The 57,671-nt window shown below is 71.4% G+C and carries 45 protein-coding genes (1 of these 45 running past the window's edge); 27 read left to right on the plus strand and 18 right to left on the minus strand.

Features of this window, described 5'->3' with window-relative positions:
- Positions 1-167: 167 nt before the first annotated feature.
- Together ACZ5GT_RS01475 and ACZ5GT_RS01480 are read right to left on the minus strand one after the other, a co-directional pair.
- Entirely contained in the window at positions 168-617 is a 450-nt protein-coding gene (locus ACZ5GT_RS01475) for a nuclear transport factor 2 family protein (protein ID WP_469012478.1), read from the minus strand.
- A gap of 35 nt (positions 618-652) precedes the next feature.
- Positions 653-1,096, minus strand: a complete 444-nt coding sequence (locus ACZ5GT_RS01480) for a nuclear transport factor 2 family protein (protein ID WP_360758907.1) — start codon at positions 1,094-1,096, stop codon at positions 653-655.
- Positions 1,097-1,329: 233 nt separating this feature from the next.
- On the opposite strand from ACZ5GT_RS01480, the gene ACZ5GT_RS01485 reads away from it, so the two are divergent.
- The 3 genes from ACZ5GT_RS01485 (at position 1,330) to ACZ5GT_RS01495 (ending at position 6,545) form a co-directional block, all read left to right on the plus strand.
- Positions 1,330-2,748, plus strand: a complete 1,419-nt coding sequence (locus ACZ5GT_RS01485) for an FAD-dependent oxidoreductase (RefSeq protein WP_469012482.1) — start codon at positions 1,330-1,332, stop codon at positions 2,746-2,748.
- Between the two features lie 61 nt (positions 2,749-2,809).
- Positions 2,810-5,638, plus strand: coding sequence for a helix-turn-helix transcriptional regulator (locus ACZ5GT_RS01490; protein WP_469012484.1), 2,829 nt, complete (start codon positions 2,810-2,812; stop codon positions 5,636-5,638).
- A 169-nt stretch (positions 5,639-5,807) separates the two neighbouring features.
- Positions 5,808-6,545, plus strand: a complete 738-nt coding sequence (locus tag ACZ5GT_RS01495) for a thioesterase II family protein (RefSeq protein WP_469012486.1) — start codon at positions 5,808-5,810, stop codon at positions 6,543-6,545.
- Between the two features lie 57 nt (positions 6,546-6,602).
- Here the strand turns inward: ACZ5GT_RS01495 and ccrA are convergent, their stop codons facing one another.
- Positions 6,603-7,964, minus strand: coding sequence for a crotonyl-CoA carboxylase/reductase (ccrA, locus tag ACZ5GT_RS01500; RefSeq protein WP_469012489.1), 1,362 nt, complete (start codon positions 7,962-7,964; stop codon positions 6,603-6,605).
- Positions 7,965-8,173: 209 nt separating this feature from the next.
- Between ccrA and ACZ5GT_RS01505 the strand changes: the two genes are divergently transcribed.
- Complete coding sequence (locus tag ACZ5GT_RS01505) at positions 8,174-9,010, plus strand: class I SAM-dependent methyltransferase (protein ID WP_469012492.1); 837 nt, start codon at positions 8,174-8,176, stop codon at positions 9,008-9,010.
- A gap of 90 nt (positions 9,011-9,100) precedes the next feature.
- On the opposite strand, the gene ACZ5GT_RS01510 is transcribed toward ACZ5GT_RS01505, so the two are convergent.
- Both ACZ5GT_RS01510 and ACZ5GT_RS01515 read right to left on the minus strand, forming a co-directional pair.
- Positions 9,101-9,409 (minus strand): helix-turn-helix domain-containing protein, encoded by a 309-nt coding sequence (locus ACZ5GT_RS01510; protein ID WP_469012496.1) that lies wholly within the window; start codon positions 9,407-9,409, stop codon positions 9,101-9,103.
- 7 nt (positions 9,410-9,416) lie between these two features.
- Positions 9,417-10,346, minus strand: coding sequence for a LysR family transcriptional regulator (locus tag ACZ5GT_RS01515; protein WP_469013123.1), 930 nt, complete (start codon positions 10,344-10,346; stop codon positions 9,417-9,419).
- A 103-nt stretch (positions 10,347-10,449) separates the two neighbouring features.
- Here ACZ5GT_RS01515 and ACZ5GT_RS01520 point away from each other — a divergent pair, with 103 nt between their 5' ends.
- Both ACZ5GT_RS01520 and ACZ5GT_RS01525 read left to right on the plus strand, forming a co-directional pair.
- Complete coding sequence (locus ACZ5GT_RS01520) at positions 10,450-11,367, plus strand: EamA family transporter (protein ID WP_469012499.1); 918 nt, start codon at positions 10,450-10,452, stop codon at positions 11,365-11,367.
- 110 nt (positions 11,368-11,477) lie between these two features.
- Positions 11,478-12,005 carry a DinB family protein gene (locus ACZ5GT_RS01525; RefSeq protein ID WP_469012503.1) on the plus strand — a complete coding sequence of 176 codons (528 nt, stop codon included), beginning with the start codon at positions 11,478-11,480 and terminating at the stop codon, positions 12,003-12,005.
- 31 nt (positions 12,006-12,036) lie between these two features.
- Here the strand turns inward: ACZ5GT_RS01525 and ACZ5GT_RS01530 are convergent, their stop codons facing one another.
- The gene (locus ACZ5GT_RS01530; protein ID WP_469012505.1) at positions 12,037-12,717 is read right to left on the minus strand and encodes a hypothetical protein; all 681 of its coding nucleotides are present in this window, start codon (positions 12,715-12,717) and stop codon (positions 12,037-12,039) included.
- Positions 12,718-12,903: 186 nt separating this feature from the next.
- Positions 12,904-13,431, minus strand: a complete 528-nt coding sequence (locus ACZ5GT_RS01535) for a DinB family protein (protein WP_469012509.1) — start codon at positions 13,429-13,431, stop codon at positions 12,904-12,906.
- Positions 13,432-13,586: 155 nt separating this feature from the next.
- Here ACZ5GT_RS01535 and ACZ5GT_RS01540 point away from each other — a divergent pair, with 155 nt between their 5' ends.
- From ACZ5GT_RS01540 to ACZ5GT_RS01560, 5 genes are all read left to right on the plus strand, one after another.
- Entirely contained in the window at positions 13,587-14,237 is a 651-nt protein-coding gene (locus tag ACZ5GT_RS01540; protein ID WP_469012513.1) for a class I SAM-dependent methyltransferase, read from the plus strand.
- A 158-nt stretch (positions 14,238-14,395) separates the two neighbouring features.
- Positions 14,396-14,914: a DEAD/DEAH box helicase family protein gene (locus ACZ5GT_RS01545; protein WP_469012516.1), complete on the plus strand. Its 519-nt coding sequence runs from the start codon at positions 14,396-14,398 to the stop codon at positions 14,912-14,914.
- A 204-nt stretch (positions 14,915-15,118) separates the two neighbouring features.
- The gene (locus ACZ5GT_RS01550; RefSeq protein ID WP_469013129.1) at positions 15,119-15,892 is read left to right on the plus strand and encodes a polysaccharide deacetylase family protein; all 774 of its coding nucleotides are present in this window, start codon (positions 15,119-15,121) and stop codon (positions 15,890-15,892) included.
- Positions 15,893-16,012: 120 nt separating this feature from the next.
- The gene (locus tag ACZ5GT_RS01555; protein WP_469012518.1) at positions 16,013-16,384 is read left to right on the plus strand and encodes a hypothetical protein; all 372 of its coding nucleotides are present in this window, start codon (positions 16,013-16,015) and stop codon (positions 16,382-16,384) included.
- Positions 16,384-19,017 carry a DUF4132 domain-containing protein gene (locus tag ACZ5GT_RS01560; protein ID WP_469012520.1) on the plus strand — a complete coding sequence of 878 codons (2,634 nt, stop codon included), beginning with the start codon at positions 16,384-16,386 and terminating at the stop codon, positions 19,015-19,017. The genes ACZ5GT_RS01555 and ACZ5GT_RS01560 overlap by 1 nt, the downstream gene beginning before the upstream one ends.
- Here the strand turns inward: ACZ5GT_RS01560 and ACZ5GT_RS01565 are convergent.
- On the minus strand, positions 18,929-20,338 hold the full coding sequence (locus ACZ5GT_RS01565) for an aminotransferase-like domain-containing protein (RefSeq protein ID WP_469012522.1): 1,410 nt from the start codon (positions 20,336-20,338) through the stop codon (positions 18,929-18,931). The two genes, ACZ5GT_RS01560 and ACZ5GT_RS01565, sit on opposite strands and share 89 nt — an antisense overlap.
- 75 nt (positions 20,339-20,413) lie before the next feature.
- Here ACZ5GT_RS01565 and ACZ5GT_RS01570 point away from each other — a divergent pair, with 75 nt between their 5' ends.
- The gene (locus ACZ5GT_RS01570; protein ID WP_469012527.1) at positions 20,414-21,802 is read left to right on the plus strand and encodes a pyridoxal phosphate-dependent decarboxylase family protein; all 1,389 of its coding nucleotides are present in this window, start codon (positions 20,414-20,416) and stop codon (positions 21,800-21,802) included.
- Positions 21,803-22,018: 216 nt separating this feature from the next.
- Here ACZ5GT_RS01570 and ACZ5GT_RS01575 read toward each other — a convergent pair whose 3' ends face one another.
- Both ACZ5GT_RS01575 and ACZ5GT_RS01580 read right to left on the minus strand, forming a co-directional pair.
- The gene (locus tag ACZ5GT_RS01575; RefSeq protein WP_469012531.1) at positions 22,019-22,915 is read right to left on the minus strand and encodes an NAD-dependent epimerase/dehydratase family protein; all 897 of its coding nucleotides are present in this window, start codon (positions 22,913-22,915) and stop codon (positions 22,019-22,021) included.
- A 51-nt stretch (positions 22,916-22,966) separates the two neighbouring features.
- Positions 22,967-23,497 carry a MarR family winged helix-turn-helix transcriptional regulator gene (locus ACZ5GT_RS01580; RefSeq protein WP_469012535.1) on the minus strand — a complete coding sequence of 177 codons (531 nt, stop codon included), beginning with the start codon at positions 23,495-23,497 and terminating at the stop codon, positions 22,967-22,969.
- A gap of 30 nt (positions 23,498-23,527) precedes the next feature.
- Between ACZ5GT_RS01580 and ACZ5GT_RS01585 the strand changes: the two genes are divergently transcribed.
- Positions 23,528-24,460, plus strand: a complete 933-nt coding sequence (locus tag ACZ5GT_RS01585; protein WP_469012539.1) for a DMT family transporter — start codon at positions 23,528-23,530, stop codon at positions 24,458-24,460.
- A 215-nt stretch (positions 24,461-24,675) separates the two neighbouring features.
- On the opposite strand, the gene ACZ5GT_RS01590 is transcribed toward ACZ5GT_RS01585, so the two are convergent.
- Complete coding sequence (locus ACZ5GT_RS01590; RefSeq protein WP_469012543.1) at positions 24,676-26,277, minus strand: Stk1 family PASTA domain-containing Ser/Thr kinase; 1,602 nt, start codon at positions 26,275-26,277, stop codon at positions 24,676-24,678.
- Between the two features lie 624 nt (positions 26,278-26,901).
- On the opposite strand from ACZ5GT_RS01590, the gene ACZ5GT_RS01595 reads away from it, so the two are divergent.
- The 3 genes from ACZ5GT_RS01595 (at position 26,902) to ACZ5GT_RS01605 (ending at position 31,501) form a co-directional block, all read left to right on the plus strand.
- Positions 26,902-30,132 (plus strand): AfsR/SARP family transcriptional regulator, encoded by a 3,231-nt coding sequence (locus ACZ5GT_RS01595; RefSeq protein WP_469012549.1) that lies wholly within the window; start codon positions 26,902-26,904, stop codon positions 30,130-30,132.
- A 186-nt stretch (positions 30,133-30,318) separates the two neighbouring features.
- Entirely contained in the window at positions 30,319-30,765 is a 447-nt protein-coding gene (locus tag ACZ5GT_RS01600) for an ATP-binding protein (protein WP_469012553.1), read from the plus strand.
- A gap of 109 nt (positions 30,766-30,874) precedes the next feature.
- Complete coding sequence (locus ACZ5GT_RS01605; RefSeq protein ID WP_469012555.1) at positions 30,875-31,501, plus strand: FMN-dependent NADH-azoreductase; 627 nt, start codon at positions 30,875-30,877, stop codon at positions 31,499-31,501.
- A gap of 74 nt (positions 31,502-31,575) precedes the next feature.
- On the opposite strand, the gene ACZ5GT_RS01610 is transcribed toward ACZ5GT_RS01605, so the two are convergent.
- From ACZ5GT_RS01610 to ACZ5GT_RS01620, 3 genes are all read right to left on the minus strand, one after another.
- The gene (locus tag ACZ5GT_RS01610; protein ID WP_469012561.1) at positions 31,576-32,247 is read right to left on the minus strand and encodes a hypothetical protein; all 672 of its coding nucleotides are present in this window, start codon (positions 32,245-32,247) and stop codon (positions 31,576-31,578) included.
- A 268-nt stretch (positions 32,248-32,515) separates the two neighbouring features.
- Positions 32,516-34,780, minus strand: coding sequence for a heavy metal translocating P-type ATPase (locus tag ACZ5GT_RS01615; protein WP_469012565.1), 2,265 nt, complete (start codon positions 34,778-34,780; stop codon positions 32,516-32,518).
- Between the two features lie 135 nt (positions 34,781-34,915).
- Positions 34,916-35,203 (minus strand): heavy-metal-associated domain-containing protein, encoded by a 288-nt coding sequence (locus ACZ5GT_RS01620; protein WP_469012569.1) that lies wholly within the window; start codon positions 35,201-35,203, stop codon positions 34,916-34,918.
- Positions 35,204-35,354: 151 nt separating this feature from the next.
- On the opposite strand from ACZ5GT_RS01620, the gene ACZ5GT_RS01625 reads away from it, so the two are divergent.
- Positions 35,355-36,359 carry a hypothetical protein gene (locus tag ACZ5GT_RS01625; RefSeq protein WP_469012574.1) on the plus strand — a complete coding sequence of 335 codons (1,005 nt, stop codon included), beginning with the start codon at positions 35,355-35,357 and terminating at the stop codon, positions 36,357-36,359.
- Between the two features lie 181 nt (positions 36,360-36,540).
- The gene (locus ACZ5GT_RS01630; RefSeq protein ID WP_469012579.1) at positions 36,541-37,974 is read left to right on the plus strand and encodes an MFS transporter; all 1,434 of its coding nucleotides are present in this window, start codon (positions 36,541-36,543) and stop codon (positions 37,972-37,974) included.
- Between the two features lie 259 nt (positions 37,975-38,233).
- Here ACZ5GT_RS01630 and ACZ5GT_RS01635 read toward each other — a convergent pair whose 3' ends face one another.
- The gene (locus ACZ5GT_RS01635; protein WP_469012583.1) at positions 38,234-40,792 is read right to left on the minus strand and encodes a LuxR C-terminal-related transcriptional regulator; all 2,559 of its coding nucleotides are present in this window, start codon (positions 40,790-40,792) and stop codon (positions 38,234-38,236) included.
- A 1,554-nt stretch (positions 40,793-42,346) separates the two neighbouring features.
- Between ACZ5GT_RS01635 and ACZ5GT_RS01640 the strand changes: the two genes are divergently transcribed.
- From ACZ5GT_RS01640 to ACZ5GT_RS01660, 5 genes are all read left to right on the plus strand, one after another.
- Complete coding sequence (locus ACZ5GT_RS01640) at positions 42,347-43,855, plus strand: cytochrome P450 (RefSeq protein WP_469012588.1); 1,509 nt, start codon at positions 42,347-42,349, stop codon at positions 43,853-43,855.
- A 52-nt stretch (positions 43,856-43,907) separates the two neighbouring features.
- Positions 43,908-46,484 carry a class III lanthionine synthetase LanKC gene (lanKC, locus tag ACZ5GT_RS01645; protein ID WP_469012593.1) on the plus strand — a complete coding sequence of 859 codons (2,577 nt, stop codon included), beginning with the start codon at positions 43,908-43,910 and terminating at the stop codon, positions 46,482-46,484.
- Positions 46,485-46,880: 396 nt separating this feature from the next.
- Positions 46,881-48,575: an ABC transporter ATP-binding protein gene (locus tag ACZ5GT_RS01650; protein WP_469012598.1), complete on the plus strand. Its 1,695-nt coding sequence runs from the start codon at positions 46,881-46,883 to the stop codon at positions 48,573-48,575.
- A 61-nt stretch (positions 48,576-48,636) separates the two neighbouring features.
- Complete coding sequence (locus ACZ5GT_RS01655) at positions 48,637-49,887, plus strand: cytochrome P450 (RefSeq protein ID WP_469012603.1); 1,251 nt, start codon at positions 48,637-48,639, stop codon at positions 49,885-49,887.
- Between the two features lie 37 nt (positions 49,888-49,924).
- A complete protein-coding gene (locus ACZ5GT_RS01660) occupies positions 49,925-50,971 on the plus strand; it encodes a radical SAM protein (RefSeq protein ID WP_469012605.1) in 1,047 nt (348 codons plus the stop codon).
- A gap of 113 nt (positions 50,972-51,084) precedes the next feature.
- On the opposite strand, the gene ACZ5GT_RS01665 is transcribed toward ACZ5GT_RS01660, so the two are convergent.
- From ACZ5GT_RS01665 to ACZ5GT_RS01675, 3 genes are all read right to left on the minus strand, one after another.
- The gene (locus tag ACZ5GT_RS01665) at positions 51,085-52,158 is read right to left on the minus strand and encodes a cytochrome P450 (protein ID WP_469012611.1); all 1,074 of its coding nucleotides are present in this window, start codon (positions 52,156-52,158) and stop codon (positions 51,085-51,087) included.
- Between the two features lie 521 nt (positions 52,159-52,679).
- Positions 52,680-53,726, minus strand: a complete 1,047-nt coding sequence (locus tag ACZ5GT_RS01670; RefSeq protein WP_469012617.1) for a zinc-dependent alcohol dehydrogenase — start codon at positions 53,724-53,726, stop codon at positions 52,680-52,682.
- A gap of 169 nt (positions 53,727-53,895) precedes the next feature.
- Positions 53,896-54,792, minus strand: coding sequence for a LysR family transcriptional regulator (locus ACZ5GT_RS01675; RefSeq protein WP_469012622.1), 897 nt, complete (start codon positions 54,790-54,792; stop codon positions 53,896-53,898).
- 103 nt (positions 54,793-54,895) lie between these two features.
- Here ACZ5GT_RS01675 and ACZ5GT_RS01680 point away from each other — a divergent pair, with 103 nt between their 5' ends.
- The 4 genes from ACZ5GT_RS01680 to ACZ5GT_RS01695 all read left to right on the plus strand — a co-directional run.
- On the plus strand, positions 54,896-55,891 hold the full coding sequence (locus tag ACZ5GT_RS01680) for a zinc-binding dehydrogenase (RefSeq protein WP_469012626.1): 996 nt from the start codon (positions 54,896-54,898) through the stop codon (positions 55,889-55,891).
- A 186-nt stretch (positions 55,892-56,077) separates the two neighbouring features.
- Positions 56,078-56,446, plus strand: coding sequence for a cupin domain-containing protein (locus ACZ5GT_RS01685; RefSeq protein ID WP_469012629.1), 369 nt, complete (start codon positions 56,078-56,080; stop codon positions 56,444-56,446).
- A 56-nt stretch (positions 56,447-56,502) separates the two neighbouring features.
- Complete coding sequence (locus ACZ5GT_RS01690) at positions 56,503-57,546, plus strand: pyridoxal phosphate-dependent aminotransferase (protein ID WP_469012632.1); 1,044 nt, start codon at positions 56,503-56,505, stop codon at positions 57,544-57,546.
- 42 nt (positions 57,547-57,588) lie between these two features.
- Positions 57,589-57,671, plus strand: partial view of an SAM-dependent methyltransferase gene (locus ACZ5GT_RS01695; protein WP_469012635.1) — the beginning only. Its footprint extends 952 nt past the window's final position; only the first 83 of its 1,035 coding nucleotides appear in the window; its start codon is at positions 57,589-57,591; its stop codon lies beyond the right edge, outside the window.

A 57,671-nucleotide genomic window follows, 5' to 3' on the forward strand; every position in this document is an offset into this window, starting at 1 on the left:
TCTCCTCCCCTCCAACACCCGCCGAACAGTGAACCCCCCCCCCCGCCGGGGGGAGGGCCCCCCCCCCCTCCACCCCCCCCCCCCCCCCCCCCCCCCTCGGCCTGCGGTGCGGGCCCCGGTGCTGCGGGGCGGCCCGTCGGCCCACGGTGTGTGGGCCTTCGGAGTTCCTACTCCTGCCCGGGGTCGAGCAGTGACAGGTCCGACTTGCCCCAGTACACCCACACCGCCTCGATCAGACCGTGCGAACCGGCCCGGAAGACGCTGGTGAGGGAGAACTTGATCCGTTTGCGGAACGGGTCGGCCGGCTTGTCCAGATACCCGTGCTTGGTGAGCGCCGGCCCCAGCGGCAGGTAGTTCATGTACACCGACACCGGTATCGCCACGTGCCGTCCGTCCTGCGCGGCGACCGGGACACCGGCGACATCCACCGTCCGGGCCTGAGCCGCCCGCTGGAAATGGACCCGCAGTTCCTCGTGCCCGATCATCGGGGGTGAGCCCACCGGATCCTCGAACCGCACGTCCTTCGTGTACAGCTCGAGCATCCGGTCGACGTCGCCGCTCGTCATTCTCCGGCAGTGTTCCAGGGCGAGTTCTTTCCGGGTCGCCTCGTCGAGCATGGGAACTCCCTTTCCGGTCGTTTTCCCGGTCGTTTTCATTCCGTCCCCGACAGGGAGACGTCACTCGCCCCCCAATAGGCTTTCATCTCCTCGATGAGACCGTCGTCCCCGGCCCGGATCACCATCAGGAACCGGAAACGCATCCGCTGCCGCGCCGGGTCGGCCGGCGCGGGCAGCACGCCGTGCCGGGTCAGCACCGGACCCAACGGCAGGTAGTCCATCGTCGCCTCCACCGGCACCGCCGCGTGCCGCCCGTCCTGAGCGGCCACCGCATGCCCCGGAATCTCCACGGCATTGCTGGTCACGGCGCCGGTGGCGTGGGCGCGCAGCGCCTCGTGCCCGGCTTGCGCGCCCGCCCCGACCGGGTCCTCGAACCGCACCCGCGGGGAGTACAGGCGCAGCAGTCCCGCCACGTCGCCGGCGTTCACCCGGGCGCAGTGTTCCAGGATCAATTTCTTGAGCGCCGCCTCGTCCAGCATGAACCCGTCTCCTCACGTCCATTCGGCAGACGCTTCCCATCGTGACGACGCACCGGCCCGCCCGCGACAGCCGACCGAGCTGATACGGATTCGATAGGGGTCGCTAGGGGTTCAGGCGCATCGGCGACGACTGCTAATTTCGCTGAAATCACCGCTGCCGAGACGGCGGTTCGAAAATCACCCCCGTATTCACGCAGGGTGTCCGACGGATCCGACGGAAAGGCCACGCCCTCATGACCGCTGAAACCCGCGCCGTGGTGATCGGCGGAGGTCTGTCCGGAATGCTGACGGCATCCGTCCTGGCCCGGCACGTGGACCGCGTCACGGTCCTGGAGCGGGACGTCTACCCGGCCGGCCCCGACCTGCGCAAAGGCGTTCCGCAGGCCCGGCACGCCCATCTGCTGTGGTCCGGCGGCGCCCGCGCGATCGAGACCGTCCTGCCCGGCACCCTCAAGGCGCTGCTGGACGCCGGCGCGCACCGCCTGTACCTGCCGCGCGACATCGTCTGGTACACGCCCTACGGCTGGCAGCACCGCTTCCCCGGCAGCCAGTTCATGATCACGTCGAGTCGGCCGCTGCTCGACTTCGTGGTCCGCGAACGTGCCCTGGCCGACGTCCGGGTCGAGGTCCTCCAGGACACCGACGCCCTCGGCCTGCTCGGCACCGCCGACCGCGTCACCGGAGTGCGGCTTCGCGCCGCCGACGGCACCGAGCAGACGATCGGCGCCGACCTCGTCGTCGACACCTGCGGCCGCGCCTCGCAACTGCGCCGCTGGCTGCCCGAACTCGGCCTGCCCGAGGTCGAGGAGGACATCGTCGACTCCGGCATCAAGTACGCCACCCGCGTCTACGCCGCGCCCGAGGGCGCCGCGGACCGCTTCCCGATGGTCAACGTCGCCGCCGCCCCCGGCCTGGGCGAGCCCGGCCGCAACGGCGCACTCGTCCCCATCGAGGACGGCCGCTGGCTGGTCACCCTGGCCGGCACCCGCGGCGGCGAACCCACCACCGACGACGACGCGTTCACCGACTTCGCACGAGGCCTGCGCCACCCCGTCCTCGCCGACCTGCTGCGCCGCGCCGAACCCCTCGGCCCCGTCCTCGGCTCCCGCTCCACCGTCAACCGGCGCCTTTACTACGAGCGTCTGGAGCCCTGGCCCAAGGGCCTGCTCGCCCTCGGCGACTCCGTCGCCGGCTTCAACCCCGTCTACGGCCACGGCATGAGCTGCGGCGCGCTCAGCGTCCGCGCCCTCGGCGCGGTCCTCGCCCGGGGCGGCCTCGCCGACGACACCGCGGAGCGGGCCCGGCACGCCGTCGCCAAGGTCGTCGACGACCCGTGGGTCCTCGCCACCACCCAGGACATCTGCTACCCCGGCACCCGTAACCAGGCCGCCGACCCGCGCATCGTCCCGCGCCAGGAGCGGGCCCAGAAGTTCGCCGACCTGCTGGGCACCGTCGCCCTGTACGACCCGGTGGTCAACGCCGCCGCCATGCAGGTCACCGCGCTCGCCGCACCGGTCACCAGCCTCGAGTCGCCGCATCTGGTGGCCGCCCTGCGCAAGGCCGGCGAGCACAGCCCGCTCGGCTCCCCGCCGTTCACCGACGCCGAACTCGCCGCCCTCGGCACGAACACCGCCCGACTCGACGTCGCCTGACCCGCCCCAGGGACGCCTCGGCCACACTCCAGTCTCGCTCAACCGTTCCCCTCCAGGATGCGTGTGCCACGGGGAACGCGAGACGGAGAGGCCCAACACGATGCTCCTGTGCCGGGAAACCGCATGCACACAGCTGGACCGAGCCCTCGACGCATGCATCGGCGGAACGTCGGGGGTCGTCCTGCTGGAAGGCGCCGCCGGATGCGGCAAGACGGAACTGCTGCTGCAGTTCGCCGAGACCGCCACCGGATACGGCGCCACCGTGCTGCACGCCGCCGCGCCCGGTGACGCCGACGCCGACGCACCGCACACCACGGTGCGCCGGCTGCTGGCCGGGCTGACCGGCACCGCCGGCCCACCGCCGGTCGGCACGCCCACCGCCCACGAGTTCACCGCGGCCCTGCGCCGCGCCGCCGCCCACACACCGGTCGTGGTCTGCGTCGACGACCTGCACCGCATCGACGGCGCCTCGCTCGCGTACCTGCTGCACGCCGCGCACGCGGTGCGCGGCACCGCCGTCCTGCTGGTCCTCGCCTGCGCCCCGCTGCCGCACGCGGACAGCCCGCTCGCCCGCACCGAACTGCTGCGCCACCCCCACTTCCTGCGGATCGGCGTGGAACGCCTCGACGAACAGGGCAGCGCCGACCTCCTGGCCCGGTACACCGCACAGCCCGCCGACCCGGGCACCGCCGCCCTGCTGCACCGCGTCAGCGGCGGAAACCCGCTGCTGTTGCGCGCCCTGCTCACCGAGCTGCCGCTGCCGGCGGACGGCCGCGGACCCACCTCCGACGGGCCGTTCGCCGACGCCGTCCTGACCTGTCTGGAACGCGCCGGTGACGACGTGCGCCGCCTGGCCACCGCCCTGGCCGTCCTCGGCGCCGCCGACAGCGCCCCCCGGCCGGCCGCCGACAGTGCCCCCCGGCCGGCCGCCGACAGCGCCCCCCGACCGGCCGCCGACAGCGCCCCCCGGCCGGCCGCCGACAGCGCCCCCCGGCTGGCCGCCGGCCTCGCCGGCACCACGCCGAGCGCCGCCCTGCGCGCCGCCCTCGCCCTGGAGGACGCCGGCCTGACCGAGGGCGGCCGCCTGCGCCACCCCGCCGTCGCCGCCGCCGTCCTCGACCGCGTCCCCGCGCCCGAACGCGCCGCCCTGCACGGCCGCGCCGCCCGCGCCCTGCACGAGCACGGCGCCCCCGCCGACACCGTCGCGCGCCACCTGCTCGCCGCCGGCGCCCCCGAGGCCGCCACGGCCCTGCGCGGCGCGGACGCGGTCGAGGCGCTGCGCGAGGCCGCCCTGCAGGCCCTCATCGCCGACGGCGACCTCGACCACGCCGCCGCCTGCCTGGAACTCGCCGTGCGGCTGAGCCCCGACGCGCAGGCCGGCTGCGAGATGTCGCTGCGCCTGGCCGCCGTGACCTGGCCGCGCAGCCCCGGCGCCGCCGAACACCAGCTCGACGAGCCGCTGGCCGCGCTGCGCCGCGGCGACCTCGCCCCCGGCCACGCCGGACGCCTCGCCCGGCTCCTGGTCGCCCAGGGCCGCATCGAGGACGCCGCCGAAGCCCTGGAACGCACCGCACCGCGCACCGCCCGCGCCGACCCGCTGCGCGAACTGTTCGCCCTGCCGCCCCACACCGCCCCCGCACCAGCCGACCAGGGCGAACGCCACCCCCAGGCGGGCTCGGCCGAGCTGCGCAACTCCGCCGCCCTGTGGACCCACCCCGGCAGCGACAACGACGACCAGGCCGCCGAGCAGCTCCTGAAGGGCACCCCGCTCGCCCACGCCAACTTCGACCCGATCGTCCAGGCCGTGCGCACCCTCGTACACACCGACCGACCCGACCGGGCCGTCGTGTGGTGCACCCGCATCCAGGCCCAGCTCGCCGGCGGCCGCACCCCCGGCTGGCAGGCCGTCCTGGGACTGCTGCACGCCGAGGCCCTGCTGCGCACGGGCGACCTGGCCGGCTCCGAACGCGAGGCCCGGGCCGCCCTGGACGCCGTCGCCGACCGCGGCGGGGTGTTCGTGTTCGGGCCGCTCGCGGCACTCGTCGCCGCGCAGACCGCGGCCGGCCGCATCGACGCCGCCGCACGGCTGCTGCAGATGCCCGTGCCCGAGGAGCTGTTCTCCTCCGTCTACGCCCTCACCTACCTGCGCGCCCGCGGCCAGTACTACCTGGCCACCCACCGCAGCCGCGCCGCCCTCGACGAGTTCCTCGACGCCGGACGCCTCGCCCAGCGCTGGGGCCTGGACCGCCCCCGCCAGCTGCCCTGGCGCACCGACGCCGCCGAAGCCCTGCTGCAACTCGGCGAACACCGCCAGGCCGAACGGTTCGTCGTCGAGCAGCTCGGCACCCCGGATGCCCGCAGCCCCCGGGTGCGCGGCCTGTCCCTGCGGCTGCGCGCCGCCACCGCCGAGCCCCGCCAGCGCCCGAAGCTGCTCACCCGCGCCGTCGACGAACTCCGCCGCTGCGGCGACCGCCTGGAACTCGTCCGCGCCCTCGCCGACCTGGGCCGCACCCTGCAACTCCTGGGCGAGGGCAACCGGGCCGCCATGATCTCCCGCCGCGCCCGCTACCTGGCCACCGAGTGCGGAGCGCTCCGCCTGGCCGAGCAGATCATGCCCGCCCCGGCCCCCCAGGACCACTGCGCCCCGCCGGCCGAGCGCGGCGCCGCCACGACCCCGGACGCGGAGCAGCTGAGCGAGTCCGAACGCCGCGTGGCCGCACTCGCCGCCTACGGCTACACCAACCGGGAGATCTCCGCGAAGCTGTTCATCACCGTCAGCACCGTCGAGCAGCACCTGACCCGCGTCTACCGCAAGCTGAACATCTCCCGCCGCCAGGACCTGCCCATGGACCTGCAGTTGGAGAACCTGGAGAGCCTGTCCTCCGCCTGAACGCGGACAGGGGCGCCACGCACCCGGTCAGGGTGGCAGGGGCGAACGCGGACCACTGACGTGGTCGGCGACGGGACACCGAGAGGACACCGTGGACGAGGAAACCGAACCCGGCCGGGGGAGCACTGTGGTCGACAGGGGGAGCACTGTGGTCGACAATCCGTGGGACGTGACGAGCCCGGACGCACCGGTGCGCCTGTTCTGCCTGCCCTGGGCGGGCGGCAGCGCCGTCACCTACCAGCGCACCTGGCCCCGTGCCCTGGCGCCCGGCGTCGACGTCCACGCCGTGGAACTGCCCGGCCGCGGCATCGCCTCCGACGTACCGCCGGTGCGCCGCCTGGAAGACCTGCTCGACTTCCTCGTGCCCCGGATCGCCCCCTCCGTCGACCGCCCCTACGCCGTCTTCGGACACAGCATGGGCGCCGCCCTGGGCCTGGAACTCATCCGTCGGCTGACGGCCGCGGGGCTGCCGGAACCGGTGCGCGTGTTCGTCTCCGGCAGCGCCGTCCCGGGGCGCGCCCCGCGCGCCGCCCGTCCCCTGCACGAACTGCCCGAGAACGAGTTCCGCGCCTGGCTGCGCGACACGGGCGGCACACCCGCCGAGGTCTTCCGCAACCCCGAACTCCTCGACCACCTCTCACCGCTGCTGCGCGCCGACTTCGAGCTGTGCCACGTCTACCGCCCCACCCCGGGAGGCCCGCTCGGCTGCCCCCTCACGGCCATCGGCGGCGACGCCGACCCGTACGTGAGCGTCGACGCGCTCGCCGAGTGGTCGGAACTGACCACCGGCCCCTTCGACCGTCTCGTCCTCGGCGGCGGCCACTTCGCCTTCCAGGACCACCTGGACCGCGTCCACACCTACATCGCCACCGCGCTGCGGCACACGGTGCGCGGCCCGGCCCGCTGAGGCGGGGCGCCCGTCGCGGCGCCCCGCCGGCGCGGCCGGCACCGTTTTGGGCCGTGGTCAGGCGGGACGTTCCGCCCGGAAGCGGTTGATGGCGTCCAGGTGCTCGGCGCGCGTCTCCTGGTCGCGCACGCCCAGGCCCTCCTCGGGGGCCAGGCACAGCACGCCGACCTTGCCCTGGTGGAGGTTGCGGTGCACGTCGTAGGCCGCCTGCCCGGTGTCCTCCAGGGAGTACACCTTGGAGAGCGTCGGGTGGATCCTGCCCTTGGCGATGAGCCGGTTGGCCTCCCACGCCTCGCGGTAGTTGGCGAAGTGCGAGCCGACGATCCGCTTCAGCGACATCCACAGGTAGCGGTTGTCGTACTCGTGCATGTACCCGGAGGTCGAGGCGCAGGTGACGACGGTGCCGCCCTTGCGGGTGACGTACACGGAGGCGCCGAAGGTCTCCCGGCCGGGGTGCTCGAAGACGATGTCGACGTCCTCGCCGCCGGTCAGCTCGCGGATGCGCTTGCCGAAGCGCTTCCACTCCTTCGGGTCCTGGGCGTGCTCGTCCTTCCAGAACTCGTAGCCCTCGGCGTTGCGGTCGATGATCAGCTCCGCGCCCATCGAGCGGCAGATCTCGGCCTTCCGCGGCGAGGAGACGACACAGATCGGCGTCGCCCCGCCGGCCAGCGCCAACTGCGTGGCGTACGAGCCCAGTCCGCCGCTGGCCCCCCAGACCAGCACGTTGTCGCCCTGCTTCATCCGGGCGCCGTTGCGGGAGACGAGCTGGCGGTAGGCGGTGGAGTTGACCAGGCCGGGCGCGGCCGCCTCCTCCCAGGTCAGATGGCCGGGCTTGGGCATCAGCTGGTTCGACTTCACCAGGGCGATCTCGGCGAGGCCGCCGAAGTTGGTCTCGAAGCCCCAGATGCGCTGCTCGGGGTCGAGCATCGTGTCGTCGTGCCCCTCGGAGGACTCCAGTTCGACCGACAGGCAGTGCGCGACGACCTCGTCACCGGGCTTCCACCGGTTGACGCCCGGCCCGGTCCGCAGCACCACACCGGCGAGATCGGAGCCCAGCACGTGATACGGCAGGTCGTGCCGCCGGGCGAGCGGGGAGAGCCGGCCGTACCGCTCCAGGAACCCGAACGTGGGCAGCGGCTCGAAGATCGACGACCACACCGTGTTGTAGTTCACCGACGACGCCATCACCGCCACCAGCGCCTCACCCGGCCCCAGTTCGGGCACCGGAACGTCCTGCGCGTGCAGCGACTTGCGGCAGTCGCGCTCCGCGGGCGGAATGCCGTCGAACATCTCCGTCTCGTCCCTGTGCACCGTGATCGCACGGTACGACTCGGGCAGCGGCAGTTCGGCGAAGCCGACGTCGGACGCCCCGTCGTCCGACGCGTTCGACGCGTTGATCGCCTCGAGGATTTCCTTCACAGTGGCCTCCGGCTGGTCGGCGTGACATTCACAGATACGCACGCCGCCCGCCGAAATCCCGCTCCGGAGCACCGGTCAAGGGGTGCCGGTCCCGCCTTTAGGGGGCACCGGTCCGTTCGGACCAGGGCGCCGAGTCGTACACCCGTTCTCTGGCCGAAAGCGGCCTTGCCTCAACCGCTCGGAACCCCACCCGCCGCTATCCTCGCCCCGTGATCAAGGTTCAGCTCACCGGTGCCCAGGAGACCCTCCTCGCCACCTTGTACGGCCGCGCCCTGGATGCCCGAAGCGAGCACCCCATCCTGGGGGACACCCTCGCCGACGACACCGTGCAGCGCATCGACTACGACTTCTCCCAACTGCACCTGAATCCGGGCGACGCCGCGGGCGTCGCCCTGCGAGCCCACCAACTGGACGTCTGGACACAGCAGTTCATCGCCGACCAGCCGGACGCCGTGATCCTCCACCTGGGCTGCGGCCTCGACACCCGCGTCCACCGCCTGGCCCCGCCTCCCACCGTCGAGTGGTGGGACGTCGACCAGGCCGACGTCATCGACCTGCGCACCCGCCTCTACCCGCCCCGGCCCGGCTACCACACCGTGGGCGCCTCGGTCACCGACGCGGCCTGGCTGGCCGCCGTCCCGTCCGACCGCCCCACGATGGTGGTCGCCGAGGGCCTGCTGATGTACCTCACCGAGCGGGACGGCAAGCACCTCATCACCCGCCTGCTCGACCACTTCCGGTCAGGCGGCCGCCTCGCCTTCGACGCCTACAGCCCCCTGGGCATCCGCCTGCAGGGCCTCAACCGGGCCGTGCGGGCCTCCGGCGCCACCCTCCACTGGGGCATCACCAGCGCCGCCGAACTGGCCGACTGCGACCACCGGCTGCGGGTCCTGGACGAGGTGAAGGCCTTCGACGTCCCCGGCCGCGACCAACTCCCCGCCCCTTACCGGGCGGCCACCACGGCTCTGGCGCACGTACCCGGCGTCAACCGCATGGCCCAGCTCCACCTGCTGGCCTTCGCCCCGCACGGACCCGCCCCGGCCTGATACTGCCGCGCCACCGGGTCAGCGCCGTTCCATGTCGAACTCCAGCAGGCGGGGCGACGCACAGCCACCGGAAGCCCCACGCCTCCATCGTCACATCGGCCCGCACTTCCCAGCCGAGTTTCGTGGTGCAGAAGCCGAGCGCTGCGTACCGACGGCGACGCCGACCGCGGCCACCGTCCAGTCGGTCGTGAGCAGCAGGGCGGCGGCCCGCTCCAGTCGGCGCGTCAGCAGGTACTGGTGCGGTGATTCCCCGAACGCGGCCTTGAAGCAGCGGCTGAAGTGGGCCGGGGACAGCGCGGCGGCTGCGGCCATGTCCGCCACGGTGAGCGCTTCGGCATAGCGGGCGTCCGCGAGATCCCTGGCGCGGAGCAGATGGCGCGCGATCGGAACAGTGCCCACGGGCTCATTATGCGGTGCTGCGGTCTTCCCGCGCGTCCTCGATCCGGAGCCAGTGCTCCCGCAGGGTGCGGGCGGTCTCGGCGATCGCGGGGCGCTGGGCCGCCCCGGTGCGCCACAGTGCGTACAGCCGCCGGACCGGCGTCGGATCGAGGGCGACCTCCACCACCTCGGCGGGCAGCGGGCCGCGCCCCAGACGCGGAAGGAGGCAGATGCCCAGACCGGCGCCGACGAGCGCCACCATGGTCGGGTTCTCCTCCGCCTGGTGAACGATCTCCGGCTCGTGCCCGGCCGTCCGCAGGGTCCGCATCAGCCATTCGTGGCACACCCGGCCCGGCGGCTGGCATATCCACCGCTCACCGCCGAGGTCCTCGCGCCGCACCGAATCCCGCCCGGCGAACCGATGCCCCTGCGGCACCAGCAGCGTGCACCAGTCCTCCCCGATCAACGCCTGCTCCACCCCCGGCGGCAGCGGCAGGGGCGCGATGTCCCAGTCATGAACCACGCTCAGGTCGACCGCGCCCTTGGCCACCATGCCGACGGACAGATGCGGGTCGACCTCGCTGAGCCGTACGTCCATCGCCGGATGCCGTACGGCCAGGTCGGCGAGGACCCCGGGCAGCAGCCCGCGCGCCGCCGAGGCGAAGGCGGCGATGGTGAGCCGCCCGGCCGGGATCCCCCGCCGCTGCTCCAACTCGCTCTCCGCCCGCTCCACAATGGCCAGCAACTCCTCCGCGACGCCGACGAGTTGATACGCCTCGGGGGTCAACCGGACGCCGCGCCCCGCACGCTCGAGCAGTACGGCCCTGGTCTCCCGCTCCAGCTTGGCGATCTGCTGGGACACCGCGGACGGCGTGAAGCCCAGTGCGGAGGCGGCGGCGCCGACGCTGCCGTGCACGGAAACCGCGTGGAGGGCGCGCAGGCGCTGGAGGTCGAGCATGAAAGTCTCCGTCACGAAGGGAGCAACCGATTAGCGTCGCTTCATCCAACCATGCAGCAATCATCGCTGGTGCTTCATGATCTGCGGGTGTGATCATCGGCCCATGCGTCCTGCACACATCGCCCTCGCCGTCCTGGTCGCCGCCGTCTGGGGCGTCAACTTCACCGTCATCGAGATCGGCCTCGACCACTTCCCGCCGCTGCTGTTCTCCGCCCTGCGTTTCCTCGCGGCCGCGGTTCCCGCGGTGTTCCTGGTGGGTCGCCCCAAGGTCGCGTGGAAGTGGATCCTGGGGGTCGGGCTGGTCCTGGGCGTGGCCAAGTTCGGGCTGCTGTTCGTGTCGATGGACAACGGGATGCCGGCCGGTCTGTCTTCCCTGGTCCTCCAGGTGCAGGCAGTGTTCACGGCCCTGATCGCGTTCGCCGCTCTGGGGGAACGCCCCTCGCGGCTGGGCGTGTCGGGCATGGCCGTGGCGCTGGCCGGGATCGCCGTCGCGGCAGTGGACGAGGGCGCGTCCGGACCGCTCGGAGCGTTCGCCCTGTGCGTCGCGGCCGCTGCCTGCTGGGGCGCCTCCAACGTCCTCACCCGCAAGGCGGCCCCGCCGGACGCGCTGAACTTCATGGTCTGGGTGAGCACGGTCCCGGTACTGCCGTTGTTGGCCCTGTCCCTTCTGACGGAGGGCCCGTCGCGCGACCTGGCGGCGCTGCGCGCCCTCGACTGGCAGGGCGCGGGCACCGTCCTCTACGTCGCCTGGATCACGACCGTCTTCGGCTTCGGCGCCTGGGGCTGGCTGCTGCGCCGCCACCCGGCGTCCACGGTGGCCCCATTCTCTCTTCTCGTCCCCGTCTTCGGGATGTCGTCGGCGGCCCTCTTCCTGGGCGAACCGGTCAGCGGGCTGCGCTGGTGGGCGGCGGCTCTGCTGGTCGGCGGTGTGGCCCTGACCTCACTGGCACCCCGGCGCCCGACCCCCGTGACCCACCCCGCGGAGCCCCCGGTGGTGAAGGCGGCCGTGGGCGGGTCATGAGGGGCGGAACCTCCGGCGTCAGCCAGCCGCGGGCCCCGGCCGCCGCGTTCGCCACCGGCAAGACGGGATCTAGGACACGCACCGTCCTGGATCCCGCCTACGGTCGGCCCATGACCACTTCGTCGCAGGGCCCGGCCCCCTCTCTTCCGGGCGAGCACGGCGAGCTGCTGCAAGCACTCGCGGAGCAGAGGGGGTTGCTGCTGATCGCCGTGCGCGACATCACCGACGCCCAGGCCGCACAGCGCACGACCGTCAGTGAACTCACCCTGGGCGGGATCGTCAAACACCTCACCCGGGGTGAGCAGGTGTGGACGCAGATCATGGTGAAGGGGGACGGAGAGCTACCGGAGGGCATGCTTGACCTGGAGCAGTACCGCATGGTTGAAGGCGAGACGCTCGCTGGGCTGCTGGGGCAGTACACCACTGCCGCTCAGGGGACCGAGGAGTCCGTGGCCGCCCTGCCGGACCTCGGCCGGAGCGTGCCACTTCCCAGGACTCCGTGGTCCCCGCCGGAGACCGTCCACTGGTCCGCACGCCGGATCCTGCTGCACCTGATCAGGGAAACGGCCCAGCATGCCGGACACGCGGACATCATCCGGGAAGCACTCGACGGGGCCAGCACCACCGCTCAACGGTGATCACCGGTCAGTGTGCTGCGACGGGTTCCGGTCAGTGGCCGAGCGGTGACGGCGTGGCGCGACGGCCCGCGGGGCGTCGGCCGTCGGCCGCGCTGCGGTAGGCCGTGACGCCGAAGGCGAGCAGCCAGTAGCTGAGCAGCGCGCCCATGAGGGCGGTCGTGCCCCAGCCGTTGGCGGCGTAGAAGTGGGCCGGGGTGTTGCCGAAGAACAGTGAGGGCATGAAGGCGAGGTTGACGCCCGCCAGGACGAAGGCCGTGCGGTACGTCCAGCGGGGCAGCAGGCCCGCGCGCGCGATCGCGTAGGCGGTCGCGGCGAGGAACAGGGCCAGCAGCATGCGGGAGACGGATCCGTACAGGACGTAGGTGCCGTCGACGGTGATGGTGGGATCGACGGGGCGGTCGGCCGCGATCACGACTCCCGCCTCCAGGTCGCTGGAGACGAGCGTGACGACCGCGTACGCGAGGCCGGAGACGCAGGCGAGGGTACCGGCCCATTCCAGGTCGGGGCGCACGTTCTTGACGAGTTCGCGCAGAAACGTGACGAAGACGATCAGGCAGCCGAGGGCGAGGATGCCGATCAGCAGCCGGGCCAGCACGTTGGAGTCCGGCGGCGGCCCCGAGTAGACGAAATACAGCGGCACTTCGAGGATGAGAGCGGCGGCCGCGGCGATGCCGCCGACCCCGGTCATCCGCCGGGCGATGGTCTCCTGCACGGGATCCTCCCGGGAACGGGGCCGGTCCCCGGGACCCGACCGGCCCCGGCAGGAAAATGCTGGCAGCGCCGCGAGCCCGGCGCCCTGGCCCTGACACCCCGATCCGGGGTGGCGCCGGCGACACCATGCACTCCCGGCCGGGGCAGCCGGACGCTTGCGCGGTCCTGCGGGCCGCGCAAGCACGTCTCATGCGCCGGTGACTCCGTCGACCCGCTCCCGGATGAGGTCGGCATGACCGTTGTGACGGGCGTACTCCTCGATCATGTGCACCATGATCCAGCGCAGGGAGACTCCCTGATCGCCGACGAAACCCGCTTCGCGTTCGGACAGGTGGCCGGAGTCGTCCAGCGATGCCTCAGCGATCAGCTCACGGCCTTCAGCGACCTCCGTCTGCCACGCGGCCAGCACCTCGTCGAAGCCTCGTTCCGGCGAGAGGTCGAAGCCGTGCAGGTCGCTCTCCCCGAAGACTCTAGGCACGTCCTGACCTGCGAATACGCGCTTGAACCAGTTGCGCTCCACTTCAGCCATGTGCTGCATGAGACCGAGCAGCGTCATCGGCGAGGGCGGCACCGCGGCAAGCCGTAATTGATCGTCTTCGAGGCCCGAACACTTCAGGGCAAGAGTCGCACGGTGAAAGTCGAGCCAGGTTTCCAGCATGGCGCGCTCGTCGGCATGCGCGGGCGGGACAGGCCGTCCATCCGGTGTCGTATGCATCAGCAGACTCTGGCAGCATCAGCCGCGGCCCACGACCGCCTTCGCTGTCGACGAACACGGAGCTCGCCCGGCTCGCGGGCGAGCCGGCCAACTCCTCCGCCTGGGACGACGATGCCGTCCGGCTGGCCCGGACCGTCCCGGCTACAGTCACGCGCATGGTCGAACACGATGCCCTCCACGCCACCCGCGAGGCCTACGACGCGGTCGCCCCCGAGTATGCGCGACTGTTCAGCGGCGAGTTGCGCAACAGGCCCCTGGACCGCGCGATCCTGAGTGCCTTCGCCGAGCTGGCCGGCGCGGGCGGCGACGCACCCGAGGCCGCGGACCTGGGGTGCGGACCCGGCCATGTCACCGCTCACCTGAACGAGTTGGGGCTGGCGGCGTTCGGCGTCGACGCCTCTCCCGCGATGATCGAGCTGGCTCGACGCGCGCATCCGGGCCTGCGGTTCGACATCGGCTCGATGGCCGCCCTGGACATCGCCGACGGTGCGCTGGGCGGCGTCCTGTCACGCTGGTCCGTCATCCACACGCCACCGGCCGAACTCCCGGTCATCCTGGCGGAGTTCCACCGTGTGCTGGCGCCCGGCGGCCATCTCCTGATCGGCTTTTCCGCCAGCGAGGGTCCGTCTCACCCGACACAGGTCTTCGATCACACCGTCGCGCCGGCCTACCGGTGGTGGCCGGACCACCTCGCCGCGATGCTGGACGAGTCCGGACTCGCGGAGGTGGCCCGTACGGTGCGCCGGCCCCAGCCCACCGACCGACGGCAGTTCCAAGAGGTTCACCTGCTCGCCCGCAAAGCCTGAGAGGTGTTGCTTCTGCGGCCGGGCACGGCCGCCGAACGCCCAAGCGCCAGAGGTGAGTTCGATGTCGTTGACCGCGGCGACGAGTGCCGCCCCGCCCCGCCGCCCGCGGGCCGGCCGCTCCGTCGCCGTCCGCCCGGCAGGCCCTAGCATCGGGCCACATGATCGTATGGCTCAACGGCACCCACGGCGCGGGCAAGACGACGACCAGTCCACTGGTGCAGCGACTGATCCCCGATTCACGCGTGTTCGACGCCGAGAAGGTCGGCGAGACACTCATGGACATCACCCCGGGGCTGCCCGAGACGGACAATTTCCAGCACTGGCCGCCGTGGCGGCCGCTCGTGGTCGAGACCGCCCGCCGTGTACTCGACTACACCGGCGGCGTCCTGGTGATCCCCATGACCGTCCTGGTCGAGCGGTACTGGCGTGAGATCAGCGCGGGCCTCGCCCGACACGCCATCCCGGTGCGGCACTTCGTGCTCCACGCCGACCAGGACACCCTCCGCCGGCGCATCGAGGGGGCCACTCCCGTCCCCTCACCCTTCCGCCTGGCGTACCTCGAGCCCTACGCCGAGGCGGCCCGCACCTGGCTGCACGCAGAGGCCGAGGTCGTCGACACCACACACCTCACACCCGCCGAGGCCGCCCGCCGGATCGCGGACGCCCTCAAGAGCTGAACTCCGCGGGCCCGCCGAGCGAGAACGGCCGCGGGCGGCGACGGCAGCGCCGTTCCAGCCGCCGCCGGCCCGGTTGTCCGCGAAATCCCCCGGAATTGTCAGTGATCGGTAACGGACGCATCCGATGGCAGCGATTCGTCGTCCCATCAAGTGGTCGGAAGTCGACCGGTGATCGGCGAGGAACTGCGGGAAGCGGGGGCGGACATGGCGCGGCACGGTGGCGGGCGGGGCTGGTACGGCAGGCTGGCTGTGGCGGCAGCCGGGGTGACGGCACTTGCCGCGGGCGTCTCGGTGTGGACCGCGCAGGCCGGTGTCGTGGACGGCGGGTCGCCCCGGCCGACCGCGTCGGCCACGCCGCGCGGTGACGTCCGGCCGGTGGCGATGACCATCGTGCACGCGTCGGACAAGGGATCGCATGCCGTCAACATCACCATCGACGACGGACCCGACCCCACGTGGACGCCGCAGATGCTGGACGTGCTGCGGGAGAACGGGGTGAAGGCCACGTTCTGCATGGTCGGGACGCAGGCGCAGGCCCACCCGGACCTCGTGAAGAAGGTGGTCGCGGCCGGGCACCGGCTGTGCGACCACTCCATCTCGCACGACACCACCATGGACACCAAGTCGCAGGCCTACCAGTCGAAGGAGATCCTCGACGCCGAACGCATGATCACCGAGGCGTCCGGGGGCGTGCGGCCGATGTACTACCGGGCGCCCGGCGGGGCGTTCACCCCCTACAGCCGCAAGCTCGCCGCCTCCCGGGGCATGCGCCCGCTGGGCTGGAATGTGGACTCCAAGGACTTCGAGCGGCCGGGCACGGACGCCATCGTCGCCACCGTCGAGCGGGAACTGCCCAACGGGCCGACGATCCTGTTCCACGACGCGGGCGGCGACCGCTCCCAGACCGTCGAGGCCCTGCGCCGGATCCTTCCCTGGCTCAAGGAACAGGGCTACGAATTCGGCTTCCCGGTGCGCTGAGCCGCGGACCTGCCGGGTGACCGCAGCCGTACCGAGTAGAAATTACTCAGAAATCCGGAGCCGACGGGGGAGCCGGGGCTGTCCCGGCCATTGTCAGTGGCAGGGTTTATGGTCCTCGCCATGATGAATCCGAATACGGCGTCCGCTCACGACGACGATCCGCACAGGCATGCTCCGACAACCGTCGATGCTCCGATGAACGCCGGGGAACGGGTGACCTTGAGAGAGGTCATCCGGCGCCGCGTGTCCGAGGAATTCGACCGGCCCCGCGGAAGCGCGCTCACCGGCACGGCGGCAGGTCCACGGCGATGGGGTGCGGACCGGCCCGCGGATGCCCGGCATGCCGTCGAATCGGCGCTGGAGGCCTTCCGGCGCCAGAGGTTCGTCGTCCTGGTGGGGGACCGGCAAATGGAGGATCTGGACGACGAGGTGGTCCTGTCGCCGGACGTGGAGATCACTTTCCTGAAGCTCGTTCCTCTGGCGGGTGGCTGATGACCTCACCACGAAATCCGGACCGGCTGGAAGCCGTCTCCCGATTCGCCATGGAAAACGACACCTACCGCCTGGCGCGGGAACTGATGGACGCCGCGGCTCTCGGTGAAATCGGCGAGCTCGGTGAAATCGCAGAAGCCGGTGAACCCGACGACAGTCGCCGGATCTCCGCCGTGCTTCTGTCCCTGTCGGAATTCCACGCGGCGAAACTGGCCAACGACATGGTCCATCTCTACCGGGCCACGGTGATGCGGCAGTGGGTCCGGCACGGCTGGTCCGAGCAGGACTGCCGGGGCCACGAGCACTCGCTGTGGGACCGCATGCAGCGGTTGAAGGAGTTGCTGATCAGCGGCCTCCCCAGCGTCCGCTCTCTGCCCGGACGGCTCCGGGAAGTGGACGCCCTCGGGCGGAGCTTCACGCTGGACACCCCCCACACCCACGAACTGTGGAGGATCATCGAGACGGACTCCGAGCTGGCGGCAGGCACGATGCCTTCCACCGCGTTCGTCGCGACACTGCGCCGCACCGTACGGAAGAACGGCTACCAGCCCGGCGGCATCGGGCACCTGAGCGAGGAACAGGTCAGTCACCCTCTCCTCAACCCGGGGGAAGCCTGGAGCGACCACGCGCTCGGCGAGCTTCCCGGTCTGCACGAGAGCTGGCCGCTGCTGCTCCGGCACGCGCTGACCGCGACCGCGGTACGGCCGACCGCCGCCTGGAACGCGAGGGCGAAGGGCCTCATCGACGAGATCGGCCCCGAGACGGTTGGCGCCACGGTCGTCTGCTGGCTCGGCATGGTCGACCGGCCACGCCCGGTTCCGCTCGTCCACAACGGCATCAACACCTTCCCCGGCATGCTCGATCCGTACAACGCGGTGGCCGTGCGAGGTCTGGTCTGGCTGCTCGCGCTCACCCCGGAGAGCGCCGGCTCCGCACGGGTCCTGGGGCAGCTGGTGGACTTCTGTGTGCGGAAGATCCCGGGGCTCGGGCCACGGCACCCGAGAATCGCGAACGCGGCCGTCCACACGCTCGGCGGACTCCAGGGAGAGGCGTCTCTGGGTGAACTGGCGCGGCTCACCGCCCGCCTGACCTCCAAGCCCACGCTCAAGCTCGTCGACGCGGCCCTGGAGTCCCGGGCCACGGCCATGGGCGTATCCCGGGAGGAGATCGAGGAACTGGCCCTTCCCGCCTACCGGCTCACCGGTGTCGGGCACGGCGAACACACCCTGGGCGACACCACCGCCGTGCTCTCGGTGCGCGACGGAAAAGCCTCCCTGACGTGGCGCGGCACGACAGGCCGCAGCACGAAGACCGCGCCGGCCTCGGTGCGGCGCGACCACGCCGAAGAGGTCAAAGCGCTCAAGGCGGCGGCCAAGGACATCGACAAGATGCTCACCGCCCAGAGCACCCGGCTGGAACGCCTCTACCTCTCGCGCCGCACATGGACGTTCCCCGCCTGGTGCGAGCGCTACGCCGGCCATCCACTGCTCGGCACTCTCGCCCGCCGCCTGCTGTGGAGCGTCGACGGCCTCACCTGCGGATACGCCGACGGCCAGTGGCGCACCCTGGACGGCAGCCCGGTGCAGGCCGCACCGGACGCGCGCGTCGAACTGTGGCACCCCATCGCCCAGGACCCCGACGACGTCCTCGCCTGGCGGGACTGGCTGCGTCGGCACGGCATCACCCAGCCCTTCAAACAGGCCCACCGCGAGGTGTACCGGCTCACCGGGGCGGAGCGGCAGACCCGCGACTACTCCAACCGGTTCGCCGCCCACATCCTGCGCCAGCACCAGTTCAACGCCCTCGCCGCCGCACGGGGCTGGCGCAACAGACTGCGCATGGCCGTCGACGACGTCTACCCTCCCGCCACCATCGACCTGCCCGCATGGGGACTGCGCGGCGAATACTGGATCGAAGGCATCGACGACGACGTCGCGGGCTCGGGAAGCTTCCTCACCGTCCGAACCGACCAGGTCCGCTTCTACCCGCTCGACGCGCCCCAGAACCACGCCCACGCCAACGGCGGCGCCTACACCATGCACGACGGGCACGTCGATCCGCTGCCCCTCGAAGGCATACCCGAGCTGGTGCTCAGCGAGGTCCTCCGCGACGTCGACCTCTTCGTCGGCGTCGCGAGCGTCGGCAACGACCCCACCTGGCAGGACGGCGGCCCCCGAGGACGCTTCCAGCACTACTGGAACGGCTACGCCTTCGGCGAGCTGTCCCAGCCGGCACGGACCAGGAAGGAACTGCTCGCCGGCCTGCTGCCGCGACTCGGCATCGCCGACCGGTGCGAGATCGACGGAAGGTTCCTCACCGTCCGGGGCACCCTGCACACCTACCGGATCCACCTCGGCTCCGGGAACATCCTCATGAGCCCCGACAACACCTACCTGTGCGTCGTCCCCGTGGCCGGCGGCGCCCTTCCCCCGCCCGGCGCCTACCTGCCGTTCGAGGGCGACCACATGCTGGCCGTCATCCTCAGCAAGGCCGTCATGCTGGCCGACGACACCGCGATCACCGATCCCGGCATCGTCGGCCGGCTCAAGCGAGGGGGGACACAGGCGCCCCCGCCCGCCAACACTCCCGCAGCAGCTCCACCGCCCGCGTCAGCGTCCGGGGTGTCGCCGTGAACGGCAGGCGCAGATGGCGGGTGAGGGTGGCGCGGTCGGCGGCGAAGCGCGGTCCCGGGGTCACCGCGAGTCCGCGCGCGGCGGCCCTGGCCGCGAGGTCGGTCGCCCGCATGCCGTCCCCCAGGTGCAGCCACAGGCTCAGTCCGCCGGCCGGAAGGGTGTAGGTCCACTCGGTGCCGGTCAGCAGGGCGGCCAGATGGTCACGCTGGTCGCGCAGTTGGTCGCGCCGGTTCGCGAGGAGGTCCGGGAGCAGGTCGCCGAGGAGTTCGACGGCGATGAGCTGTTCCAGCGGCGGTGGAGCCAGCTGCGCCTGGAGCGGGTTGCGCCGCAACTGCCGTACGAGGTCCGCGTTCGCCCTGATCCAGCCGACCCGCAGACCCGTCCACAGGGTCTTGCTCACCGAGCCGATCTGGATCACCCGCGCGCCGGCGAGATGCGGTTCGGTGCCGGGCGGGGTCCTCAGGTCCAGGTCGCGCATCGTCTCGTCGGCGAGGACGGTCAGCCCGTGGCGGTCGCCGAGCTCGGCGACCGCCCGGCGCGTCCGCGCGTCCATGTGGGCGCCGGTGGGGTTGTGGAAGTCGGGCACCACATAGGCCAGTTGGGGCCGGTGTTGACGCACGGCCGCGGTGAGGCGCTCGATGTCCCAGCCGTCGGTGGCTGAGACGGGCACCGGCAGCAGGCGGACGCGGCGGGCGTGCAGGAGGGCGAGGGCGCCGGGGTAGGCGGGGTTCTCCACCACGGCGGGGCGCCGGCGGTCGGCGTGCAGGTGGTCCAGGAGCAGGGTGAGGGCGGCCTGGGCGCCGGAGGTGACGAGGATCTGCTCGGGCCGGGTGGCGAGGCCGGCGCGGGTGTAGCGGCCGGCGAGGAGCTCCCGCAGCACGGGCAGCCCGCAGCCGGCGACCCCGGAGTCGACGAGCAGCGGCGCGCTGCGTTCGGCGGCGCGGGCGAGAGCGGTGAGGTAGGCGTCGTGCGGTGCGGCGGTGACGGCGAGAGTGAGGTCGAGGTCGGCGTCGGCGGCGCCGCCCCGGTCCAGGGACCAGGGGCTGGTGCGCTCCGTGAGCCGGGGAGGCAGCCGTACCGAACTGCCGCTGCCGTGCCGGGTGTGCAGCCAGCCGTCGTCGCGCAGCCCGGCCAGCGCGGAGACCACCGTGCCGCGGCTGACCCCGAGGGTGCGGGCCAGTTCCCGCTCGGACGGCAGCCTGGTGCCGACCGGGAGCCGGCCGTCGATCACGGCCTCGCGTACCGCCGCCGCCAGGGTGCGGGAGAGCGGGCCCGACCGGACGCGCCAGTCGCCGAGCGCGGCGACGAATCCAGTGTCCACACGGCCAGTATGTCTGGTCCAGTTCTCCTCGAGTGGACCAGACATCCGGCTGCCTGCGCGTTCTACGCTGCGCGCATGCACCCCGCACTCGCCGATGACCTCTCCCGGCTCTCCGAACTCCTGCAGTCCGCCCGCGACTACGCCGCCCGGGAGGTGACGGGCCTCGCCGAGCGGCCGGTCGCCGCGTCCGGCCGGGCTCCCGAGCGTGCTCCGCTGCCCGTCGAGGGCGTGGGCGGCGCCGACGCCCTCACACGCTTCGCCGAGCGGTGGGCGCCGGGCTTCTCCGGCTCGGCGGGCCCCCGTTACCTGGGCTTCGTCACCGGAGGCGCGACCCCCGCGTCGGTCGCCGGTGACTGGCTGACGTCGGCCCTCGACCAGAACATCTCGGGCGCGGGCGGCTCGTGGGCGCAGGAGCTGGAGCGGGAGACGGTCGGCTGGCTGCGCGAGCTGTTCGGGCTGAGCGAGGCGCACAGCGGCGCGTTCGTGACGGGCGCGACCGTCTCCAACACGATCGGGCTGGCGGTCGGCCGGGAGTGGCTCGGTGAGCGGCTGGGCGTGGACGTCTCCCGGGCCGGCGCGGCGGCGCTGGGCCCGGTCGACGTGCTCTCCGGCAGCCCGCACTCCAGCATCACCAAGGCGATGTCGGTGCTGGGCATCGGCCGGGACCGGCTGCGGCAGGTGCCGCTGCTGTCCGGCAACCGGGAGGCCGTGGACGTGACCGCGCTGGAGGAGGCGCTGGCCGGGCGGGACGGCCGGCCGGCGATCGTCGTCGCGAACGCGGGCACCGTGAACACCGTCGACTTCGACGATCTGCGCGCGATCGCCGCGCTGAAGGAGCGCTACGACTTCTGGCTGCACGTGGACGCGGCGTTCGGCGGTTTCGCCGCGCTGTCCCCCGAGTACGCGTCGTTGGTCGACGGCCTCGACGCGGCCGACTCGGTCTGCGTCGACCTGCACAAGTGGCTGAACGTTCCCTACGACGCGGCCGTGCAGTTCACCCGGCGCCGCGACCTCCAGGTGGCGGTGTTCCACAACGCCTCGCCGTACCTCGGGATGCCCGTCGGCGAGCCGGACTTCCTGCACCTGACCCCGGAGAACTCGCGGCGGCTGCGCGCCCTGCCGGCGTGGTTCTCGCTCATGGCCTACGGGCAGGCCGGGCACCGGGAGATCGTCGAGCGGAACGTGGCCCTGGCCCGGCGTCTCGGTGAGGGCGTCGACGCCCTGCCCGGTCTGCGCCTGCTGGCACCGGTCCGGCTCAACGTCGTCTGCTTCACCCTCGCCGACGACCCGACCACGGAACGGGTGAGCGCGCTGGCGCAGGCGGTCGCCGAGTCCGGGGAGGCGTACGTGACGCCGACGGTGTACGACGGGGTGCCCGGACTGCGGGCCGCGTTCAGCAACTGGCGCACCACCGAGGACGACACCGAGCGCGTACTGGAAGCGCTGGCGGCGGCCTCGGGCTGACCGAGGGTCCGGCGGTCCGCACCGCCGGACCGCCGGAAACGGCCTGGGTGACCGCGGCGGGCCCGCCGTCACCGCACCGACGCGGGCACTCCTCGTCACGCCCGCCGTGTCCTCGCCATGACGGTCGCCATGGCGAGGTGTGTCACGTGCGTGATTCGCCGCCTCACCGGCCCGGTGGGCGTCCCGGTGCGTCCGGTACCGGCCGGAGCCGTGGCATCAGACAAGCTGCTTCAGCAGTCCCAGTTCCTCCGCGACGCCGTGCATCTTCGGGCTCCACCCCAGTTGCTCGCGGGCCGCCGCGCTGGACAGCCGCTGGGAGTAGGTCAGCGCCTCGGCGAAGGGACCCAGCGCCTGGGACGCCACTTCGACCGGCAGGGAGGCCGTTTCCCCGCCCCCGCCCAGCGCACGGCTCGCCATGACGGAGAAGTCCCGGTAGGACATGCTCTCTCCGTTGCCCGCCAGATACAGGGAGCCGGCGGGGGCGCGCTCGATCGCGCCGACACACAGGGCCGCGAGATCGTCCACGTGCACGAAGGCGAGCAGGTTGTGCCCGTCGCCGACGTAGTGCACCCGGCCGGTGCCGCGGTAGTCGGCCAGCAGCGATGTCGCGACGAAGCCGCTCGTGCGTCCGTACACCATGGGCGCGCGGACCACCGTGCTGCGGACGCCCGTGCCGGCGGCCTGCCGGATCTCACCCTCGAGCTTCGACCGCCAGGCGAGGAAGGCGGGCGGATCGTCGGGAGTCGACTCGTCGACCTCCACCTCGGGCCCGGTGTTCCCGGTGCCGAGTGAGCCGGTCACGTACAGGAAGGCCTTGTCCGTGCCCCGCATCGCCCGCAGAACCGAACGGACCGCGGTGGTGTCCACCTCGCGGAACCGGTCCGGAACGGGGTCCAGCCACGCGAACACGACGGCGTCGGCCTGAAGGGCTCGTGCCACCCACTCCGAAGGGCGGCTGACCTCACCCGGCTGAACCTTCGCCCCGGCCGCCTCCAGGGCCTGGGCGGATGCCGGAGATCTGGCCAGGCCCACCACGTCGTGGCCCCGCTCGAGCAGATGATCGACGATGGCGCCACCTATGTATCCCGTGGCGCCGATGACGAATGCTTCCATGTGGTCTCCAAGGGGAATGGCGACTTGGCCGGGTGGTACCGGGGTCGCGGGTCAGTCGCTGTCGGCGGCGCGCGGCTGGTCCATGCGGGACAGCCAGGTGGCGAGCAGCGCCTCGAGTGTCGCTGCCTCGGCGGGTGTCAGCGCGTCCAGCAGGCGGCGTTCGTTGCCCATGTGCTCGGTGAACGCCTGGTCGATCAGTTCGCGTCCGGGGGCGGTGAGGGCGACGATCCGTCCCCGCTGGTCGTCCTCGGAACGCCGGCGGGTGACGAGTCCGGCCCGCTCCAGGCGGTCGATCCGCTTCGTCATGGCCCCGGTGGTGACCATGGTGTGCGCGGCGAGTTCGCCGGGCGCCCGTTCGTACGGTTCACCGGCGCGGCGCAGCGCGCACAGGACGTCGAACTCCCCTTCGCTGAGGCCGTACCGGGCATAGACGAGGCCGAGTTCCCCGGTGAGCCGGCCGGCCAGCCGGTGCAGCCGGCCGATCACTCCTTGGGGGGAGACGTCGAGATCGGGCCGTTCCCGGCGCCAGTCCGCCTGGATGCGGGCCACTCGGTCCAGCTGGCTGTCTTCCATGGAAGACATTATAGCTTCCGTGGAAGTAAGATGCCTTCCATGGAAGCTAATGTGCGCTGGGTCGCACTCACCGCGATCGCACCGGTCGCCTGGGGAGCCAACTACTACGTCACGCACGAGTTCCTCCCCGCCGACCGCCCCCTCTACGGGGCCGCCGTACGAGCGCTGCCGGCCGGCCTCTTCCTGCTGCTCCTGTGCCGGCAGCGGCCGCGGGGCGCATGGTGGTGGCGGTCCGCCGTGCTGGGGACGCTCAACGTGAGCGTCTTCTTCGTCCTCGTCTACGCCGCCTCCCAACTCCTTCCCACCAGCGTCGCCTCGACGGTCATGGCGGTGTCCCCGCTGACGATGATGCTCGTGGCGTGGCTGCTGATGGCCGAGCGTCCGAGGACCGCTCACCTGGCCGGCGCCGCGATCGGGCTCGTCGGCGTGTGTCTCATGCTGCTGACGGGAGCCTCGGGTGTGAGTGTGCCGGGCGTCATCGCGTCGGTGGCCGCCATGCTGGTGTCGTCGTTCGGCCACATACTGACCAAGCGGTGGAACGCCGACGTCGACGTGCTGGCCTCCACCTCATGGCAGCTGACCGCGGGAGGCCTCTTCCTCCTTCCGGTAGCCGCTGTCGTGGAAGGGGCCCCGCCCGCACTGTCCACGCCCGGACTGCTCGCCTTCGGCTACGTCGCGCTCGTCGCCACCGCGCTGGCGTTCGCCGCCTGGTTCACGGGGCTGCGGCACCTGCCGGCCGGAACCGTGGGACTGATCGGCCTGCTCAACCCCGTCACCGGCGTACTGCTGGGTGTCGTCGTCGCCGGGGAGGCGCTGACAGTCCAGCAGTCGTGCGGGCTGGCGCTGGTCCTGGCCGGCGTCGTCCTCGGCCGGCCCGCACGCGCGAGCCGACGCGGCAGCGGCCGGGCCCCCGCCGACCCGCTGCCCGAAGCGCGTCCCGCGCGAGAGCCCGCCACGCCCAGCCGCCGGTGACCAGGCCCTGCGTGTCGGCGAGAAGGAGCGGAGAAGTGAGGTGGGGTGTTCCGCATACGGAACAGCCCACGGCGGTGAGATGCCGCTCCGGGGATGAACGGCAACTCACCACCCGTCGATTGGAGCACGCGCGAGAGCGGTGCGTGATGAGCAGCCGGTACTCATCGCGCCGACGAGCCCGGCCCCGGCCCGCCGGATGCGAACCGGGCCCGCCGCTACGAGACGCCCGTCGACACCCAGACGGTCACCGCCTTGAGGTCCGGATCGACCTGCGCGCCGAGCGGCGACTGGTCGACGACGATTCCCTTCCCCCAGAGGGATTCGTCCTTCTCCTTCTCCGTGAGCTTCCAGCCGCCGGCCTTCGCGCAGGCGCGCACCGAGTCGATGTGGTGCAGCTTGAACCACGGCACCGAGATCTTCCCGTCCTGGGAGAGCTTGGGCTTGGTGCAGTCCTTCACCGGCATCGTGAGCGAGGTGTCACCCATCACGACATCGCCGTGCGAGGGGGACGCCGACGCCGACGCCGCGGGCTGCGAAGCACTCGTGTCCGGACCGACGTCTTGCGGATCGTCGGCCTTCTCCCCGTTGCCCAGCGTCAGCACCGTCAGCCCGCCCAGCACGAGCACGGCGGTGACCGACGCCCCCCACACCAGGGCCTTGCGGCGCGGCGGCGACGAGGGGCGGTTCGGGTAGTGCGGCGCGTGTCCGCCGGGGTGCGTCCCCTGATAGGGGTTGGGATTCGCGCCCATCGGCGGCTGGCCGCCGGAAACCGGCGCGGCGGTTCCTTGCGAGGGGTACGCGGGCGCCGCGTAGGTGGGCAGGTAAGGAGCCCCCACCGCCGGCGGGGGACCGAAGGAGTCGCCGCCCGGCCCGGCACCGGGCTGCCCGGCGGACTGCGCCGGCCGGGCGGGGGCATGGGGTCCGCCCGGCCCGATCTCCGCGAGCAGTGCCTGGACCGCCTCGCGCATGGCGTCGGCGGACTGGTGCCGGTGCGCGGGATCCTTGGACAGAGCAGTGGCGATCAGCCGGTCGACTGACTCGGGCACGGACGGATTGACCAGGGAAGGCACCGGCGCGGGCGCCTGCACATGCTGGTAGGCGATGGCGAGCGGCGCGTCGCCGTCGAACGGCAGCCGGCCCGTGAGCATCTCGAAGAGCATGCAGCCGACCGAGTACAGGTCGGAGCGCTCGTCCACCTGCCGGGCCATGGCCTGCTCGGGGGAGAGGTACTGAGGAGTGCCGACGACCATCCCGGTCTGCGTCATGGAGCCGAGCCCGCTCTCCATCGCCCGGGCGATCCCGAAGTCCATCACCTTCACCACGTTGCGCCGGGTGATCATCACGTTGGCCGGCTTGATGTCCCGGTGGATCAGCCCTCTCGCGTGGCTCTCCGACAGGGCGGCCAGCACCTCACTCGTGATCTGCAGGGCCAGCGGTGCGGGCATCGCCCCGCTCTCGGCCACATGCTGGTCGAGGAGCTCCCGCAGCGGACAACCCTCCACGTACTCCATGACGATGTACGGCTCGGCCGCACCCTCGCCCGTGCCCTCGCCCGAGTCGAACACCGACACGATGTTGGTGTGGTTGAGGCTGGCGACCGCCTTGGCCTCTCTCGTGAACCGCAGCCGGAACGCCTGCTGCCCGGCCAGGTCCGAGCGGAGCAGCTTGACGGCCACCGGCCGGTCGAGGACGGTGTCGTGGCCGAGGTACACCGTGGCCATGCCGCCTTCTCCGAGCAGGCTCCGCAGGACGTAGCGCCCGTCACCCACGGCGCGCCCGTCGGCGCCGACCAAAGTGTGCTGTTCCCGACCGGTCATGCGGTACCGCCCCTTCACCGTGTAACGCCCCCGCTGCGGGCGGCAGTGCCGGCCGGCCCCCGCGTCGTCGACGGCGGCGCCGCGCACTACGATGTCAGGGCCGCGGCGACCACGCGCCGCCACAGCTGCGGGATGCCTGGCCACCATTCACAGGCCATGCTCATCCAACCCGCCGCCGAACGTCCGATCATGAGTAATCAGTACTCCTTCGGCGGCGAAGTCGCCGAAGGGACGCCGTACCGGGGCCGTCGGCCCGCCGGCCGCGCCGGCAGGCCCACCGCGGGCGGCAGCCGCCGGATGCCCCTCCGTCCCGTGGATCTCCAGCGGGCGAGGCTTGTCGTCCGGGCGATGCCCAGGGGGTCGGGCGGCCCAGGGCGGGGGCAGCCGGCGGAGGCACGCACCAGGCTGCCGACCGCGCATGGGCTGCCGCACGAGTACCCGCTACTCAAGCCCCGCCGCCGGCCGACGGAAGCGGTACGTCGCAGCCACCGCCGCGGGAGGAGCCGGAACCGGCCCGGGTGCCCGGACCGCACCGGCCGGGTCCGCCGTACCGGGGCCGGTGCACCATGGAGACGTGCGTACCCTCGACGACGCACCCGGTCACGTGAGGGAGGAGGCCCGGGTGTGGACATCCGCCTCCTGGGACCGCTCGAGATCGTCTCCGACGACCGGCCGTGCGCACTGCCCGCCCGAGCCGAGCAGTCGCTGCTGGTGCGCCTGGCACTGGACGCCGGCCATGTGGTCCCCGCCGGGTCGCTCATCGACGCACTGTGGGGAGACAACCTGCCGGCCGACCCGGGCAACGCTCTGCAGCTGCGGGTGTCGAAGCTGCGGCGCGCTCTGGCGGCCCAGGGACTGCCGGCCGGCCTCATCACCACACACGCACCCGGGTACCTGGCCCGGCTCGACCCGGACCAGGTCGACGCGGTGCGCTTCACGAACCTGGTCGCCGAGGCCCGGCGCCTTGCCGGGCAGGCACCCGACCACGCCCTGCGCCGCTACCAGCAGGCACTCGACCTGTGGCGGGGCCCGGCGCTGGCCGAGTTCGCCGATGAGGGATGGGCGAAGCCGGAGGCCGCCCGGCTGGAAGAGGCACGTCTGTCGGCGATCGAGGAGCGCGCCGAGCTGCTTCTGACCGCGGGCCGGTACACCGAAGTGGCCGGTGAGCTGGACACGCTGGTGCTGCGGCACCCCTTGCGGGAGCGCCTCCACGGTCAGCTGATGCTGGCCCTCTACCGCTCGGGCCGGCAGGCCGAGGCACTGGCGGCCTACCAGCGGGCTCGCCGGATCCTGGACAGCGAACTCGGTCTCGAGCCCTCCCCGGAGCTGCGTCGGCTGCAGGAGGCCATCCTCCGCCAGGACCCCCGGCTCGGGGGCGCGGACGCTCCCCGAGGCGCCGCACACACCGGCCTGCCGACCCGGCTGACCTCGTTCGTCGGCAGGACCGCCGAGACCGAGCAGCTCATCGCCCTGCTGACCCGGCAGCGCCTGGTGACGCTCACCGGCCCGGGAGGGGTGGGCAAGACGAGCCTGGCGATCGAGGCCGCTCGCCGCACGAGCACCGGCGACGGGGCGTGCCTGGTCAAGCTCGCACCGGTCGGCGAACCCGCGCTCCTCCCGCGCGCCGTGGCCGACGCCCTGGGCGTCCCGGCTGCCGCTGAGGCGGACGAGGACCGGCTGATCGCCTGGCTTCGCGGACGCCAGGTACTGCTGCTCCTGGACAACTGCGAACACCTGGCCGCCCGCTGCGCCGTGCTGGCCGAACGACTGCTGGCCTCCTGCCCCGACCTGAGGATCCTCACCACCAGCCGGGAGCCGCTGGGAGTCGCCGGGGAAACCCAGTACGCCCTGACCCCCCTCGGCGTGCCACCCCGGTCGGCAGGGTCCGCGGACCTGACTGCCTACGACGCGGTGCGGCTGTTCCTCGACCGGGCCCGCAGCGCTCTGCCGGAGTTCGCACTCGACGCGGACAACGGCCCGGCGGTGGCGCAGATCTGCCGCAGGCTCGACGGTATTCCCCTCGCGGTGGAGCTGGCCGCCGCCCGCATCAAGACCCTCCCCGTCCAGGAGATCTCCTCGCGTCTGAACGACCGTTTCGCCCTGCTCACCGCCACCACACGGACCGCCGAGACCCGCCAGCAGACCCTCAGGGCCACCATCGACTGGAGCTACCACCTGCTCACCGAGCCCGAGCGGATCCTGTTCAGGCGGCTGTCGGTCTTCCGGGGCGGTTGCGGTCTGGACGCGGCGGAGACGCTGTGCGCCGACGGCGGCCTGGAACGCGGGGAGATCCTCGACCTTCTCGGCCACCTGGTCGACCGCTCCATGGTGGTGGCCGGACACGCCGGCCCGGCGCGGTTCCGGCTGCTGGAGACCCTGCGCGAATACGGCGCCCGGCGGCTGCGAGAGGCGGGCGAGGAGGAACGCCTCGCCGACGCGCACGCGCGGTACTTCACCGACATGGCCGAGCGCGGCGAGCCCGAGCTCCGCGGCTCCGGCCAAGGACAGTGGCTGGCCTGGCTCGATCAGGAGCGCGACAACATCAGGGCCGCCCTCACCTGGTGCCACGCACACGGCGGCTCCGACCCCGACCGCGGCCTGCGGCTGGTCGCCGCGCTCGGCTGGTTCTGGTACTTCGCCAGCCATATCGGCGGCGGCCGCGAGGTCGAGCGGATGCTGGCGGCCGCGGAGGGCGGATCCCCTTCCGTGCGGGGGCGCGCCCTGCAGGCACAGTCGCTCGCGGGACGGCCCGGCGCGTGCGTCGTACACCCCGACCAGCGGTGCGCCGCCGCCGCACGCGCCGGCCTCCAGCTGTTCGAGCAGACGGGCGACACGCACCGGGCGGCCTACTCCCGCACCCTCCTGGCGGTGGAGGGCATCACCGGCAACCAGACCCGGGAATGCCTGGCCATGCTGGTGCAGGCCGCCGAGGAGTTCGCACGCCGGGGCGACGAGTGGGGACGAGCCCTGACACTGTTCGTGGAGATGGAACTGCGGTTCACCCTCGGCACCTTCGACACCGCGACGGAGTACGCCGAACGCGCCCTGTCGGTCTTCACACGACTCGGCGACCACTGGGGCACCTCGGCCATCCAGTACCACCTGGGCCTCGCCCTGCACCGAGCGGGCCGCCCGCACGCGGCACTGGACGCCTACCTGGGCGCCCTGGCCGAGGGCAGGAAGACGGGCATGGCCAACACCGTGCAGTACGCACTGGCCAACGTCGGCCTGATCAAACTGGTGCTCGCAGACCTGCCCGGCGCCGAGCACTACTTCGAGCAGTCCCACGCCGTGGCCCGGCAACTCGGTGCCGACGGCAACCCCCTGGCAGCCCTGGGCCAGGCGCATCTCGCCCGCCAGCACGAGGACCTCGCCGCCGCCCACAGCCACTACACCCGGGTCCTGGAACTCCTCGAAGGGCAGGACAAGCCCGACTGGACCGCCGCCGCACTCACCGGCCTGGGCTTCGTCGCCGAACTCTCCGGCCACCTGGACACCGCGGAGTCCTGTCACCTTCGCGCCTGGCACGCCGCCGCCCCCGCCGGGTGCGCCGCCGCGGTGGCGGGCGCGATGGAAGGCCTCGCCTGCACCACGGCGGCACGCGGCGACGGCACGAGGGCGGCGAACCTCCTGGGGGCCGCCGCACGGTGGCGCGAAGAACACCGCTGCCCGGCGTCGCTCCCCGAATGGCAGGACATCGAGCGGGGCACCGACCGCGCTCGCGCCCTGATCGGCGACGACCACTACCGCGCCGCCTACGCCGCCCGTCTCGCCGTGGATCCCGCCCATCCGCCGGCCATGCCCTCCCGCGCGGGCTTTCGCACGGAGAACAGCGGTCCTGACCGACCCGGCTGATGCGGACATGAGGGGGTGAGGGTGACTACTGCCCCGCCAGTCACAGGAGCACCACAGGCATCCGTGATGTCGCCGGGGTTGGGCGCGACACGCGCCGGGACAGTGGTCGGACAGGGGCCCGACAGGGCGAACGGCCAGCATCGGAGCCGTCGATGTCCCCGGGAAGCTACCGGATCGGTGATGCTCATGTGTCCCACCACTTGCCTGGCCGACGCGCCGACCCGGCGCGTCCTGATGTGCTCCCCGAGGGCCTACACGCTGCGGCTGGCCCACGACGCGACCGCCGCCGCCTTCGCCCGGAGAGAAGCCCGGACCCTGCTGGCGTCGTGGGGGCTGCCGCAGGAGCAGACGGACGACGTCCTGCTGATCATCTCCGAACTCGTCACCAACGCCGTCGAACACGCCCTGCCGCCCGTGGCTCTGCGGCTGAAGCGGGTGGGCGCCGACGGCGGTGTGCACATCGACGTCACCGACGCGGGCCCCGCCGTGTCCGAGGGCTCATGGGCCTCCACCGGTACCCCCGCCGAACACGGCCGCGGCAGGCTCATCATCGACGCGCTGTCCGCCGGACACGGCACCCGGACGGAGGCCGGGGCGGTCCATCACTGGGCCACCGTCGGCGTCGCGGCCTGACACGGCGGAGCGGGCGCCGTCAGCCGTACCGGTAACGGGTCCGCACCGGCATCCGACTCACCGGCGGCCGGGACCGTCACCCCGGGTACCGGCCGTGAAGGAGACCACCATGCACAGACTCCTGCACATCGCGGCTTCCCCGCGCGGGACGGCGTCGCAGTCCCGGTTCCTGGCCGACGTGTTCACCGACAGCTACCGGGAGGCCCACCCCGATGCGGACGTGGACCTCTTCAACCTCTGGGACGGCACGCTTCCGTCGTTCGGCCCGACCGCGGCCGCGGCCCACATGGCGCTCCTCGCCGGCTCCCCGCCGCAGGGCGCGCCGGCCCGTGCCTGGACAGCCGTGCTCGACACGTTCGAACGCTTCGACAGCTACGACCGGTATGTGTTCAGCGTTCCGATGTGGAACGGCGGCATTCCCTACATCCTCAAACAGTTCATCGACGTGATCTCCCAGCCGGGCCTGGTCTTCGACATCCGTCCCGAGCGCGGCCGCACCGGGCTGCTGAGAGGGAAGAAGGCCGCCGTGGTGTACACCAGCGCCTGCTACGGGCCGGGCCGCGACCGTGCCTTCGGCGACGACTTCCAGACCGCCTTCTTCGACGAGTGGCTGCGCTGGACCGGCATCGACGACATCACGGCCATCCACGTCCGTTCCCACCCGACCGCGCCCGACGGCATCGAGGACCGCCGGGCTGCCTCGGCGTCGGCCCGGCAGGCGGGCAGGATCTTCTGATCACCCGGCCTGCGCCCTTGTACCCCGCCCCGGGCCGACGGCCGCGTGGGTGCCCTGGGCGCGCGGAGCCGGACCTACTTCTCCAGGTCGATACGCATGGCCATGAATTCCATGGACGCCGACATCACGGTGCTGTCCGGGAAGAGAGCAACCCCCGCGGTCGTCGCGTCCGCCCAGCCGCAGATGACGTTCCCGGTCTCGGTGAGCGACGCCGGCATGCACTCCACCGAACCGCCGAGCGGTCCGGGTTCGCTGACCGGCTTCGCCTCGGGCACGCCCTGGTCGAAGTCCCACTTGACGTGCTCCAGCATGCCGCGCCACAGGTGTTCACGGCGCTCGGTGGTGGGCTCGGGCACGTGATCGACCGCGACGACCACGACGGCGTCGTCGGCCGCCCCGTCGGAGTACGCGGCCGACACGAGGTTCATGCCGTCGCGCATCTCGCCCGGGTCGACGTCACTGGCCGGGTTCTTGCCCGACACCTTGGACAGACCGCCGGCCATCGACGCGTCGACCACCTGCCTGGCCGGGCCCGAAGGCGAGGCGGAAGGGGAGGCGGAAGCCGAGGCGTCGCCGGACTTCGTCGCACCGGGCCGGGCGGGAGTCTTGGCCGGGTGCCCGGCCCTCGCCGACGAGGTGCGCGACTTCCCGGGCTTGGAGCCCTTGAGGCCGTTTCCTTGGCACCCGGTCAGCAGCACGAGCCCCAACACCGCCGCCGTGACAGCGGGAACACGCGATACACCCATGACAAATCCCCCTCTTGGCCGTCGGCGGCCAGGCCACCGACGCACGACAGACACACTTGACAGCGGTCCGCGGAAACTCCCCGCGCATCAGCCGCGGCGTTCTCGTTCACCGGAACGCCGGCCCGACCACCGTTGACCGGAAACCTATGCGCGCCCACTGGGAAGCGGCTGGAAACGGGGTTGCAGGCATTGAACGGGCTCGCGGGCACTGACGCGGACGGCGTGTGCGGGGGCGGCCCCGGTGGGCCGCCCCCGCCGGACGGCTGCCTCAGCCGAGCGCCTTGAAACCGCGCAGCCGCAGCGAGTTGCCCACCACGAAGACCGAGGAGAAGGCCATCGCCGCTCCGGCGATCATCGGGTTGAGCAGCCCGGCCGCGGCCAGGGGCAACGCCGCCACGTTGTAGGCGAAGGCCCAGAACAGGTTCGACCTGATGGTGCCGAGCGTCTTGCGGGACAGCCGGATCGCGTCGGCCGCGGCGCGCAGGTCGCCCCGGACCAGGGTGAGGTCACCCGCCTCGATGGCCGCGTCGGTGCCCGTCCCCATGGCGAGGCCCAGGTCGGCCTGCGCCAGCGCGGCCGCGTCGTTGACTCCGTCACCGACCATCGCGACCGAAAGGCCGTCGGCCTGCAGTCGCTTGACGACGTCGACCTTGTCCTCGGGCATGACCTCGGCGATCACCTCGTCGATGCCGACCTCCGCGGCGACCGCGTCGGCGACCGCCCGGTTGTCCCCGGTGAGCAGCACCGGCTTGAGACCGAGTGCCCGCAGCCGGGAGATGGCCTGTGCGCTGCTGTCCTTGACCGCGTCGGCCACTTCGAGCACCGCCCGGGCCTCGCCGTCCCAGGCGACGGCGATGGCGGTGCGGCCCGCGGCTTCGGCGGCCGCCTTGGCGCGCGCCAGCTCGACCGGCATCACCAGGGCCCACTCGTCGAGCAGCCGCTCGCGTCCCACGAGGACCGCGTGCCCTTCGACGACACCTTGGACCCCGAGCCCGGGAACGTTGGCGAAGTCCTCGGGCGCCGGCAGCGGGCCGACCCGCTCGGCCGCGCCGGCCGCGACCGCCTGGGCGATGGGGTGTTCCGAGGCGTGCTCCAGCGCGCCCGCCAGTCGCAGGACGTCCGCCTCGTCGGTGCCCTCGGCGGTGTGCACGTCCAGCAGGGTCATACGGCCCGTGGTGACCGTGCCGGTCTTGTCCAGGACGATCGTGTCGATCCTGCGGGTGCTCTCCAGCACCTCCGGCCCCTTGATGAGGATGCCCAGCTGGGCGCCCCGGCCGGTGCCCACCATGAGCGCGGTGGGGGTGGCCAGGCCCAGGGCGCAGGGGCAGGCGATGATCAGTACGGCCACCGACGCGGTGAACGCGGCGGACAACTCGGCTCCGTTGCCGAGCCAGAAGCCGAGAGTCCCCACTGCCAGGGCGATGACGACCGGCACGAAGACGGCGGAGATCCGGTCCGCGAGCCGCTGTGCGGCCGCCTTGCCGTTCTGCGCGTCCTCGACCAGGCGTGCCATGCGGGCGAGTTGGGTGTCGGCGCCGACTCGGGAGGCCTCGACGACAAGGCGCCCGCCGACGTTGACGGTGGCTCCGGTGACCGCGTCCCCGACCCCCACCTCGACCGGCACGGACTCGCCCGTGAGCATCGAGGCGTCCACGGCCGAGGCGCCCTCGACGACCGTGCCGTCAGTGGCGATCTTCTCGCCCGGCCGCACCAGGAAGCGGTCGTGGACCCGCAGATCGCTGATCTGCACGCGTTCCTCGTGCCCGTCGCGCAGGACCGTGACGTCCTTGGCACCCAGTTCCATCAGCGCCCGCAGCGCGGCTCCCGCCTTGCGCTTGGACCGGGCTTCGAAGTACCGGCCGGCCAGGATGAAGGCGGTCACGCCGGCGGCGGCCTCGAGATAGATGTTCCCCGAGCCGTCGGTGCGGGCGATGGTCAGTTCGAAGGCATGGGTCATGCCCGGGGTGCCGGCGGTGCCGAAGAACAGCGCCCACAAGGACCACAGGAACGCCGCCGCCGTGCCCACCGAGATCAGCGTGTCCATGGTGGCGGCGCCGTGCCGGAGATTGGTCCAGGCCGCGCGGTGGAAGGGCCAGGCCGCGTACGTGACCACGGGCGCGGCCAGGGTGAGCGACAACCACTGCCAGTACTCGAACTGCCAGGCCGGGACCATGGCCAGGGCGATCACCGGGACGGCGAGCGCCACCGCGGTGGTCAACCGCTGCCGCAGCGGGCGCAGTTCGTCCGTCTGCGCGCCGTCCTCGGAACCTTCGCCGTCCTGCGGTGCGCCGGAACCGCGCGGGGGAGCGGGCTCCTTCGCGGTGTAGCCGACGGCCTCCACGGTGGCGATCAGGTCCGGCACCGTGACCTCGGCCGAGTAGACGACCTTGGCCTTCTCGGTCGCGTAGTTGACGGTGGCGGTGACGCCGTCCATGCGGTTGAGCTTCTTCTCGATGCGCGCCGCACAGGAGGCACAGGTCATCCCGCCGATGGCGAGTTCGATCTCGGCGTTGCCGGAAACCGAGGTGGTCATCACTCCTCCTCCTGGAGGGAAAGTTGAGGGGGCGCCAGGCCCGCTGGACCCGGGCGAGGTCCAGCGGGTGAGAGCGGTTCGGCGCTCTCCGCCCGTCCGTCCGGCCGGTGGGCATGCCGCCCGGACGGACGGGCGTCAGGCCGCCCGGCCGGTCAGCTCGTAGCCGGCTTCGTCGACGACGGCCGCCAGCTTCTGGTCGTCGGGCTCGGTCGAGGTGGTGACGGTGACGAGGCCCGCCTTGACGTCCACCTCCACCCCGACCACACCGTCCAGCACCCCGATCTCGCGGGTGAGGGTGGTCTCGCAGTGACCGCACGTCATGCCGGACACCTTGTAGACCGTCGCGACCGCGGTGCCCTCGACGGTGACGGTGGAAGCGGCGCTGGTGGAGCAGCTGCCGTCAGAAGTACAGCAGGAACCCATGGCACATTCCTTTCGAGTCGATACATACCCTGGGGGGGTATGCCTATACTGGCATCGTATACCCCCACCCCGTATGTCGGGCAACTCTCGACAGGTACCCATACCCCCTAAGGGTATGAGGCTCCTGTCAGCCCCTCTCTAGGAGCCTGTGATGAACGTCCTGTGGAAGCTCGGCGGCTTCGTCGCCGCGTCGGCGGCGGTCTTCGGAACCGCTTACGGGGTCGGCGGTGCCGTCGCTCCGATGACGGACGAGACGCCCGAACGCTCCCCCCACTCCGCCCACGCCGCGAGCGAGGCGCCGGAGCATGGGGGAGGGCATGACGGAGAGCGCGGCGGCCGCGCGGGCCACGGCGAAGCCGAAGCGTCGTCGGCCGTGCCCGGCGGTCTGCAGGTCGCCGACAGCGGCTACAGCCTCGATCTGCGGAGCCCGCGCCTGGCCGCGGGCCGCGACGGTGACCTGCGCTTCGTCGTCCGTGACGCGAAGGGCCGGCCGGTCACCGCCTACGAGCGGGCGCACGGCAAGGAACTCCACCTGATCGTCGCCTCCCGCGACCTGGGAACCTACCGGCACCTGCACCCCCGCCGTGCCGCCGACGGCACGTGGAGCACTCCCGTCGACCTTCCCGCCGCGGGCGCCTACCGGGTGTTCGCCGACTTCAAGCCCGCGAACCGGTCGGAGGGACTCACCCTCGGCGCCGACCTGGCCGTCTCCGGTGCCTACCGCCCGGGCGAGGTGCCCGAGCCGTCGCCCACCGCCACCGTCGACGGCTACACGGTGAAGCTGAAGGGCGACCTGCGAGCCGGTGCGGACAGCCGCCTCACCCTCGCCGTCACCCGCGGCGGCCGGGAGGTCACCGACCTCCAGCCCTACCTCGGCGCCTACGGCCACCTTGTCGCGCTGCGCTCGGGAGACCTGGCGTACCTGCACGTCCACCCCGACGGGGAGCCCGGAGACGGGACCACGAAGTCCGGCCCCGATGTCTCCTTCGGCACCACCGCACCCAGCGCCGGCACCTACCGGCTCTTCTTCGACTTCAAGCACGACGACACCGTGCGCACCGCGGCCTTCACCGTCCGGGTCGCCGCGTCCGCCGAGTCGCGGACGGTTCCTTCCGACGACTCCAGCGGCCGGCACGACGACGGCCACCAGCACTGAACGCTGTTAGTCCCGGGGCCTTCTGACGCCGAGGACCTCAGGTTCCGGGGCGCCGCGCCGCTGCGCGGGCCGCCCGGCGCGATTCATCCCCGCACCCCACTTCTCAGATACCCCCCAGGGGTATATATTATCGCCAGCTAGATACCCCCAGGGGGTATGCAACCCAGTGGAAGGCAGAGCAATGTCAACCGTCAATCCGCGGCGCTGGTGGGCCCTCGTGGTGCTCGCAGCCGCTCAGTTCATGGTCATCATGGACACTTCGATCATCGGTGTGGCACTCCCCGAAATGCAGCGTGACCTGGACTTCTCCCAGGGCGATCTGCAGTGGGTGTTCAACGCCTACGTCGTCGCCTTCGGTGGGCTGCTCCTGCTGGGAGGCCGCCTGTCGGACCTGCTGGGAGCGCGGCGCGTCTTCGTCAGCGGCTGGGTCGTCCTCACCGCCGGCTCGGTGGTGGCCGCGGCCGCCACGACGGCCTGGGTGGAGATCGCGGGCCGCGCCGTCCAGGGCGTCGGCGGCGCGCTCATCGCGCCCGCCTCGATGACGCTGCTGATGATGCTCTTCGGGCACGACCCCAAGGAGCTGGGCAAGGCGCTCGCGCTCTACGGCGCCGCGGCGCCGGCGGGCGGCACGGCCGGTGTCTTCCTCGGCGGCGTCTTCACCGAGTGGGCGAGCTGGCCCTGGGTGTTCATCATCTACATCCCCATCGGCGTCGCCACCCTGGCCGCCACCGGACTGCTGCCCGCCGTGGCCGGCAACCGCGGCTCGGTCGACCTGCTGGGCGCGGTGGCGGTCACCGGCGGCCTGGCCCTGGCGGTCTTCGCCACCGTCCGCGCCCCCGAGGTCGGCTGGGGTGACACCCAGACCGTCGTGGGGCTCCTCGGTGCGGCCGTCCTGCTGGCCGGCTTCCTCCTCATCCAGAAGACGGTCCGTACCCCCCTCATGCCGCTGGGCATCTGGCGCGTCCCCGGGCTCGGCATCTCGAACGTGGGAATGACCTTGATGGGAGCCGCCTGGATCCCGATGTGGTACTTCCTCAACCTCTACCTCCAGCAGGTCCTCGGATTCGGTGCCTTCGCGTCCGGTGCCGCGCTGCTGCCCATGACCGGACTGCTGATGATCTTCATGACCCTCATCACCGCCCGGCTGCTGGGCCGGTTCGGCCCCAAGCCGCTCATCGTCGGCGGCCTGTTCGTCCTGGCCGCGGGCCTGGTCTGGCTGTCCGCCGCGGAACCGACCGGCACCTTCGCGGTGGACGTCCTGCCCGCGTCGCTCGTCGCCGCGACCGGCATGTCCCTGGCCTACATCCCGCTCATGATGTCGGCCATGTCCGGCGCCCCGCAGGAGCAGGCCGGCCTCGCCTCCGGCATCGTCAACACCACCTACCAGGTGGGTTCCGCTCTCGGCCTGGCGGCCCTGACGGCGCTGGCCACCTCCAAGGGCGCGGACCGCACCGGCGACCCCGCAGCCCTCACCAACGGCTTCAGCGCCGCCTTCCTCGGCGCCGCCGCGGTCGCCGCCGTCGGCGGACTGCTCACCGCGGCCTTCATGCGCGGCAGGTCCGGCGCCGCCGGCCAGGAGCCGGCCGCCGCGCCGAGCGAGTCGGTGAGGGCCTGACGGCCTCACGCAGTGGATGACGTCACGGGCCGACGGAAGCTGATCCGCCGGCCCGCGGCGCACAGGCCGGTACCGGGAAACCCCGGTACCGGCCTGCTTCGTCGACCTGGTCAGCGCGCCCGGGCGCCCGTCGGACGCGCCGAGGCGGCGCATCCGACGGCCGAGCCCGCGACAGCCGCGTCGACAAGCCCTGCCCGGAGACCGGGCAGGGCTTGTCGACGGTGTTCGCCTGTATACAGATCTATATGGCCTATATGGTCTATTTGGCTGAGGCCTCGAGCAGTTGCCGGAGGTGGCGGCGCCCGGGTATGCCGAGCTTCTGGTAGGTCCGGTAGAGGGTGTTGCTCACGGTCCGCGGCGAGAGGACGAGCTGTTCCGCGATCTCCTTGTCCGACAGCCCCTCGGCAGCCAGGACGGCGATGGTCCGTTCCCTGGTCGACAGGGACGCCGGCTGGTCCAGGAAGCGCAGCGCGGGGGTCTGCACCGGGTCGCAGGCACTGAGATGGGCTCGGGCGGCCGCCACCGCGGCGGCAGCGGCACCGCTGTCCCCGCCCCTTCGGCGCATGTGGCTGATCTCGGCGTACGCTTCCGCCGCGTAGAGTTCCGCGCCGGCCGTGGCGAAGGAGCGCGCGACGGACCTCATCAACGCGTGATCGCCGGTGGCCAGCGCCTGCGCGTACTGCAAGCGAGCCTGCAGATACGGCCCTTGGACGGCGACGGACCACTGTGCACGTGTGTCCGACGCCAGGCCGATGCGCGCCATCTCGTGCACGATGATCGCCACGTCGGTGCCGGCCCCCTGCGCCTGGGCGTCGCGTACCGCGTTCTGCAGCAGCGACAGAGCCGTGGCCCGGTCCCCGCGGGACATGGCGCGGTGTGCGCGCACGATGGCGAGATGCGTGTAGTGCCCGGCCGGCAGGGTGTCGAGCTGGGCGTCAGGAGCCTTCCGCTGGTTGTCCGGGAGGCAGTTGGACGCCAGTTCGGCGTAGATGCCGGCACGCGCGTGCCACTGTTCCCACCCCACCTGATACGCGGGGGAGAGGAGGAAGTGGGCGAGGGCCCTGCGGACCAGTCCTCGCTCATAGAGTGTGAAGCCGAGCGCGAGCCCCCGCTGGGTGTCTGTGCCGAAGGACATCCTCCGCGCGGCGTCGCTGTACTCCTGTTCGAGGATGTCCTGGGCGCCGCGCAGATCCCCTGAGAGATGCAGTGCGCTCGCCCGCAACTCCTCCAGGGAGTCCACGTGCGGCGCCCACACGTCGTCGTCGCTCCGCATCGCACGCGCGCCGTCCTCGTACAGCGCCAGGGCGTCCAGCGGTCGCCCCAGATGACACAGAGCGGACATGGCGAACACCGCGGCCTCGACGCGCGTCGCGGGACTGGCGGTGGTCAGCAGCGCAGAACAGCGGTCCAGGCAGTCCTGGTAGCGCCCCTGGAAATAGTCCGCGATGGCCGCCGGCAACTCCTTCGCCGGCCCCTGCATCTCCTCGATGGCCGCCTCGGCCTGGGCGTAGTCGCAGCCCAGGATCCAGGCGCGAGCCCGCCACGGCTGGAGCGCCCGCCCGACCTCGGCGTCGTCCTTCTCGACCGCCTCGAGACACAGCTTGTGCAGTTCGTCGAACGACGCGCCGGCCAAGAGCGCCTGGCCGTACATGTCGGCAGCGTTCGCCGACCGGTAGGTGCGCCAGGCGACCCGTGCCAAGTGTGTGGCGGCCGACAGGTCGTGACGGCTGAGCGCATACCTGCACGCCCGCAGCAGCCGGTCTTCCGACGGGATGTGCCCGCTGCGCTGCTCCCAGCTGACGATCCGCACGTATTCGTCCGGTTGTCTCTCGCTCTCCGGCAGTGCCGCCTTCCAGGACGCGAGCAGCTGCTTCCGGCGCAGGGGACCCGTCTCCTGACGCAGCACGTGACCGAGCAACGGATCCGCGACGGTGATGTGTGCCTGTGCGTCACCCACGTGTGTGCTGATGAGCCGTCTGTCCTCCAGCGACACGAGAACGCCCGTGTCGACGACCGCTTCGACGGCCGTGAGCCGTGCCGGTTCCGCCAGGGCTATGAGCTCGAGAGCTTCCCTCGACGCCATGTCGAGTATTTCGAGGCGTGCGTCCGCCAGCTTTCTGAGTACTACCGACTCAGGAATAACCACTCCGGAGTCACCGAGAATGGCGGCAGATCGCTCGTTCTCGACGGCACGGATGATTTCTCGAAGCACCGAGGGATTTCCAGCGGACAGGCCGGCGACACGCGCCGCGCACTGCTGCGAAAGCCGCTGACCGGAGAAATAGCCGGCCAGTCGCCGTGCCATGGAAGCGTCGAGCGGTCCCACATGAATCGTGTGCAGGTAAGGACTCCGGCACAGCGCGTCACCGGCTCCGGTGCTCCCGGCGTCCACGTTGATCTCCGCGAGCAGTCGGACGTGCTGACGGCACACGGCCTGCACGAGCACCGGCACCGCGGCCGGGTCGAGCAGGTGAGCGTTGTGGACACGGAGCAGAAGGCGCAGGCGGACGGCCCGGGCGATCGTCTTCTCCAGCAGGCCGACTGCCTCAGGGGTCCGCAGCGCATCCTGCAGCGCAGGATCGACGTCCACGGCATCCTGTCCATTGAGCGATACGATCTCGTCCGCCAGTCGGGACTTGCCGATCCCGGTGACCCCCGTCAGGAGGACCCCGGCTGGTCGTTTGGCGGCGCCGAGCACCCGGCAGGCCTTGTCGAGTTCGAGTTCACGGCCTACGAGGGGCGTCGCCTCGTCGACCGGTAAAATACCTTGGAATCTGGTCTGCTGATCGGTGGACGAAATGAAGGCGTGTGGGATCATCTTCTTCCGCAGAGTTCTGTGCGGGTGCCCAGTGGACACGTACCAGATCGGGTTCCGCTCTGCCCGCTGACGGCGCGCCCGCGGAGCTATTTCCTAGCGTGAGAACCCGGGTGGATGAATCATTCCTGCGTATGCGGCGCCGTAGCCGCTCTGCATATCGCCTCCCCCGAACGAATGCTTCAAGCGTGAAATAGGTGAAAGAAGCCCACTGGTTGTGGTCGCATGTGCGCCTGTCGGTTCAAGTCTCCGGAGACATCACGGCCGAGCCGTACGAGGACAGGGTTGCCCAGACCCTGCGTCGCTGTGCCTCTCGGGTCGCCCAGAGATGACCATCCTGGGCGATATCCCGCTACGCTGCGGCAGGACGATAAGGGACCGTCGTCCACTTAGGCAAGGCGAAAGAGTTCGGCCGTGCCCTGGGAACGTCCCTGCCGGGTGACCAGAGGGATTGACGTCCTGACACCTTTCGCCTGGTCAGGCGGGGTGCGGGGAGGCTCCGGGCGTGCTCGGGCCTCCGGTTTCGTAACAACCGGTGCGGCCGGGCCGGAGGGCGGGCTTCAGCAGTTCACGGCGCGTCTGCCCGGCGTCCGCCCTGGCCCGGGCCCCCAGCCGGCCCGTCGTCGGCGCGGCCGACGGCCGCTTGGAAACGACTGGAAACGGCCTCCCATTCCTTCCAGTCGTCTGCCAGAGCCGCCCTCTACCGTGCGGGTATCGACCGCCGACGACGGGAGAGAACACCATGCTCACAACGCGACTCGGAGCTGAGCGGCGCATTGCCCACGCCGCCGCCCCGGGTGCGCTGTCCCGGTGCCGCGTCACCGGCAGCGCCCCGACAGCAGGGACATGCCATCTCGGCGCCGCACCGCCGAGCGGATGAACGTACGCCGTCCGGTTCCGGGTGCCCGCTCGGCCGGCGCCGTATGTGCCAGACCCCGCAGGGGTGAACACCGCCACCGTAGGCACCTGCCGCCCAGGGCAGATGCTCACCGCCGCAGCCACCGGCTGCGGACGGCGTTCGCCCGCACGCTCACCGATGTTCCGCGGCCGCGCTGTTGGCGGCGAAACACCTCACATGCCGGTGGACCTCACATGCCGGAGGCCGGCCATGCGCACCCGTCCCCGACGTGTGCGCGCCCGGCCGGCTGCCGAAGGTCTGCCGCTCCACCTCATCACTCCCGCTCCGCCGTCGCGCCCTGCGCAGGGGGACGCCCGCTTCACATCCCGTCACGACGCGAATATGGAACAGTCCATTCCGAGGATGAGCGGGTTCCTTGAGTAACGATTACCTCTGCCCTTCCGCCGCACGCAAGCATATGGTCTGTTCAGCGCTGCAAGAGTTTCGCCGAAAATTCACAGCGCGTTAGGCATTCGAGTCCATTGCTGAGGGGGGTGAGTGATCCGGTGGACTTCGCTACGGAAACGGAAACTCAGTCCATTTCCTCGGGCGACCTCGGGGCCGGTGAGGAATCGCCAGGTCACTGCCTGGTCGTCATGGGCGACGCACCGCTGGGTGCCGATTTCCTGGAATCCGGCGGAATTCCGCGGAACTGGAGTGTGCGGAGGATCGACGCCCCGCAGGGCGATCTCGCCCTGTGCGTCGATGCTCTGACGGACTTCCTGACGCGCGACGACAGCCCCGACCGTGGGGTACTGCTCGGAGCGGACCGGGCCGCGCACGCGGCGTTCGAGATCGCGGACCGCCACCCCGAGCGGGTGGCGGCGGTGGTGGCCCTGCTGCCCGGTGAGGAAGCTGCCGACGCGGCCGGCTCCCTGGAGCCTCCGTGTCCGGTGCTGGTCCTGTCACTCGACGAGGAACAGGAGCGCATCGAGTCGGCCGTCGCCGACCACCTGCGCGAACTGGGCCGGCCGGCCGCCGTGACGAGTACCTGCCCGGTGCGGCTTCCGCCCCTGACCGCGATGCTGCTCCACGATGCCGAAGCCATGCGGCAACGCGCCGAACTGGGCCCCGTGCACCGCCTGGAGACCGCCGACGCGACCACCACGTGGATCGTCACCGGACATCGGGCGGCACACGAGATCCTCGCCTCCCCTCGCCTGAGAGGCGACGTCGAGATCACCCCGGGCTTCCGGGCACAGTGCCCCGAACTGGCCGCCGAGCACAGAGGAGGCGCCGACACCATCAGCGTCGACGCCCGGGAACACCGGCGGCTCAGGGAACTGATCGGCCGGCACCTCACCTCCGAGCGCGTCGCCTCCCTGCGGGAACGCATCCAGCGCTGCGCCGACGGCCTGCTCGACAGCCTGCCCGACTCCGAGGAGATCGACTTCGTCCGCCGCTTCGCGGTGCCGCTGCCGGCACTCGTGCTCTGCGAGCTGTTCGGCGTCCCGGAAGCCGACCGCGACTACATCCAGGACTGGCTGGTGCGGCGGCTCGCCACTCCACCGCCCGGCGCGCACCAGGACGTGGACGCCTACCTGCGCCGGCTGATCCGGGCGAACCAGGAGCTGCCCGGCGACGACTTCATCGGGTGGGTGGTCGCCGCGGAAGGCGACCGGCTGGTCGAGGACGACCTCGTCTCCGCGGCGCGGCTGCTGATGGCGTCCGGATGCCGGCCCACCACCACCCTGCTCGCCAACGGGGTGGCCGCCCTGCTCCAGCATCCCGGGCAGTGGCAGCGGCTCGCCGACGATCCCGGTGCCGCCGGGGACGCGGTCGAGGAGCTGCTGCGGTTCGTGACGCCCTACCCACTCGGCCTGCCACGCCGAACACGGCACCCGGTCGACGAGGGCGGTGTGCGGATCCCGGAAGACCGGCTCGTCGCGGCATCGTTGATGGCGGCCAACCGTGATCCGAGCGTCTTCGAAAACCCCGATGTCCTGGACATCGGCCGGGCCGGAAACGACCACGCCGCATTCGGTCACGCGCATCACCGATGCCTCGGCGCGCCATTGGCCAGGGCCCAGACACGCACAGCGCTGGAAACACTGACGCGCCGTTTTCCGGCAATGGCTCTGTCCCTGGACGGGCGAGGCCTGCAATACAGAAAGAACCGAGTGCGCTACCTGCTCGAGCTGATGGTGGTCCTCGAGCCGCGTTCATAGGGCCGACGCCCACGCATCACGGATTACCCCATCGGGACAGGAGTTTCAACGCGTGGAAGCCAGCACCATTCCGGAACTCATGGCGTACTGCCAGTCGGATCCGGTCTTTTTCGAGCCGCCCTGGCTCATGAAAGACGAAGACAGCCTTTTCGCGGCGTCCAGCCGCGCTCTTCCGGACGGCTGGAGCCGGCGGGAGAACGGGCTGTGGGTCGTCGCCGAACCCCATGGTCCCGAACTCCCCGAACAGGGCTGGAAGATCCATGTGTCGGCGACCGATGCCGACGCCGCCACGGTCGTGGACCTGGTCATGGACTTCTGCCTGTCCCGCGGCCTGACCTTCAAGTTCCTGCGCAGCAGGGCCGCGATGCGGATGCTCAACAACAAGTACGCCGACCGGGGCAGCAGCGGCAAACTCCTGACGCTCTACCCTCGTCACGAAGAGGAACTCGCGTCGGTGCTGCCCGCACTGGCCGGACTCCTCGAGGGCTTCACCGGCCCCTACATACTCAGCGACGTCCGCTACGAGGACGCGCCCGTGTACGTGCGCTACGGCGCGTTCGTCCCCATGACCTACACCGCGCGGACCGGCGAGCTCGTGTACGCCATCCGCACTCCTGGCGGGGAACTCGTACCGGACAGGCGTGACCCGGTCTTCACCGTGCCGGAGTGGGTGGACGTGCCCGAGGTGCTCCGGGCGTCGGTCGAACGGCGCACCGCCGGCGGCGACGAGTTCCCCTACCGGGTCGAGAAGCCCCTGCACTTCTCCAACGGCGGAGGGGTGTACCTGGCCCGGGAGAAGGACTCCGACCGCTACGTGGTGCTGGTCGAGGCGCGCCCCCACGCGGGTATCGACCGCGACGGACAGGACGCCGTGACGCGGCTGAAGCGGGAACGCGACATGCTGCTGCGGCTGGAGGGCCTCGACTGCGTACCCCGGGTCCTCGACCACCTGGTGATCTGGGAGCACCACTTCCTCGTCCAGGAGTACATCGAGGGCGAGACCCTGCTGAACGAGGTCTTCGACCGCTACCCGCTGATCAGCCCCGACCCCTCGGCCGAGTGGCTCGCCGAGTACACGGCGTGGGCCACGGACGTCCTGGCGAAGGTGGACCGTGCGCTGATGTCGGTGCACGCCAAGGGAGTCCGATTCGCCGACCTCCATCCCGCGAACATCATCCTGCGGCCCGACGGCCGGGTCGCGCTGATCGACTTCGAGATCGCGTCGGACCTGACCGACACCCAGGCGCCTCCCCTGGGCGCCCCCGGGTTCACCGCCCCCGAGGGCATGTCCGGCCGCGACGCCGACCACTACTCCCTGGACTGCCTCCGGCAGTGGATGTTCCTCCCGATCAGCCCGCTGCAGGAACGCGACCCCGTCAAGTACGCGACCCTGACCGACGTCGTCACCGAGCACTTCCCGGTCCCCGAGGGATTCGGGGCGCGGCTGATCCGCCGCCTCGGAGCCGGACGTGAGGCGTTCGGGCCCGACCTGCCCGCCCGTATGCTCACGGCGGAGGAACCGCACTGGCCGGCCATCCGGGACTCCCTGGTCGCCGGAATCCACGCGAGCGCCTCACCCGACCGCAAGGACCGTCTGTTCCCCGGCGACCCGCAGCAGTTCGGGACGGGAGGCATCGACGTCGCCTCCGGCGCCGCCGGCGTCCTGTGGGCCCTGCACCAGGCCGGCTCTCCCGTACCGGACCGCTACGTGGACTGGCTGCTGGACGCCGTCCGGAGAGCCGGCAACCCGCGCCCGGGCCTGATGGACGGCCTGCACGGAGTCGCAGCGACCCTGCAGACGCTCGGCCGTGACGACGACGCCCTCGAGGTGCTCGGCCGCGCCCGTACGGCGCACGACCGTCTGGTGACCCCCGGACTGCACGGCGGGATCGCGGGTGCGGGCCTGAGCCTGCTGAACTTCGCCCGGATCACCGGTGACGACAGCCTGCGCGAGGAAGCGCTGGAGATGGGCGAGGCGCTGGCGTCCCAGCTCGGCGCCGCCGCATCGCCGATGTTCCCGCCGCAGGGCAGGGTGGGCCTCGAACACGGGCTGACGGGCGTGGCCCACTACTTCCTCCGGCTGCACGACGACACGGGCGAAGAGCGCTACCTCGACCTGGCCCGGAGCGCACTCCAACGGGAGGTCGAGCGTGGGCAGTTCAACAAGGACGGCGCTTTCAACCTGTTCTACAGCAACCGCTACCTCGTCTATCTGGGGCCCGGCAGCGGAGGTCTCGCCGTCGTCCTCGCCGACTACCTGACCAGACGGGACGAACCCGGCTTCGCCGAGGTCGTCGCCGGCGTCCGGCGTGCGTGCCGCGCGGCGTTCGTGCGTCATCCGGCGCTGTTCATGGGGCGCGCCGGCCTGATCGTGACCCTCGCCCTGCTGGGGCAGGACGAGGACCGGCCGGTGATCCGCGAGCACATCCGCAGACTCTCCTGGCACGCACTGTCCCACCAGGGACACCTGGCTTTCCCCGGCAACCAGCTCCTGCGCCTGTCCATGGACCTGGACAGCGGCTCCGCGGGACTCCTCGTTGCCCTAGGCGTCGCGTTCGACCGGAACGCGTCGATCATCCCATTCCTCGACCTGCGGAACACCGTGGTCGGGGAGCAAGGAAGGAGGTGACCACCATGGCCAACGTTCTCCAGCTGCAGTCCCTCGCCGAGGAGCTGTCCGCGCACCCGTGCACCAGCATCGTGACGTCCTACAAGGGCACCTGCTGACGGGCCGGGGCACCGGGAGCCGATCGCGGCTCCCGGTGCCACCGGATGTGCCCTGCCGGGCCTTCCGCACACACGCCGGGCACGACACAGCGGAGTCCGGAACGGCCCGACGACGGCGGAACCGACCCCAGCAGCAGCCACACCGCACACGTATCTCACGTGCCTGTCCACTTCGGGGACCGCTTTGAACCCACCACACGCCGGCCGCGCCACCGCGTCGGACACGCCCGGAGCGCCGGAGAGAACCCCCGCGCCTTCCGCCGACACAACGCCCACCTGGCGTGTTCTGCTCGGCCACATGCGGCCGACCTGGCCGCAGCTGCTTCTCGGCGGAGTGCTGAACCTGCTCACGGCCGGGGCCGGCCTGGCAGTCCCCCTGGCAGCCGAGCGGCTGATCGACGGCCTCGCCTCCGGACGGACGCCGCGGGACGTGCTCCTGGTGATGGGGGCCCTGGTCACCTTTACCGCACTGGTCGGACCGCTCGGCGCGTACACGCTGCGGCGCGCCGCCGAGTCGCTCGTCCTGACCGCACGGCGTCGCCTGACGTCCCATCTGCTGCGGCTGCGGATATCGGAGTTCGACCGTACCGAGCCCGGCGACCTGATATCCAGGGTCACCTCCGACACCACCATGCTGCGGCAGGTCACCACCGACTCACTCGTCGGCACGGCCACAGGGGCCCTCACCCTCATGGCCACCACCACCCTGATGTGCGTGCTCGACCTGGTGCTCACCGCGGTGACCCTGGTGGTCCTGCTCCTCGCGGGCTGGATCGTCCGCTCGGTGATGTCCCGGGTCAACGAGGCCGGCATGGCGTCCCAGGAGTCGGTGGGCCTCGTAGGAGCCAGCGTCGAGCGTGCGCTGGGCGCGCTGCGCACGGTGAAGGCGTCCGGGGCGGAGGAAGCCGAGGAGGCGGTCGTTCACAAGGCCGCCGAGGACGCGTGGAGCGCCAGCGTCCGCGCGGCCAAATGGCTCGCGATGGCGGGCAACGTCGCGGAGATGGCCATGCAGGTGGCCTTCTTCACCGTCCTCGCCGTCGGTGGCGTGCGGGTGGCCTCCGGAGCGCTGGAGGCCAGCAAGCTCATCGCCTTCCTGATGTATGTCTTCTATCTCGTTCCCGCCATCCAGCAGCTCGTGGCGGGAGTGAGCCAGTACAACCTCGGAGCCGCGGCGGTGAAGCGTATCCGGGCCGCGGAGGCGCTGTGCGCCGAGCCGCGGAGCACCGGCGGCGGCCGGACCGGCAACACCGAACCGGCCGGACTGTCGTTCCGAGGGGTCCACTTCCGCTACGGGGCCGAGCTGCCGCCCGTACACAGCGGGCTGACGTTCACCGTCCCTCCACGCGGCATGACCGCGTTCGTCGGTCCGTCGGGGGCCGGCAAGACCACCGTCTTCTCCCTGATCGAGCGCTTCTACGAGCCGACGGCCGGCAGCATCCTCCTGGACGGCCGGGACATCACCGAGTGGGACATCGGCGAATTGCGCGCCGCCATCGGATACGTCGAGCAGGACGCGCCCGTCCTCTCCGGCTCCCTGCGTGACAACCTGCTGCTCGGCAGCCGGGACGCCACCGACGACGAGGTGCGGCAGGTACTGCGCACGGCACGGCTGGACGACCTCGTCGAAACCCTGCCGGAGGGCCTCGACTCGCTCGTCGGCCACCGCGGTACCAGGCTGTCGGGCGGCCAGCGCCAGCGCGTCGCCATCGCCCGCGCGCTGCTGCGCAAGCCCAGGCTCCTGCTCCTCGACGAGGCGACCTCCCAACTCGACGCCGTGAACGAGGCGGCACTGCGGGACACGGTGGCGGACATCTCACGCACGACCACGGTGCTGGTCGTGGCCCACCGGCTGTCCACCATCGCCATGGCCGACAGGATCGTCGTCCTCGACGGCGGCACCGTCCAAGCGGTCGGCACCCACCAGGAACTGGTGGCCGCCAGCCCGCTCTACGCCGAACTCGCCACCACCCAGTTCCTCGAGACCGCGCGGTGATCACTTCCGGCGATCGCCGCGCCGCCGCCCGAGAGCTCCAGCCGTAAGGAAGGTTCGCCAGATGCAGACAAACAGCCCGGACGCCCCGCGTCGGACGGAAGCCGAGGACCTCACCGAGGCCCTGGGCGCCGACGTCTGCCCTGCCGGGTTCCCTGTCATCGGCGCGCGGATGCTCAGAGAACCCGCCGCACTCGGCACCCTGCGCGACGCCGGCATCGCCCGCGTCAGTCTCGGAGGCGGTGAGAACGGCTGGATGGTCGCCCGCCACGACGCGGCGTCCGCACTGCTGGTGGAGCCGGGCCTGCGCGGCGAGCACCCGCTGGCCCGGACCATGAGGACCGCGGCCGACGAGGAGGTGTGTGACGAGGAACAGCTGTTCTTCCTGCCGACGGAGGAGCACGTCAGGCTGCGCCGCCTGATCTCGCGCCGGCTCACGCACCGGCGGGTGGGCGGACTCGTCCAGCGCATCCAGCAGGAGGCCGACCGGCTGCTGGCCGAAGTCCCGCACTCCGAACCGGTCGACCTGGTCCAGTCGTTCTGCCGCCCTTTCCCGGTGGCGGTGCTCTGCGAACTGCTCGGCATTCCGACGTCCGAGCGCCACTACATCAGGAACTACGTCTACGGCTGGGTCGCCGAGTACGGCGAGGCCAGCTCGGTGACCAAGAGCGCCGGCGTCGAACTGGCCGACTACCTCCGGACGCTGGTCGCCGAGCGCAGGAAGTCCCCCGGGAACGACCTGATCAGCGCGATGGCCGGCGGCGAGGAAGCCGAGACGCTGGAAGAGGACGTGCTGTCCGCCGTGCGGCTGCTCCTGGTGGCCGGACACCGGCCGATCACCCGTCTGCTCACCGAGGGAGTGGAGCTTCTGCTGGGTGAGCGCGACCGGTGGGACCGGCTCCGCCGCGACCCCGGCTGGCAGGAGCCCGTGATCGAGGAACTGCTCCGCTACGTCACACCCACCACCCTGGCGTCCCGGTACGCGAAGGAGGAGGTGGAGGTCGGGGGAGTCACCCTGGCCCCCGGCAGCGGTGTGCACTGCGCGCTCGCGGGCGTGAACCGCGACCCCGCACAGTTCGAGAACCCCGACACCTTCGATCCGGACCGGTCCGAGAACCGGCATGTCGCCTTCGGTCTCGGCCACAAGCACTGCCTGGGAGCGGCGCTCGCACGCGCGGAGATCCGAGTCGCCCTGCAGACGCTGACGACACGTTTCCCGCACATGGTCCTCGCCGACGTGCGGCTGCCCGGCGAGCCGCAGAGGAGGCAGCTCCCGGTGGTTCTCCAGCCCGACACCTGCCCGGTGCGGCACTGACCGGCACCCACAGCGTGCACTGAGAGAAAGCGGAGCCATGGACGCCTTGCGCATACCGGACCACCCCCTCGAGATCGTCTGGGACATCACCTACGCGTGCCCCCTGCGATGCGTGCACTGCTACTCGGAGTCCGGGCGCCGGCCGATCCGCCAGCTCGCCCCCGCCGACATGCTGCGCGTCGCGGACGCCATCATCGAGATGAGCCCGCACGGGGTCTGCCTGGCAGGGGGAGAGGCCCTCCTCGCCCGCGGGGTGTTCGACGTCGCCGACCGGTTCTCCGAGGCCGGGGTGCCGGTCTCGCTCTTCACGAGTGGATGGTCCCTGAAGCAGGAGACGGCGGAGTCGGCCCTGAGCACCTTCGCCAGCGTGACCGTGAGTGTGGACGGCGCGTCCGCCGACGTGCACGACCGGATCCGGGGCCGACGGGGATCGTTCGCCAGGGCGATGGACGCCCTGGCGCTGCTCGACCGCATCGCCCGGGCCCGGTCCGACGCCGGCGAGCCCCGCCCCGACCTGGGCATCGACTGGGTCGTGGTGCGCAGCAACTTCCACCAGATCGAGGAGCTCATCACCGATGTCGCGCCGCGCTTCCCGGCCCTGAACCGCATCGCGTTCGGCGCCGTGGTACCCGAAGGCCTCGCCAGCCGGCAGGGCTTCGCCGATCACGAACTGCTGTCCGACGAGCAGGTCCGGCTGCTGGGCAGCACCGAGTACGCCCGGCGACTGCAGACTTTGGCGCCGCCGACGGTCAGGATCGGCACCACCGACAACCTGGCGCTGCAGATGCGTCCCGACCTGATCGAGCGCGGCGTCTTCCTGCCCATCCTGCAGATCGAACCGGACGGCCTGGTACGCGCCATGGCGGCCTACGAGGGCACGGTCGGCGACGTGCTCACCGATCCCCCCGCCGAGCTGTGGCGGCGTGCGGTGGAACGCTGGCACGATCCGTTCGTCGTGGAGACCCTGAAGCCGGTGCGCACCATGAGCCAGTGGGCGGAGGCCACCCGCGCGATCGACTACCACTTCGCGTCCGAGACCGACCGCCTGCGCATCGACCAGCGTCCCGCCTACGAGCCGGTCTGAGTGGACGGGTACGGGCCTGCCGCAGCCTGCCCGTACCCCGGCCGAGCTCGGACGGCAGACCGGTCTGCCGACCGGTCTGCCGTGCCGTCAGTCCGTCAGCGGACGCATCTCCGTCAGTGGGACGGATCGAGTACGACGACCAGGCCGCGCCCCGGACGGGCCCCTTCGCCGGATCCGGCATGCAGTTCCTCGGGGGTGGCCAGGCGCATGCCGGGGAAGCGCCGCATCAGGGTGGCCAGGGCCGTGCGGACCTCGGCCCTGACGAGGCCGGCACCCAGGCAGTGCCGGAACCCGAGGCCGAAGGCGACGTGCTGGCTCGCCGGCCGCCGCGGGTCGAAACGGTCGGGGTCGGGAAACCGCCCGGGGTCCCGGTTCGCGCCCGTCACCGAGCAGTACGCCCGGCTGCCGGCGGGCAGGACGGCACCGCCGATCTCGACCTCCTCACGCGCGTACCGGAAGGCGAACGAGGCCGGCGAGACATAGCGCAACAGTTCTTCCACCACCGTCTCCAGCAGTTCGGGTTCGGCGAGCAGGGCCTCCCAGTGGCCGCGCTCCCTCAGCAGCAGCGCGAGCCCGTCCGTCAGCAGGTGGGCCACCGGCCGGGGACCCACGACGATCAGCAGCCGGGCTGCTGCCAGCACAGCGGAGTGGGCCACATCTGTGCCCTCGTCACGGCACATGTCGCTGATCAGGTCGTCGCCGGGGTCGAGCCGCCGCCGCGCGATCAGACCGGCAAGGTAGTCGGCGACGGAGCGATCCGGATCGTCGACCCCGGCGTCCGCGGCGGGAAGGCCGGGGTCGCCCTCGAACACGAGGCTGTGGATGCGGTGACGACCTTCCTCCGGAACACCCAGCAGCGCGCACAGGGCGGCCACGGGATAGGGACGGGCGAACGCCGCCCCCAGATCCACGGCGGTGTCGGTGGGCAGGGCGTCCAGCAAGGAGTCGGCGATCGGCTGGACACATTCGGTGATCTTGGCGATCCGGCGGGGGCCGAGTGACTTCGCCAGGAGGTGGCGCAACTGGGTGTGCTCGTCCGCTCCGAGGGAGAACAGTTGCTGTTCGTCCATGACCTGCTCGTCGGTGAGCGCGTCGAAGGCGGCCATGCTCAAGGAGCGGCTGCCGGGGCACTCGCCGCGCATCCGGGGGTCGGTCAGGACCCGGGCCGCGGTGTCGTAGTCGGTCACCAGCCAGCCGGACGCCGCGCCGTTCAGGGCGATGTGGTGAAGTCCGCCGTCCTCCTGAAAGGCCCGCAGTACCGAGACATCGCGGAGCGAGGCCCCGCCGACGAAGCGCGGTTGTCCGTCGGAACGGCGGGAACCGGACGGGGCCGAGGTCCCGGCAATTTGGTCGCTTGCGCCAGGAGTACTCACAAAGGGATTCCTTTCCTCTGGGAAGTGCGCGAAGAGATGTGCGGTCAGCGGTTCGGGCATCGGCAAGAGCTACAAGAGCTACAAGAGCTACAAGAGCTACAAGAGCTACACGAGCGCCGCGTGAAGCGTCCATGAGACGGCCGCGAATTGAGTAACCATTGCTCCGGTGGTTCCTCTTCACCGGTGATGGAATGAATTCGGCGTGACACGGTGCCGGTTACGCCCTCAACGGCTCGACCATCCCCCGGGTCGCCGTTGGGACCGCCCTCGCGAGTATCCCCGTGGCCGCTTGCGAGGGCGGAGCCACCATCCGGGCTTCCCCCGCGAGAGGACACTCAGCGGGGTGCGTGAAGGCGATCGCGCACGAAAACCGGCTTGACGGCAGGCTCCAGCAAGGCGTCTGCCGCCTCTTCGACCGGTACCGGATCTCCGATGAGAACGTCCGGCCGGATCCGCCCTTCCCGGGTCAGATCGATCGCGTCCTCGATGTACGACCCGGCGTTGGCGATGCCGATGTGGAAACTGACATTCAGGCTGTACATCCTGAGGAGATCGATCTCGATCTTCGTGAAATGTCCGCCCGCCGACTCGATCGATCCACCCGGGGCGATCGATGTGAAAGCCTGCGCCAGTCTTCCGCTGTCCAGGGAACCGTCGAAGATCAGATCGAACCTTCCGAGTTCCTTGCGGAGCGGGCCGCTCTCCACCGTGGCGCCGAGCGTGGCCGCCAGGGCCCGCCGCGCGGCACTGTCGTCCAGATAGGTGATCCGGCGCGCTCCCAGACTGCGCATCATGTCAACGGCGAAGAGGGCCACGCTCCCTCCCGCCGGGCCGGTCGGGGCGAGTACGAGAACCTTCGGGTCCGTGTTCGCCGAGAGGTGTCCGGCGGTGAATTCGAGGGCGATCGTCATGTTGTCGCCCGCTGACACCAGGGGGATCGGATCCATGCCCTCTGGAACGGGCACCAGCATGGCATCGGCATAGGGAACCCGGACCAACTCGTCGAAGAGGCCACCCCAGTGACCCGTCGCCGGTGAGGGGATTCCGTACGAGGCCGCCGGGGGAGTGGACCGGCAAAGGGCCGGGCGGCCGGACCGGCACTCGGCGCAGGTGCCGCAATTGATGTGCCAGGGTATGACGACCAGCTGTCCGGGCGTCACGGCGCGGACTTCATCGCCGACGTCGACCACTTCGGCCACGCATTCATGACCTATGGGAAAGGGCGCCCGGAATGGCGTCGCCCCGGAAATGATCAGGTGATCGAGGTCGCACGTCGAACTCGCCACGGGGCGGACCAACGCCTCGATTCCGCTCTGTACCGCGGGAGCCGGAACGTCGCGCCATTCCAGTTTCCTGGTTCCCGCGAAGGTCAGCTGCCGCATGGTGTTCCGGTCTCACCCACTTCCCGACCGAGGACCGCCCTCTGCCGTGCGCGATCACTCGCGACCCGGAATCCGGCTGCCCACGGACCCCGCCTGGAAGACTCCGCCGGTGCGATCCGGCGGTCAGGCAACCATCGTCCCACCCCCGCGCGGGCACCGCATACTTGCCTCACCTTCCGGGGCGCGGGTGCCGGGCGCGCAGCTCGCGGATCAGTGCCCGTACGGTCGCGGTGGCCGCGAGCTGGGGCGTGGTGACGTAGCCGATCCGGCGGGTGGGCCGCTCCGGCCCGAGATCGGTGACCTCCGTCGTGGCCGGCGCCGCGGTGAGGGAGAGCGCGGGCATGATCGCCATCCCGAGACCGCTGCCCACCATGGACAGGACCGCCCCGTCGTCCTCGGCGCGAACGGTGGCGGTGGGGATCCAGTCCTGGGCCGCCCACCACTCACGGGTGTAGGAGGAGCAGTTCTCCAGCCAGTCGACCAGCGGCAGGGACCTGGGGTCGGGATGCCCGGCCGGGTGCACCAGCGCGTACGGCTCCTCGAAGAGCACGTCCCCGACCAGGTGCGGCGGGATCGGCGAGCCGGCGCCGGTGATCGTGATCCCGATGTCCGCCTTCCCGGCGGCCACCTCCCCGGCCGTTCCGGGACCGACCTCCCGAACCACCGTGACGGACGCCTCGATCCCGGGATGCCGCGCGGTCAGCCGCCCCAGTACGGCCGGCAGCAGATGCAGCGCGGCGGCGCGGAAGGCGGCGATGCGCAGCGGCCCGCTGACCTCGCCGGCCGCGCCTGCCCCGGCACCTCGCGTCTCGACGACGAGAGCGTCCAGCATCCGCAGCACCCGGCGCGCGTGCGCGGCGGCCCGCTCACCGGCCGCGGTCGGCCTGGCACCGTACCGCCCCCGCTCGAAGAGCACGACGCCCAGCTTGCGTTCGATGCCGCGCAACGCGTGCGAGACGGCCGACTGAGTGGTGCCGAGCCGGACGGCGGCCGCCGAGATGCCGCCCTCCTCCGCGACCGCCACCACGATCCGCAACTCCTGCGGTGCGACATCGACCGCACTCATCCGAACTTCCTCACCTGGTGCCATGAGGGCAGCTCATGGAAGCGCCCGTCCCATGAGCGCAACCCCCTGCCCGGTCCGAGCATTCCTTCCTACGGTGCCGACCATGACCGACACCGCGCTCACCGTGCACCAGACCGCCAGACCGACCGGCTTTCCCGCCCCCGACCACTTCCGCTTCGTGGAATCACCTGTTCCGGAGCCGGATCCCGGCACGGCTCTGGTCGAGAACCTCTACTGGTCCGTGGATCCGTACCACCGGGAGATGATGGACGGCGACTTCGCGCTGAACGCCCCGCTGGAAGGCCGCACCCTCGGCCGGATCATCGCCTCCCGCACCCCGTCGCTTTCCGAGGGTGAGATCGTCCACCACCGCCACGGCTGGCGCACCCACTCCGTGGTCCGGACCGACGAGGTCCGGCGCCTCCCGCGTATCGACGGGGTGCCGCTGTCCACCCACCTGAGCCTGCTCGGCGGAACGGGCCTGACCGCCTATGTCGCCCTCACCCGGATCGCCGGGCTGCGCGAGGGCGAGGACCTGTTCGTGTCCGCGGCGGCGGGCGCGGTCGGCACGGCGACCGCCCGCCTCGCACGGCTGCTGGGCGTCGGCCGGCTGATCGGCAGCGCGGGCTCGGCGGAAAAGGTCCGGTACCTGACCGAGCAGGTCGGATACGACGCGGCATTCGACTACCGCTCCGGCCCCGTCGCCACCCTTCTCGGCGAGGTCGCGCCCGACGGCATCGACGTCTTCGTCGACAACGTCGGCGGCGAGCAACTCGGCGCGGCCATCGGTGCGCTGCGCGGGCGAGGGCGGGTGGTGCGGGTCGGCACGATCGGCCAGTACAACACTCCGGACGCTCCGCCTGTGGTGTTCGACCACGCCGACGTGGTGGAGAAGAGCCTCCGGATCGAAGGCTTCCATGTGCGCGATTACGCCGATGTGCAGGAGGAACTGTACGAGTTCGCCGTCCCGCACCTGCTGAAGGGGACGCTGGTCGCCGACGAGACCCGGCTGGTCGGATTCGAGCGGATCGTCGAGGCGTTCCTGCTGATGCTGCGGGGCGGGAATCTCGGCAAAATCATCGTCCAGGCCATGCCCTGACACACGGGCCCGACCACCGGCGCCGGCAAATCGAAGGGGTGTGTCCGGACCGCCATCGACGTTACGGCGGCGCCGGATATGAGCACGAATTACTCAGCCGCCACCCCGACGGATTTCATAACGTTTCCGTCAACCGTTGCAGCTTCTGCACCGCTTACGGTCCGGATCGAGGAGAAGAGGCAAGCGTTGAACGCCGTCGAGAATCTTCCGATTTTCCGCGAGGTTCCCGGACATCACCAGCCGGCTCCCTTTCTCATCACCTCCGACATGTTCGGGGGGATACCGATCGAACTGGCCGGGGCGGAAATATCCGATCTCGTCGGCAAGCCTGTCGCCGAGCCTCACGTGCACGATGTTCCCGAACTCTACCTGCTCGTCTCGGCCCGGCCCGGCGAGGCGGAGATCACCATCGAGGTCGAGGACTCGGAGTACACCATCGCGTCGCCCGCCGTTTTCCGGGTACCCGCCGGGAAACGGCACCGGTTCGTCACCAGAAGAGCCGCTCCCGGCAGCTACTGCTTCGGCATCTTTCTGCTGGGAGAGGGCCGGGAATGAAAAGCAGTGGCAGTTCGGTCACCGCATACAATGACGGTTTCTCACAGGCGTCGGAGATGCTTCGCCTCCACCTGAACGAGAATCCCTTCGGCCCCCCGCAGGCAGCCATGAGGGCGGCCCGGGAAGTGCTGGAGAGCGGCCTCTGTGTCTATCCCGACAGCGAGACCGCCGAACTGCGGGCCAAGATCGCAGGACATGCCGGGGTGCCGCCGGACATGGTGGTCGCCGGCAACGGCGTGGACGAACTGGTCCTGATGACGGTGCTGGCCGCGGCCGGAGCGGACGGGAGGGTTCTGACCACCCGCTCCACCTTTCCCGGATACCTCAGCGCCGCGGCCGTCTGCGGTGCCGCCGTCCTCGACATCGAAAGCGGTCCCCGCGGGATCGACGCCGACGCGGTCGTCGACGCCGTGACCCGCCATCCCTCGGACCTGCTGTTCGTGTGCAATCCGCACAACCCGACCGGCACGCTGCTCGGCCGGGCCGACATCGCCCGCATCGCCGACGCCGCTGAGCGGACCGGAACGCTCGCCGTCTTCGACGAGGCCTACATGGACTTCGTGGAGGACGACGGCGCCTCGGCGCTCGAGCTGGTTCGAGACGGCCGCCGGGCGATGGTGCTGCGCACCTTCTCCAAGGCCTGGGGACTGGCTGCGGTCCGGGTCGGGTACGCCATCGGCCCGTCCGACGTCGCCGCGCGCGTCCGGCAGAGCCGGCAGGCCGTGCCCTTCAGCACCAACCGGCCGGCACAGGCGGCAGCCCTGCGCGCGCTGGACGACCCCGGCCACCTCGTCGAGGTGCGCCGGCGCACCGCCCACGCCCGCGAGGCGCTCCACGCCGGCCTGACGGAACTCGGCCTCACCGTCGTACCGTCCGTCACCAACTTCGTCTTCGTGGAACTGGGGCCGCACCGGGAGCGGGCCGCCGCGTTGCTCGCCGCCGACCACGGGATCCTCGTGCGCGATCTCGCGGCCTTCGGCGCTCCCGGCTGCCTGCGGGTGTCCGTCGGCACACCCGCGCAGTGCGAGCGCTTCTGCGCCGCGCTCCGCGAGGTCCTCGCGGTGCTCGACGGCGTCAACGCCCCGGCCGGCCGCACCTGATCATTCCCGGCGCTCCGCGGAGAGCACCGGCAAAGGAGAGAGATGAACGATCCTCACTGGCACGGACCCAGCCCGACCCTCGAGCCCCTGAGCATTCCGGCTCTCTTCAACGGCTTCACCGGCTC

The sequence above is a fragment of the Streptomyces sp. NPDC031340 genome, assembly GCF_055569945.1.

Excerpts from the sequence above, each read along its gene's own strand:
- ACZ5GT_RS01580 (WP_469012535.1), bottom strand. The coding sequence starts at position 23,497 with ATGTCTTCCATGGAAGACAGCCAGCTGGACCGAGTGGCCCGCATCCAG.
- ACZ5GT_RS01555 (WP_469012518.1), top strand. The coding sequence starts at position 16,013 with ATGATGAATCCGAATACGGCGTCCGCTCACGACGACGATCCGCACAGG.
- ACZ5GT_RS01475 (WP_469012478.1), bottom strand. The coding sequence starts at position 617 with ATGCTCGACGAGGCGACCCGGAAAGAACTCGCCCTGGAACACTGCCGG.
- ACZ5GT_RS01560 (WP_469012520.1), top strand. The coding sequence starts at position 16,384 with ATGACCTCACCACGAAATCCGGACCGGCTGGAAGCCGTCTCCCGATTC.
- ACZ5GT_RS01585 (WP_469012539.1), top strand. The coding sequence starts at position 23,528 with ATGGAAGCTAATGTGCGCTGGGTCGCACTCACCGCGATCGCACCGGTC.
- ACZ5GT_RS01480 (WP_360758907.1), bottom strand. The coding sequence starts at position 1,096 with ATGCTGGACGAGGCGGCGCTCAAGAAATTGATCCTGGAACACTGCGCC.
- ACZ5GT_RS01650 (WP_469012598.1), top strand. The coding sequence starts at position 46,881 with ATGCGGCCGACCTGGCCGCAGCTGCTTCTCGGCGGAGTGCTGAACCTG.
- ACZ5GT_RS01570 (WP_469012527.1), top strand. The coding sequence starts at position 20,414 with ATGCACCCCGCACTCGCCGATGACCTCTCCCGGCTCTCCGAACTCCTG.
- ACZ5GT_RS01590 (WP_469012543.1), bottom strand. The coding sequence starts at position 26,277 with ATGACCGGTCGGGAACAGCACACTTTGGTCGGCGCCGACGGGCGCGCC.
- ACZ5GT_RS01655 (WP_469012603.1), top strand. The coding sequence starts at position 48,637 with ATGCAGACAAACAGCCCGGACGCCCCGCGTCGGACGGAAGCCGAGGAC.
- ACZ5GT_RS01515 (WP_469013123.1), bottom strand. The coding sequence starts at position 10,346 with ATGCTCGACCTCCAGCGCCTGCGCGCCCTCCACGCGGTTTCCGTGCAC.
- ACZ5GT_RS01660 (WP_469012605.1), top strand. The coding sequence starts at position 49,925 with ATGGACGCCTTGCGCATACCGGACCACCCCCTCGAGATCGTCTGGGAC.
- ACZ5GT_RS01550 (WP_469013129.1), top strand. The coding sequence starts at position 15,119 with ATGGCGCGGCACGGTGGCGGGCGGGGCTGGTACGGCAGGCTGGCTGTG.
- ACZ5GT_RS01540 (WP_469012513.1), top strand. The coding sequence starts at position 13,587 with ATGGTCGAACACGATGCCCTCCACGCCACCCGCGAGGCCTACGACGCG.
- ACZ5GT_RS01635 (WP_469012583.1), bottom strand. The coding sequence starts at position 40,792 with ATGATCCCACACGCCTTCATTTCGTCCACCGATCAGCAGACCAGATTC.
- ACZ5GT_RS01620 (WP_469012569.1), bottom strand. The coding sequence starts at position 35,203 with ATGGGTTCCTGCTGTACTTCTGACGGCAGCTGCTCCACCAGCGCCGCT.
- ACZ5GT_RS01675 (WP_469012622.1), bottom strand. The coding sequence starts at position 54,792 with ATGAGTGCGGTCGATGTCGCACCGCAGGAGTTGCGGATCGTGGTGGCG.
- ACZ5GT_RS01545 (WP_469012516.1), top strand. The coding sequence starts at position 14,396 with ATGATCGTATGGCTCAACGGCACCCACGGCGCGGGCAAGACGACGACC.
- ACZ5GT_RS01625 (WP_469012574.1), top strand. The coding sequence starts at position 35,355 with ATGAACGTCCTGTGGAAGCTCGGCGGCTTCGTCGCCGCGTCGGCGGCG.
- ACZ5GT_RS01670 (WP_469012617.1), bottom strand. The coding sequence starts at position 53,726 with ATGCGGCAGCTGACCTTCGCGGGAACCAGGAAACTGGAATGGCGCGAC.
- ACZ5GT_RS01615 (WP_469012565.1), bottom strand. The coding sequence starts at position 34,780 with ATGACCACCTCGGTTTCCGGCAACGCCGAGATCGAACTCGCCATCGGC.
- ACZ5GT_RS01610 (WP_469012561.1), bottom strand. The coding sequence starts at position 32,247 with ATGGGTGTATCGCGTGTTCCCGCTGTCACGGCGGCGGTGTTGGGGCTC.
- ACZ5GT_RS01630 (WP_469012579.1), top strand. The coding sequence starts at position 36,541 with ATGTCAACCGTCAATCCGCGGCGCTGGTGGGCCCTCGTGGTGCTCGCA.
- ACZ5GT_RS01520 (WP_469012499.1), top strand. The coding sequence starts at position 10,450 with ATGCGTCCTGCACACATCGCCCTCGCCGTCCTGGTCGCCGCCGTCTGG.
- ACZ5GT_RS01525 (WP_469012503.1), top strand. The coding sequence starts at position 11,478 with ATGACCACTTCGTCGCAGGGCCCGGCCCCCTCTCTTCCGGGCGAGCAC.
- ACZ5GT_RS01600 (WP_469012553.1), top strand. The coding sequence starts at position 30,319 with ATGTGTCCCACCACTTGCCTGGCCGACGCGCCGACCCGGCGCGTCCTG.
- ACZ5GT_RS01575 (WP_469012531.1), bottom strand. The coding sequence starts at position 22,915 with ATGGAAGCATTCGTCATCGGCGCCACGGGATACATAGGTGGCGCCATC.
- ACZ5GT_RS01535 (WP_469012509.1), bottom strand. The coding sequence starts at position 13,431 with ATGCATACGACACCGGATGGACGGCCTGTCCCGCCCGCGCATGCCGAC.
- ACZ5GT_RS01680 (WP_469012626.1), top strand. The coding sequence starts at position 54,896 with ATGACCGACACCGCGCTCACCGTGCACCAGACCGCCAGACCGACCGGC.
- ACZ5GT_RS01690 (WP_469012632.1), top strand. The coding sequence starts at position 56,503 with ATGCTTCGCCTCCACCTGAACGAGAATCCCTTCGGCCCCCCGCAGGCA.
- ACZ5GT_RS01605 (WP_469012555.1), top strand. The coding sequence starts at position 30,875 with ATGCACAGACTCCTGCACATCGCGGCTTCCCCGCGCGGGACGGCGTCG.
- ACZ5GT_RS01485 (WP_469012482.1), top strand. The coding sequence starts at position 1,330 with ATGACCGCTGAAACCCGCGCCGTGGTGATCGGCGGAGGTCTGTCCGGA.